Annotated in this window: 50 protein-coding genes, 1 riboswitch and 1 other annotated feature (2 of these 52 running past the window's edge); of the genes, 27 read left to right on the top strand and 23 right to left on the bottom strand. The window is 32.6% G+C overall.

Features of this window, described 5'->3' with window-relative positions; genetic code table 11:
- Positions 1-2,997: the 3' portion of a S8 family serine peptidase gene (locus tag COJ46_RS16075; RefSeq protein ID WP_097973168.1), read on the top strand. 1,161 nt of this gene lie to the left of the window's left edge; the window shows 2,997 of its 4,158 coding nt (coding positions 1,162-4,158); the start codon falls outside the window, past its left edge; the stop codon is at positions 2,995-2,997.
- Positions 2,998-3,030: 33 nt separating this feature from the next.
- Here the strand turns inward: COJ46_RS16075 and COJ46_RS16070 are convergent, their stop codons facing one another.
- From COJ46_RS16070 to COJ46_RS16060, 3 genes are all read right to left on the bottom strand, one after another.
- A complete protein-coding gene (locus COJ46_RS16070; protein ID WP_097973170.1) occupies positions 3,031-5,058 on the bottom strand; it encodes an acyltransferase family protein in 2,028 nt (675 codons plus the stop codon).
- A 249-nt stretch (positions 5,059-5,307) separates the two neighbouring features.
- A complete protein-coding gene (gene rsiV / locus COJ46_RS16065; RefSeq protein ID WP_097973172.1) occupies positions 5,308-6,180 on the bottom strand; it encodes an anti-sigma-V factor RsiV in 873 nt (290 codons plus the stop codon).
- A gap of 24 nt (positions 6,181-6,204) precedes the next feature.
- A complete protein-coding gene (locus COJ46_RS16060) occupies positions 6,205-6,690 on the bottom strand; it encodes an RNA polymerase sigma factor SigV (protein WP_097973174.1) in 486 nt (161 codons plus the stop codon).
- Positions 6,691-7,139: 449 nt separating this feature from the next.
- Between COJ46_RS16060 and COJ46_RS16055 the strand changes: the two genes are divergently transcribed.
- Complete coding sequence (locus COJ46_RS16055) at positions 7,140-7,706, top strand: GNAT family N-acetyltransferase (protein ID WP_097973176.1); 567 nt, start codon at positions 7,140-7,142, stop codon at positions 7,704-7,706.
- A gap of 112 nt (positions 7,707-7,818) precedes the next feature.
- On the opposite strand, the gene COJ46_RS16050 is transcribed toward COJ46_RS16055, so the two are convergent.
- Positions 7,819-9,117: a polysaccharide deacetylase family protein gene (locus COJ46_RS16050; RefSeq protein ID WP_097973177.1), complete on the bottom strand. Its 1,299-nt coding sequence runs from the start codon at positions 9,115-9,117 to the stop codon at positions 7,819-7,821.
- Positions 9,118-9,680: 563 nt separating this feature from the next.
- Here COJ46_RS16050 and COJ46_RS16045 point away from each other — a divergent pair.
- From COJ46_RS16045 to COJ46_RS16025, 5 genes are all read left to right on the top strand, one after another.
- Positions 9,681-10,436, top strand: a complete 756-nt coding sequence (locus tag COJ46_RS16045) for a DUF2087 domain-containing protein (protein ID WP_097973179.1) — start codon at positions 9,681-9,683, stop codon at positions 10,434-10,436.
- A gap of 19 nt (positions 10,437-10,455) precedes the next feature.
- Positions 10,456-10,824, top strand: coding sequence for a GIY-YIG nuclease family protein (locus COJ46_RS16040; protein WP_097973181.1), 369 nt, complete (start codon positions 10,456-10,458; stop codon positions 10,822-10,824).
- Between the two features lie 59 nt (positions 10,825-10,883).
- Positions 10,884-12,212 carry an MATE family efflux transporter gene (locus tag COJ46_RS16035; RefSeq protein ID WP_097973373.1) on the top strand — a complete coding sequence of 443 codons (1,329 nt, stop codon included), beginning with the start codon at positions 10,884-10,886 and terminating at the stop codon, positions 12,210-12,212.
- Positions 12,213-12,439: 227 nt separating this feature from the next.
- Positions 12,440-13,771 carry a cytochrome ubiquinol oxidase subunit I gene (locus tag COJ46_RS16030; protein ID WP_097973182.1) on the top strand — a complete coding sequence of 444 codons (1,332 nt, stop codon included), beginning with the start codon at positions 12,440-12,442 and terminating at the stop codon, positions 13,769-13,771.
- Between the two features lie 114 nt (positions 13,772-13,885).
- A complete protein-coding gene (locus COJ46_RS16025; protein WP_097973184.1) occupies positions 13,886-14,902 on the top strand; it encodes a cytochrome d ubiquinol oxidase subunit II in 1,017 nt (338 codons plus the stop codon).
- Between the two features lie 397 nt (positions 14,903-15,299).
- Here the strand turns inward: COJ46_RS16025 and COJ46_RS16020 are convergent, their stop codons facing one another.
- The 3 genes from COJ46_RS16020 to COJ46_RS16010 are packed head-to-tail and all read right to left on the bottom strand — an operon-like array spanning position 15,300 to position 17,401.
- Complete coding sequence (locus tag COJ46_RS16020; RefSeq protein WP_097973186.1) at positions 15,300-15,953, bottom strand: amino acid ABC transporter ATP-binding protein; 654 nt, start codon at positions 15,951-15,953, stop codon at positions 15,300-15,302.
- Between the two features lie 13 nt (positions 15,954-15,966).
- Positions 15,967-16,608, bottom strand: a complete 642-nt coding sequence (locus COJ46_RS16015; protein WP_097973187.1) for an amino acid ABC transporter permease — start codon at positions 16,606-16,608, stop codon at positions 15,967-15,969.
- A 16-nt stretch (positions 16,609-16,624) separates the two neighbouring features.
- The gene (locus COJ46_RS16010) at positions 16,625-17,401 is read right to left on the bottom strand and encodes an amino acid ABC transporter substrate-binding protein (protein WP_097973189.1); all 777 of its coding nucleotides are present in this window, start codon (positions 17,399-17,401) and stop codon (positions 16,625-16,627) included.
- A gap of 66 nt (positions 17,402-17,467) precedes the next feature.
- Positions 17,468-17,727, bottom strand: a binding site (T-box leader).
- 1,014 nt (positions 17,728-18,741) lie between these two features.
- Here COJ46_RS16010 and COJ46_RS16005 point away from each other — a divergent pair.
- The 3 genes from COJ46_RS16005 to COJ46_RS15995 all read left to right on the top strand — a co-directional run bounded on the left by COJ46_RS16005 (position 18,742) and on the right by COJ46_RS15995 (position 21,169).
- On the top strand, positions 18,742-19,623 hold the full coding sequence (locus COJ46_RS16005) for a radical SAM/SPASM domain-containing protein (protein ID WP_097973190.1): 882 nt from the start codon (positions 18,742-18,744) through the stop codon (positions 19,621-19,623).
- A gap of 133 nt (positions 19,624-19,756) precedes the next feature.
- Positions 19,757-20,371, top strand: a complete 615-nt coding sequence (locus tag COJ46_RS16000) for an acetate uptake transporter (protein WP_097973192.1) — start codon at positions 19,757-19,759, stop codon at positions 20,369-20,371.
- Between the two features lie 162 nt (positions 20,372-20,533).
- Positions 20,534-21,169 (top strand): FMN-dependent NADH-azoreductase, encoded by a 636-nt coding sequence (locus tag COJ46_RS15995; RefSeq protein WP_097973194.1) that lies wholly within the window; start codon positions 20,534-20,536, stop codon positions 21,167-21,169.
- A gap of 62 nt (positions 21,170-21,231) precedes the next feature.
- Here COJ46_RS15995 and COJ46_RS15990 read toward each other — a convergent pair whose 3' ends face one another.
- Positions 21,232-22,452 (bottom strand): sensor histidine kinase, encoded by a 1,221-nt coding sequence (locus COJ46_RS15990; RefSeq protein ID WP_097973196.1) that lies wholly within the window; start codon positions 22,450-22,452, stop codon positions 21,232-21,234.
- A 132-nt stretch (positions 22,453-22,584) separates the two neighbouring features.
- Positions 22,585-23,730 (bottom strand): metallophosphoesterase, encoded by a 1,146-nt coding sequence (locus tag COJ46_RS15985; protein ID WP_176522422.1) that lies wholly within the window; start codon positions 23,728-23,730, stop codon positions 22,585-22,587.
- Positions 23,731-23,962: 232 nt separating this feature from the next.
- On the opposite strand from COJ46_RS15985, the gene COJ46_RS15980 reads away from it, so the two are divergent.
- Positions 23,963-25,234, top strand: coding sequence for an ATP-binding protein (locus COJ46_RS15980; RefSeq protein WP_097973200.1), 1,272 nt, complete (start codon positions 23,963-23,965; stop codon positions 25,232-25,234).
- Between the two features lie 74 nt (positions 25,235-25,308).
- Here the strand turns inward: COJ46_RS15980 and COJ46_RS15975 are convergent, their stop codons facing one another.
- Positions 25,309-26,085 (bottom strand): class I SAM-dependent methyltransferase, encoded by a 777-nt coding sequence (locus COJ46_RS15975; protein ID WP_097973201.1) that lies wholly within the window; start codon positions 26,083-26,085, stop codon positions 25,309-25,311.
- 143 nt (positions 26,086-26,228) lie between these two features.
- Here COJ46_RS15975 and COJ46_RS15970 point away from each other — a divergent pair, with 143 nt between their 5' ends.
- Together COJ46_RS15970 and COJ46_RS15965 are read left to right on the top strand one after the other, a co-directional pair.
- Positions 26,229-26,549: a hypothetical protein gene (locus COJ46_RS15970; protein ID WP_097973203.1), complete on the top strand. Its 321-nt coding sequence runs from the start codon at positions 26,229-26,231 to the stop codon at positions 26,547-26,549.
- 82 nt (positions 26,550-26,631) lie between these two features.
- Positions 26,632-27,306, top strand: a complete 675-nt coding sequence (locus COJ46_RS15965; protein WP_097973205.1) for a Dph6-related ATP pyrophosphatase — start codon at positions 26,632-26,634, stop codon at positions 27,304-27,306.
- A gap of 138 nt (positions 27,307-27,444) precedes the next feature.
- Here the strand turns inward: COJ46_RS15965 and COJ46_RS15960 are convergent, their stop codons facing one another.
- Positions 27,445-28,434 (bottom strand): NAD-dependent epimerase/dehydratase family protein, encoded by a 990-nt coding sequence (locus COJ46_RS15960; protein WP_097973207.1) that lies wholly within the window; start codon positions 28,432-28,434, stop codon positions 27,445-27,447.
- Positions 28,435-28,454: 20 nt separating this feature from the next.
- The gene (locus tag COJ46_RS15955) at positions 28,455-28,826 is read right to left on the bottom strand and encodes a DUF2500 domain-containing protein (RefSeq protein ID WP_097973208.1); all 372 of its coding nucleotides are present in this window, start codon (positions 28,824-28,826) and stop codon (positions 28,455-28,457) included.
- 604 nt (positions 28,827-29,430) lie between these two features.
- Here COJ46_RS15955 and COJ46_RS15950 point away from each other — a divergent pair.
- From COJ46_RS15950 to pheA, 3 genes are all read left to right on the top strand, one after another.
- On the top strand, positions 29,431-29,868 hold the full coding sequence (locus COJ46_RS15950) for a galactokinase (RefSeq protein WP_097973210.1): 438 nt from the start codon (positions 29,431-29,433) through the stop codon (positions 29,866-29,868).
- 258 nt (positions 29,869-30,126) lie between these two features.
- Entirely contained in the window at positions 30,127-31,113 is a 987-nt protein-coding gene (locus tag COJ46_RS15945; protein ID WP_097973212.1) for a LacI family DNA-binding transcriptional regulator, read from the top strand.
- A gap of 103 nt (positions 31,114-31,216) precedes the next feature.
- Positions 31,217-32,065 carry a prephenate dehydratase gene (pheA, locus tag COJ46_RS15940; RefSeq protein ID WP_097973214.1) on the top strand — a complete coding sequence of 283 codons (849 nt, stop codon included), beginning with the start codon at positions 31,217-31,219 and terminating at the stop codon, positions 32,063-32,065.
- A gap of 52 nt (positions 32,066-32,117) precedes the next feature.
- Here the strand turns inward: pheA and COJ46_RS15935 are convergent, their stop codons facing one another.
- Positions 32,118-32,399: a hypothetical protein gene (locus COJ46_RS15935; protein ID WP_097973216.1), complete on the bottom strand. Its 282-nt coding sequence runs from the start codon at positions 32,397-32,399 to the stop codon at positions 32,118-32,120.
- 131 nt (positions 32,400-32,530) lie between these two features.
- Positions 32,531-33,952, bottom strand: coding sequence for a sigma-54 interaction domain-containing protein (locus tag COJ46_RS15930; protein ID WP_097973218.1), 1,422 nt, complete (start codon positions 33,950-33,952; stop codon positions 32,531-32,533).
- A 329-nt stretch (positions 33,953-34,281) separates the two neighbouring features.
- Here COJ46_RS15930 and COJ46_RS15925 point away from each other — a divergent pair, with 329 nt between their 5' ends.
- The 3 genes from COJ46_RS15925 (at position 34,282) to COJ46_RS15915 (ending at position 38,465) form a co-directional block, all read left to right on the top strand.
- Positions 34,282-35,493, top strand: a complete 1,212-nt coding sequence (locus COJ46_RS15925) for an ornithine--oxo-acid transaminase (protein ID WP_025569075.1) — start codon at positions 34,282-34,284, stop codon at positions 35,491-35,493.
- A 14-nt stretch (positions 35,494-35,507) separates the two neighbouring features.
- Positions 35,508-36,794, top strand: a complete 1,287-nt coding sequence (locus tag COJ46_RS15920; protein WP_025569073.1) for a Glu/Leu/Phe/Val family dehydrogenase — start codon at positions 35,508-35,510, stop codon at positions 36,792-36,794.
- Positions 36,795-37,058: 264 nt separating this feature from the next.
- The gene (locus tag COJ46_RS15915) at positions 37,059-38,465 is read left to right on the top strand and encodes an amino acid permease (RefSeq protein ID WP_098566113.1); all 1,407 of its coding nucleotides are present in this window, start codon (positions 37,059-37,061) and stop codon (positions 38,463-38,465) included.
- A gap of 570 nt (positions 38,466-39,035) precedes the next feature.
- Here the strand turns inward: COJ46_RS15915 and opp4A are convergent.
- The 7 genes from opp4A to COJ46_RS24545 all read right to left on the bottom strand — a co-directional run bounded on the left by opp4A (position 39,036) and on the right by COJ46_RS24545 (position 46,508).
- On the bottom strand, positions 39,036-40,814 hold the full coding sequence (gene opp4A, locus COJ46_RS15910; protein ID WP_098566112.1) for an oligopeptide ABC transporter substrate-binding protein: 1,779 nt from the start codon (positions 40,812-40,814) through the stop codon (positions 39,036-39,038).
- 24 nt (positions 40,815-40,838) lie between these two features.
- Positions 40,839-41,744, bottom strand: coding sequence for an ABC transporter permease (locus COJ46_RS15905; RefSeq protein WP_098428191.1), 906 nt, complete (start codon positions 41,742-41,744; stop codon positions 40,839-40,841).
- A gap of 14 nt (positions 41,745-41,758) precedes the next feature.
- Positions 41,759-42,724 (bottom strand): oligopeptide ABC transporter permease, encoded by a 966-nt coding sequence (gene opp4B, locus COJ46_RS15900; RefSeq protein ID WP_098566111.1) that lies wholly within the window; start codon positions 42,722-42,724, stop codon positions 41,759-41,761.
- A 15-nt stretch (positions 42,725-42,739) separates the two neighbouring features.
- Positions 42,740-43,666: an ABC transporter ATP-binding protein gene (locus COJ46_RS15895; protein WP_098566110.1), complete on the bottom strand. Its 927-nt coding sequence runs from the start codon at positions 43,664-43,666 to the stop codon at positions 42,740-42,742.
- Positions 43,647-44,672, bottom strand: a complete 1,026-nt coding sequence (locus COJ46_RS15890) for an ABC transporter ATP-binding protein (protein ID WP_097973229.1) — start codon at positions 44,670-44,672, stop codon at positions 43,647-43,649. The genes COJ46_RS15895 and COJ46_RS15890 overlap by 20 nt, the downstream gene beginning before the upstream one ends.
- A 558-nt stretch (positions 44,673-45,230) precedes the next feature.
- Positions 45,231-45,668: a Dps family protein gene (locus COJ46_RS15885; RefSeq protein WP_483294966.1), complete on the bottom strand. Its 438-nt coding sequence runs from the start codon at positions 45,666-45,668 to the stop codon at positions 45,231-45,233.
- A 675-nt stretch (positions 45,669-46,343) separates the two neighbouring features.
- Positions 46,344-46,508 carry a hypothetical protein gene (locus COJ46_RS24545; protein ID WP_176527951.1) on the bottom strand — a complete coding sequence of 55 codons (165 nt, stop codon included), beginning with the start codon at positions 46,506-46,508 and terminating at the stop codon, positions 46,344-46,346.
- 400 nt (positions 46,509-46,908) lie between these two features.
- On the opposite strand from COJ46_RS24545, the gene COJ46_RS15880 reads away from it, so the two are divergent.
- Complete coding sequence (locus tag COJ46_RS15880; protein WP_098566109.1) at positions 46,909-48,990, top strand: WxL domain-containing protein; 2,082 nt, start codon at positions 46,909-46,911, stop codon at positions 48,988-48,990.
- Between the two features lie 133 nt (positions 48,991-49,123).
- On the opposite strand, the gene thiT is transcribed toward COJ46_RS15880, so the two are convergent.
- Positions 49,124-49,705 carry an energy-coupled thiamine transporter ThiT gene (gene thiT / locus COJ46_RS15875; RefSeq protein WP_098566108.1) on the bottom strand — a complete coding sequence of 194 codons (582 nt, stop codon included), beginning with the start codon at positions 49,703-49,705 and terminating at the stop codon, positions 49,124-49,126.
- A gap of 284 nt (positions 49,706-49,989) precedes the next feature.
- A riboswitch (TPP riboswitch) is annotated at positions 49,990-50,094 on the bottom strand.
- 350 nt (positions 50,095-50,444) lie between these two features.
- On the opposite strand from thiT, the gene COJ46_RS15870 reads away from it, so the two are divergent.
- Genes COJ46_RS15870 through COJ46_RS15860 form a run of 3 tightly spaced genes read left to right on the top strand, consistent with a single transcriptional unit; the run spans position 50,445 to position 52,373 of the window.
- Positions 50,445-50,921 carry a low molecular weight protein-tyrosine-phosphatase gene (locus COJ46_RS15870; protein ID WP_097973236.1) on the top strand — a complete coding sequence of 159 codons (477 nt, stop codon included), beginning with the start codon at positions 50,445-50,447 and terminating at the stop codon, positions 50,919-50,921.
- A 13-nt stretch (positions 50,922-50,934) separates the two neighbouring features.
- Positions 50,935-51,474, top strand: a complete 540-nt coding sequence (locus tag COJ46_RS15865; RefSeq protein ID WP_097973238.1) for a hypothetical protein — start codon at positions 50,935-50,937, stop codon at positions 51,472-51,474.
- Between the two features lie 17 nt (positions 51,475-51,491).
- Positions 51,492-52,373: a YihY/virulence factor BrkB family protein gene (locus COJ46_RS15860; protein ID WP_286145517.1), complete on the top strand. Its 882-nt coding sequence runs from the start codon at positions 51,492-51,494 to the stop codon at positions 52,371-52,373.
- A gap of 305 nt (positions 52,374-52,678) precedes the next feature.
- Here COJ46_RS15860 and COJ46_RS15855 read toward each other — a convergent pair whose 3' ends face one another.
- Positions 52,679-54,598: a heavy metal translocating P-type ATPase gene (locus COJ46_RS15855; RefSeq protein ID WP_098566107.1), complete on the bottom strand. Its 1,920-nt coding sequence runs from the start codon at positions 54,596-54,598 to the stop codon at positions 52,679-52,681.
- A 473-nt stretch (positions 54,599-55,071) separates the two neighbouring features.
- Between COJ46_RS15855 and COJ46_RS15850 the strand changes: the two genes are divergently transcribed.
- From COJ46_RS15850 to COJ46_RS15840, 4 genes are all read left to right on the top strand, one after another.
- Positions 55,072-56,223, top strand: a complete 1,152-nt coding sequence (locus COJ46_RS15850; protein ID WP_098566106.1) for a C40 family peptidase — start codon at positions 55,072-55,074, stop codon at positions 56,221-56,223.
- Positions 56,224-56,358: 135 nt separating this feature from the next.
- Positions 56,359-57,303, top strand: coding sequence for a DMT family transporter (locus tag COJ46_RS15845; RefSeq protein WP_025568574.1), 945 nt, complete (start codon positions 56,359-56,361; stop codon positions 57,301-57,303).
- Positions 57,304-57,400: 97 nt separating this feature from the next.
- Entirely contained in the window at positions 57,401-57,547 is a 147-nt protein-coding gene (locus COJ46_RS24540; protein ID WP_176527950.1) for a hypothetical protein, read from the top strand.
- A 46-nt stretch (positions 57,548-57,593) separates the two neighbouring features.
- On the top strand, positions 57,594-57,671 hold the beginning of the coding sequence (locus tag COJ46_RS15840) for an ABC transporter substrate-binding protein (RefSeq protein WP_098566105.1). 1,197 nt of this gene lie beyond the right edge of the window; only the first 78 of its 1,275 coding nucleotides appear in the window; the start codon lies at positions 57,594-57,596; the stop codon falls past the right edge of the window.

Here is a 57,671-nt window from a genome sequence, read left to right as displayed (position 1 = left end):
CCTGGGGCGTCTCCCCTAGCAATCACTGTAGGTGCAAGCGATGTACCTACTGATATTCCAACAGTAAAAACAAGTTTAGGTGATGTTTCAGTTCAAAATACATTAATGGGACATGGATTAGGTAAGGATTACTTAAATGTGCTCGATAAGGATTATCATGTTGTTGATGTTGGAAACGGTTACGAGGAAGATTATGCTGAGAAAGATTTAAATGGAAAAGTGGCTTTAATTGCCCGTGGAGATATATCGTTTGATGAAAAAATTAGACGTGCTCATGAAAAAGGTGCAGTAGCAGTCTTAATTTACAATAATGTAGACGGTGAGATTCCATATTTCTTAGGTGAAAACTATGGCTATGTTCCGACATTTAAAATGTTGCAAGCAGATGGAGGAAAACTTGTAGATCGTTTAAAAGCAAATCCAACGGAAACTATTAAACTATCAGATTTCCATTCAAATATGACTAGCGGCGACGTATTGGCTGATTTTAGTTCTCGTGGACCAGTGAGTAATAATTTTGATATTAAGCCAGATGTGGTTGCACCTGGTGTATCAACACTTTCAACGGTACCTGAATATATTAATAGCCCTGGAGATGGAGTAGATTATTCTCATAGCTATGCAAGTTTAAGTGGAACATCGATGGCAACACCACATGTTGCTGGAGTTGCAGCATTATTACTACAATCACATCCAGATTATACAGTAGCTGATGTTAAAGCAGCACTTATGAATACAGCTGATCCATTAAAAGGAAGAACATACAACGTAAATGAAGTTGGAGCAGGACGTGTGGATGCTTATGAGGCAGTTCATAATACTACATTGATTGAAGTACAAAACAAAACAATTACACTTGATCAGGATGGCTTCAAAAAACAAATCGATGATATATCTGGATCTCTACCGTTTGGAAGTATTGCACAATCAAGCGAGGATCAAACTAGAACAACTTCGATTAATATTAAAAATTTAGGTAAGAAACTAGAAACGTATCATACAAATGTAGAATTTTTAACTTTGGATGGTGTATCAAAAGATGCTAGTAAAAATGGTGTTAAATTGGAATTACCATCTACAATTGAAGTAAATGGAAATGAAAGTAAAAATATTGATGCAAACTTAATGATTCCAAGTAATGCCGATTTTGGTATTTATGAAGGTTCTATTCACATTGAAAATGAATCGAAGACTGAGGAATATCAAATTCCTTTCCACGTACGCTACTCAACTAGTGGTTTCGAAAATGTGACATTTTATAAACATGCTGTAACGAACGATCTAAGTAACTACCATCCATATATTGAGCCGTTTGTACCTGTTTCATTTAAAATGAATAGTGGAATGAAATCGATGGATGTAATCGTTAGTGACTTAAACGGTAAACCAATTGGATTATATGGAACGTATACCGGTATGGAAGATCTTAGTCTTGATACTGAATACTTTATCTTATTCGGTTTCACCGGTTCAGTAAAGCTTTTTACAGGTGAACCGAATAATCCTTTATCTCGTGAATATGAAGACTTAAAAGAAGGTAAGTATATTGTTTCATATATTGGTACAGGAGTAGATGGTAAAACGTACAAAGTTGATAATGACATGGTTATCGATAATACACCTCCGAAAGTAGTGTTTGATAAGAAAACAGGTGTAAATGAAATCTCTAGTACAGATTTAACTACGGAAAATAATCCAATGGATGGCAAGGATTATAACGCATATTGGGTTCATGGTAATGTTTATGACGATACGGTTGATTATTTGAAGAGTAGAGGACATGACATTACGCAAGAAGCAAATACAGTTTATGCGTATCAAGATTCTTATTGGCCGACTGCACAGTTTTTCCCTACGGCTAATGGTGACTTCAAATTTGGTGTATTGCCAGAGGAATATGCAAATTTTCCGACGAATATAAGAATTTATACTTATGACCATGGAACTGCTGGAAATCCGACTTTCCCAGAATTTACGATTATTAACAAAGGTGATAAGTATGCAACTGTAAATACAAATACAAATGGGGTAAGTCTTGGTTCTGAGTTTGTTAATACATTTAGGGTGAATAACGCCAAAGATTTAACAAGCGCTAATATTACAATCGATCTTCCACATTATTATAAAGTTGATAGCGTTAAAGCATCAAAACAGTTAGAGGACTTAGCGAAGAAAAATAATTGGACGATTCGTGTTGCTAAACCAAGTATAAAAGAAGATTATTGGTCAGATATTATTACATTTGCTGTAGACATTACAGACAAAAAGACGAAATTACCAGTTTCAATTAATGGCGATATGGATTTACTAGATATTAATTTAAAAGTCGTTGATGATCTAAATTATTTTGTAGAAAGTGGATTCTATTCTCAGGAATCATCTTATCAAACAAATGATGGAACTAAGTTTACTTTACCTACCTATGCTGATCATTTTAAATTCATCTCTCAACACTCAATGCTAGAAGGGTATTACCATGGTGAAGCTGTAAATTTAGATAATTATGATCTGGATTATTCAAAAATTGGTACAAAGGCTTATGTTGTTGATAAAAAAGGTAAAAAATATAATGCATCAATTCAAGAAAATGGATGGATGACAATCACTGATATTCCTGCGACTGCAGATGATTATTCCTTAGTCATTAATATTCCTGGGCATTTCTTATACACTAAAAAAATCAAATTAAGTAAAACGATTGATGGAAAAGTACAAGGAATGTACTACGACTTGTATCCTGATACTGCTGCTGCTGGAGATGTAAATGGAGATAATGTAATCGATATTTATGATGCGAAGCTAGTTGCTAATAGTGCAGGGGAAACAGGAGTTAACCTAAAAGCAGATCTTAATAAAGATGGTGTTGTGGATATTGTAGACTTCAACTATGTTGAAAAGAATTTTATGTCAATCAATCCTTATTTCCCAACTTCAATTAAACCAGTTGAAAAAGTAGGTAAATTAACGTTAGAAGAATTGAAAAAGAGCTTTAACTAAAAAAAGAGGGTGCCTTATATGGCATCCTCTTTTTTACTTCCACGATTCAATTGCATTTATTAGTAATGACGCAAATACTTTTGCTCCATCTGGTTTTAAATGAACGCCATCTGGGGAAAAATATGAATTATGATTTGCGCTAGCACTATGCCAGTCTACAACTCTAGTATTTGGATAGTTACTTGAAACTTCTCTTAAAGTTTTATTAACAATCGATTCCCAAGGTCTAGGGACACGCGTGTTAACAAATAAAATTTTTCGATCTTTCCCAATTAACTCGATGAGAGAAGACATTTGTTTTACGGTAAATGGACCGTTTGTACCTAGCTCTATGACAACAATATTACCAAGCGAATTTGTGTTTTTTGCTTGTTGAATAATTGCAGATGCTTCAGTAAATTGTCTTCCAATTTTAGCATTTACTGAAAGGGATGAATATGTTTTTTTGAGTTCAGGAATTGAATTAATAACAACAGAATCTCCTATGATAAATACACTATTGTTTGAAACAGCCGGCTTATTCGTATCAGCAGGTTTAGTATTAGTAGTAGTATTTGGAGTTTGATTGTTATTTACAACTGGTTTAGAATCTTCAGTTGTTTGACCATTATTATTTTGCTTATTTGTATTGTCAGTAACTGGCTTTTCATCTTTATTTACTGTTTTTTCTTCATTATTTACTGTTTTATTGTCATCCTTTTGCTGAATTGGCTTAGTTACCTGTTTATCGTGATCAACTATAGCTGTTGAAGGAGGTTTTTTAGTATCGTTTTCAACAACAGTTTCAGATGATTGCTTTGATACGGATTGAACTGATCCAATTTCTGAGCTTGCTTTTACACCTTGAGCATCAGGGAGCATAGATAGTCCAAAGCTTGCGATCCCAGATAGTAAAATAAACGTGCTTATGATCACAATATGTTTATAAAAGAATTCTTTTAAATTAATATTTCCTGCAAGGAAGTTCTTCCAAAGTATACCTAGTTTACCTTTTCTAATTGGGTCTTCAATATAGTGATAGGATAGTGCTGCAAGAACAAATATTAAAGTAATTTGACAAATTGCTCTAAAAAGTGAAATATCGCCAGTGTTAACCTTAGGGGAAAATAAAATAATTACAGGATACTGCCATAAATAAATTCCATATGAACGTAATCCGATCCATTTCAATGGTCTCATTGCTAGGAATCTACCAATCTTACTTGTAGGGTGAGCGAGTGCTGCGATTAGCATTGCAGCGGAAATAGACAATAGGAACATTCCTCCGCGATAAAGGAAACTATCATATTGATTTGTTTTACCGACCATAAGTAGAAAAATAAGTAAACCAGTAATCCCAACTAGATCAATTAAAATCTTTCCAGAGGTTGTAACGTTATTTGTAAGTTTTCGGCTAGGCCATACTAATGCTAAAGAAGCTCCTATTAATAATGAAAAAGCTCTCGTATCAGTACCGTAATAGACCCTACTAGGATCACTACCTGGATGGAATAATATAGCCATCAGTAATGCAGAAACGATTGCACCAACTAATGTATATAAAAATAGGCGATCTTTATTTTTAATATATTTTAAGCCTAATAAAGTAAGGATTGGCCAAATAATATAAAATTGCTCTTCAACTGCTAACGACCAAAAATGATTTAATATTGAAGGATTTGCAAAAGACTCAAAATATGAAAGATGATGGAAAATATACCACCAATTACTGTAATAAAATATTGCAGCTACTGAATCTTGTTTTAAATTTCCGATCATTGATGATTTGAATAATGAAACAAATGCAATGACAATTAGTAGTAAGGTGAACATTCCAGGTAAAAGTCTTTTTGCGCGGCGGTACCAAAAACTTTTTAAGTCGATCCTTTGATTTGTACTCCACTCGGCAATTAATAAATCAGTAATCAAATAACCTGAAAGTACAAAGAATACTGTTACTCCTAGGAACCCACCAGAAGCAAAGGAAAAATTTAAGTGATATGCAATGACCGATAAAACTGCTAATGCTCTAAGCCCATCTAATCCAGCCATATAACGAAACTGTTTATTTGTATTAGACATAAGCAGAACCTCTTTGTTTAAACACCTCATAAACGATTTCTTTTTCGAACAAATGTTGAGCTATTATAAAATTTAATTTTTTAACCGTCTGAACCGCGAAGTTCATTACTAATTTCCCCTTCCCCTAATTTAACTATTTATATCAGCCTTCTTTATATATTTGGCTATTTGTTTAATGTATTTGTTTTTCTTAAAAGAGAGCCAAACCTAATCAATTAAGAGTGGCTCCTTTATTCGTTTGTTTAAAATTTATCTAATGTAATGATGTCCAACTAAAACTTTTGAAAGAACGTCAGTTGGAATCGTGAATTCAACAACACCCATATAACCAGGGGCAACTTCATATTTATCAAATGAAATAACAAGCTTATGATCTTTATTTATATAAAAATTTTGATTGTCTTTAATGGTTACGAAAGGATCAATTGAATAGTCAAGATTTGCTTCCGGTATCCAGTATACCTTACTTTCATCTTTTTTCATCTGCTCTTTCATTTGTTCTTTAATGTTTTCGCTAATTATTTTTACATATGATTGATCTTTAAAAAGAATAGGTAAAGACAATAAAATTTCATTTTTCTTGTCAATTGTGTCAAATTTCATAGTTGTTGAAGAGGAAGCAGCAGTATTAACAACATATCTTTCAATCGACAATATGTCCTCATTATCTGTTTTAACTTCATAACCACTATCAATTCCTAAGTGTGCACCAGAATCTTTTTTTACAGACTCTGTTTCTTTCATAAATTGATCATATAGCTTCTTATTTTCTTCTAAGTATTTTTTGTTCAAGCTTTGCTCTAAATCTTTATTTTTTAAATTATTAACCGCAGGGACTTTTAAATCTGCCTTATAGGTTGGCTCATCTACAGTATATTCAGTAAAAGTTAGTACATTAACAACATTTCCAAGTATTGGAACATTCGATAATGTCTTTGCAAAAGTCGAACTAGTATTGATTGATAAAACAAATAGTGCAGCAGTAAAAAAACCTGTAATTGACTTTAGAGGGAATCTTTTTTGTATGGAACGTTTAATTGCTTTTTTAACAATAATGTCCAAATTATCAGGGATAGGGACATTTTTATAGTCCGATCTTAATTTTTCTAATTTTTTATCCAACTAATTGGCCTCCCAAAAATAAATTCATTTCATTTTAATCCGGAGTATTTCTAAAGCTTTATATAAACGAGTTTTTATAGTATTTGGACTCTCCTGTAAAATTTCAGCAACTTCTTCAATCTTTAAGTCTTCGAAATACCTGAGGACAATTACAACCCGATATTTAGTTGGTAAAGATTCTAATGATCTTTCTAAATCAATATCCGTATAATTATCATCCTGACCTGAAGAATATAACTCAATCGTTTCTTCATCCATTACAGTTACTTTTTTTTGTTTTCTTAAAAAATCTAATGATGTATTTACTACAATTCTATAAAACCAACTTTTTAAAGATTGTTCATTTTTTAATTTATCTTTTGAGGAAATGGCTTTATGAATAGAATCTTGTAATATATCCACCGCATCTTCTGAATTTTTAACGTAGCTATAAGCTAACCGATAAAAATCATCTTTATTATTAATAATAAAATCTACAAGTTCCTTTTCTAAGTTAGATTTCCCCTTCATTTAAAGAGCTCCTTTTTTGAGATACGTATCTAAGAAGGTACACATTATAAAAGACGTATACCTATTCGAAAAAGTTTTATAAAAAGTAAAAAACATTTAAGGAAATTTTTACTAAAAATCAGCCAAACAGTTTAATGGGAATTTGGCCTAAATTAGTAGTATACAGATGGCATACCTATTCGTAAACAAACTATAGACAATTAATCAAAAAAAAGAGCTAAAGAGTACTTCAGCTCCAATCAACTAGCGTTTTAGAACCAAAACAAAAAATGCTAGAATCTTAAACTCTTGCTCTTTTATAGTTGTTTTATTTTAAAATGCTGAATGTACAACGAATCAAACAATTTAATCATAAATATGTTAGCTATTTATTTACCTATTGAGATTATAGATAATAGTAATAAGAGTCTACAAACTGTACTAAACTTACTAATTTAGTTGGAGGATATATGATTAAAGAACACTATATTTTTAACCCATTTCCAAAAATAGTTACGGATCGATTAGTTTTAAGACAAATGAATAATGAAGATCAATATGAGATATTCGCATTACGATCAAATGAAAAGATGTCTCAATATATAAACAGACCGATTGCAAAAGAAGTTGATGAAGCACTTCAATATATAATAATGATTAATGACGGAATTGAACGTAATGATTGGGTTCTTTGGGCAATTACTCTTAAAGAAAGTGATCAATTAATCGGTACAATTTGCTTGTGGAATTTTTCGATCGAGCAATCGAAAGGGGAAGTTGGATATGAACTTTCACCAGAGCTTCAAGGTAAAGGAATCATGCAAGAGGCTTTAAAAGCAGTGTTAGCATATGGATTTAATACACTTGAATTACATGTCATTGAAGGAATTGTTCAATCAGAAAATCAAAAATCAATCCAAATTTTAGAGAGAAATAAATTTATTAATAAAGGCTTGGTAAAGAAGAAATCGGCGGATGAAGAAGACATACATTCATGCATTTTTGAGTTAACGAATGAAAGGTATTACTCCAAATAATAAGAAAAATAGAGAATCAATTAGGTTTCTATTTTTTCATCCATTAGGATTTTAAAGTTTAAACAAACGTTTGAATAAAAAAGTAGTCGCTAAGCTAATAGCGACTACTTTTTTAATTTAAACTAACAATTTTTAAATTTTTTGATTGTAGATATTCAATAATTTGTGGTAAAGCATCTAAAGAAGGTTTAGTTTCGTGAAGTAGAATGATACTCCCAGATTCGGTGTGGCTTTTAACGTAATTGATAATTGTATTTGTATTGCGGTTCTTCCAATCTTCAGTATCTTTATCCCATAGAACCATTTTAAATTGATGTTTTTGCATTAATTCAATAGTTGCTTGGTTTTTTGCACCGTATGGTGGTCTGAAGAGAGTAGTGTCTTGCTTAGTAATATTTGTTATTAAGTTACTTGTTCTAACCATATCATCTTCTTGATTTTTATAAGATAGTTTTAAGTAGTCATTGTGGTGCATGGAGTGGCTTCCAACTGAGTAACCGTTAGAATATGCGTATTGTACACAATCAGGATATCTTTGAACGTTATCTCCGATATAGAAAAAAGTACCGCCTACTTTGTATTTTTTTAAAACATTTACAATTTCCTTTGAATATTTCGAGGGACCATCATCAAAAGTAAGGGCTACGCTACCTTGTGGGATACTATAGTTAACTACATTGTTTAATTTTACAGTCGGATAAATTGATTGGACAGGTTTATTGATTGGTTCTTGCTTTATTACATATCTAACATCCGGCTCATTTGTGTGCACATTCGGTTGAGATACGTTTTTAATATCAGTTTTCTTTGGATCATGTTTATCCTGATTGGTTTTATTTGGTTTCTCTGGAGATTTTGAATTTTGTGCCTTTGCAACACTTTCAGCTTTTGCTGGTTTTTTTCCGCAAAATAAAGATTCTGATTTACAAGTTTGACTCTTATAAGCTATTAAACTAATCGATAGAATACTAATAGCAGCAACAGTAAGCCACCCATAAAGTTTATAACGTTTCGAAATACTCTTTTCTTTTTTGGAACTGGATCGACTAATTGATAAATAAGGTAGATCAATTAAAATTCTAAGATCCTTCATATTTTTTATGGAGTGAAGTTGAAGATGAAACTCTTCTGAACAAGAAAAGTAGATTTTTTCACTCTCATTATTATTTAATTTAGTTACAAAACTAGTAAACTGATGTTTATCCTCATCCCAAGTACTACATAAAGAAAGGCTAAACTTATAATTTTCATCAAAAATAATTTTTGATTTCATAAGATTGGCCGTTTCGTTGTCAATTTCCCAATGAAGTTCTATTTCTTGATTAAATAATAGTTTTATATGTAAAAAGGATTTATCGAATTTTTGTTCGATTGATAAAAGCTCAATATGTTTTTCATTGTTAATTGACATAACTTCCTCCTATCTTGTAAAGAAATCATTAATTTTCGTGTATTTAAAGACAGTATAGACTGATCTAAAACTATATCTTTTGTCATAATTATTTCTACTGTTTTTCTTTAAATATATTAGTCTATAAGGAAAATAATATGTAAAGATTTTCCCTATTGAGAACAGGTTTTTTAAATACTTTAAAATATGTCGAATATTAAATTTGCCTTACAATTTAATTGTAAAGTACTGTAAGAAATTGTCAATTGAAGATTTGAAATTAGTCCCTTTGGAACAAGAGAATTAAGTTGAAAAGTATAGAAAGTACCATTTAATAATTTTTAATAGATTGAAATGGCATCTCATTAGGAAAAAAGTACCTTTGAGATGCTTTTTTTGTGTAAATTAAGAGTTCTAACATTTTAAAAGGTCTTTTGAGGCATCCTTTTTTAAAATAAGAAAGTATAAAAATTAAAAAGTAAAATTGACATTTTGCAAACAATAACATATTATGTTTGTAAATAAATAAACGTTTTGAAAGTTTGTTTGGTAAATAATAAACAAAAAAGGGTTGTGTTTGTTAAGTGGAAAATTTAGACGTTTTTTGGAATGCAGATATAGAAGAATTAAAACAAGGATATATCGAAGAGGAAAATCATTATTTATGTTTACTCTGTAGTAAAAAAATTGAAAAAGGAATTATTTATCAAGATTCAGGTATTTTATATGAAGCTGAAAAATACATGAGAGTTCATATAGAACAAAGTCATGACTCTGTTTTCGATTATTTGATCCAGCTGGATAAAAAACTAACAGGATTAACAGAACATCAAAACCATCTTTTACGTCTTTTTTATCAAGGGAAGAGTGATACAGATATTCAAAAAGAAACTGGTATCGGTAGTGCTTCTACGATTAGAAATCATCGCTTTGTTTTAAAGGAAAAAGAAAGACAAGCAAAATTATTTCTTGTCATGATGGAGCTTTTAAAAGAAAAGGATGAGCATGCGCCAAGTTTTTTACCACTTCATAAAACAGCAAAAATGGTCGATGAGCGCTATAACATTACGGAAGATGAAATGGAAAAAACCTTAAAAAAATACTTTACGGAAGGCATAGAGGGACCATTAAAAAAATTTCCATTAAAGGAAAAACAAAAGCTTGTTGTTCTAAGAGAAATCGTTAAAAGATTTTCACCAAATAAGAAATATACAGAAAAAGAGATAAATGAAGTACTGACAGCTATTTATCCTGATTATGTCGTGTTAAGAAGATACTTAATTGAATATGGCTTTATTGATCGAAAGTCGGATGGCAGTAGTTATTGGTTAAAAGCTTAGAAGAGAAAGGTTGTTAAAAATGAGTAGAAAAAAAGAATTAAAAATGCAATATAAAGAAACGAAAGTTCAAGCAGGTATTTATCAAATTAAAAACGTGAAAAATCAAAAAATATTCATAGTAAGTACTAAAAATTTAAAAACAATTAATGGAAAGAAATTTGAATTAGAGGCAGGGTCTTGTACAAATAAAACACTTCAACATGAATGGAATGAATATGGAAAAGAGTCATTTGTATTTGAGGAATTAGAAATTTTAAAGGAAGAAGACATTAGTCCATTAGGTATCAAGGGAGATCTAAAAAGACTTGAGGAAAAATGGTTAGAAAAACTTCAACCTTATGGTGAAAGAGGATATCACACAAACAATAGCAAGGGTGATCAGACTTGATTACATCTGAGATTAATCCTCAGGAGCAAAAAAAAGTAAAATTTACTTTATTACGCCCAATGATTATGTTTCTAATTCCATTACTTTTAAGTAATATTATGCAGTCGATTGGCCAGGTTTTTAGCATGATTATAGTAGGAAATTGGTTAGGGGAAAATGCATTAGCTGCAATTTCAGCTTTCTTTCCTATATTTTTCTTTTTAGTATCATTTATTATTGGAATTGGCTCTGGCAGTTCAATTTTGATTGGTCAGGCACATGGGGCAAAACTTGAAGATAGAGTAAAAGCGATTGTTGGAACGACTCTTACTTTTACTCTTTTCCTCTCTGTAGTGCTTGCAATCATTGGCAATATTTTTATTGAAAAACTTTTGAGTTTTATAGGAACTCCTGAAAATATTCTTCATATAAGTACACATTATGCTTCCATTTTATTTTGGTCGATTCCCGTGCTATTTACCTATATGGTATATACAACTCTAATGAGAGGTATTGGGGATTCAAAAACACCATTTTATTTTCTTATATTAAGTACAGTTTTAAATGTTGCACTTTTACCACCATTAGTATTTGGTTGGGTAGGTATACCGAAGCTAGGCATATATGGGGCAGCATATGCATCAATAGGTTCAACGGTTTTGACATGTATAGTTCTATTCATATACTTACACAAAACGAATCATCCACTTCGTCTTGATACTTCGTTAAGAAACTATTTAAAGATGGATCCTGAACTTTTAAAACTAATTTTAAAACTAGGTATTCCAACGAGTATTAATATGGTATTTCTTTCGATTTCTGAGATTGCCGTTATTACTTTTGTTAATCAATATGGATCAGAGGCTACTGCATCCTATGGGGTTGTAAATCAGTTAGTAAGTTATGTTCAAATGCCATCAAATTGTATTGGAATCGCAGTATCAATTTTTGCTGCTCAGTCAATAGGAGCAAATCAGGTTGATCGATTAAACCAAGTTATTAAAATAGGATTATTACTTAACTATGTGCTAGGTGGCATAGTAGTATTACTCACTTATTTTTTCTCAAAGCCTATTTTAAATTTATTTCTAACGAATGATAGTACTGTACAAATAGCGAATAGTTTATTAATGATTACGTTATGGGGATATTTAATACTCGGACATTCATTTATTTTATCGTCTACAATGCGTGCTAGTGGAGCAGTACTATGGCCAACGCTTATTAGTATATTTGTAATATGGTGTATTGAAGTACCTGTAGCCTATCTTTTATCTCATTACACAAGTCTCGGAATGAAAGGAATTTGGTTCGGATACCCGGCAGCTTTTATAGTTGGACTTGGATTAAACTTTTTATATTATAAATTTTCATGGAGAAAGAAACGTATAGTCCGTTTAGTTAATTAATTTATTATTTATATGAACTAAAACCACAAGGGAATTCCTTGTGGTTATTTGTTTTCCCTTAAGAAATACCGTATACCTTTATTCTTATAGGAACATACTTTTATAGATACAAATTAAAATGCAATTTTACTGATTATGTTCATAAAATCGTAACATGATCGGTCATTTGATTAGAATAATTAATTTCATTGGACAATAAGATATTACATTATAGGGGGGATTTCGTGATGGAGTTGGATAATGTCACACTCAGTAGATTACTAACAAGTATGACACTAGTATTTCACATTATTTTTGCAACAATTGGTGTAGGAATACCCTTAATGATTGCAATTGCAGAAGGGTTAGGAATCTTAAAAAAGGATCCACATTACACGCTAATGGCGAGAAGATGGGCCAGAGGTTACACAATTACCGTTGCAGTTGGAGTAGTAACTGGTACTTGTATTGGTCTACAACTATCTTTATTATGGCCGAGCTTTATGAGAATCGCGGGTCAAGCAATTAGTTTCCCATTGTTTATGGAAACATTCGCTTTCTTTTTTGAAGCGATATTCCTTGGGATCTATTTATATACTTGGGACCGATTTAAAAAACCTATTTATCATTGGTTGATCATTTTACCTGTTATATTAGGTTCAACTTTGTCAGCATTTTTTATCACGACAGTAAATGCGTTCATGAATACTCCACAAGGTTTTACTTTGAAAAATGGAATAATTAAAACGGTCGATCCAATCGCTGCAATGTTCAATCCAGCTGCTCCTTCTAAAACTTTACATGTAATTGTTACTGCATATGTTGCATCCGCACTTATATTAACGTCGATCGCCGCTATTCAATTATTAAGAGGAAAGAATACGGAATACACACGAAAAGGGCTTCGATTAGCAGCAACACTAGGATTAATTTTTGCCGTTTTAACAGGTGTCACAGGAGATGTATCAGCAAAATTCCTTGCTAAATACCAACCAGAAAAACTAGCAGCTATTGAATGGCATTTTGAGACAGAAAGAGGGGCAGATTTTGTCTTATTCGGAACACTAGATGATAAAACACATGAAGTAAAATATGAAATTCGAATTCCTAAACTGCTAAGCTTTTTATCTTTCTCAGATTTTAATGCACCAGTAATTGGATTAAATGAATTTCCAAAAGATGAGACGCCACCTTTGTTCATACATTATTTATTTGATATTAAAATGACATTTGTCGGCTTAATTATATCGATGACCTTCATATTTGTTGTGTTTTCTATCAAGAAGAAAAATTGGATGCATAATAAATGGCTTTTACGTGGTCTGGCGCTGACTGGCCCATTAGCGATGATCAATATCGAACTTGGATGGATGATTGCCGAAATTGGCCGCCAGCCATGGATATTAAGAGGATATATGAAGGTTTCAGAGGGAGCCACAACTGCCAAAGGACTAGGCGGTATGTTTTGGTTATTTTTTGTATTGTATGTATTTTTAGGAGTCTTTTGTACAATCGTTATTCGAAAAATGTTCATTCATAATCCACCCGAAGATGAACTTCAATATCGTTTAAAAAAATAGGCTCTGTTAAATTTCAATCGTAAAACTCTCGGTAAGTTACGAATAAGTAAATGTTGTAGCTTGAAAGAGTATTGCTTGAATTTGTGACAAAGCCAATGAATAGGAGGGTGAACATTGAATATTGAGTTATTAGGAATAATCGTTTTATGGATATTTCTATATGGATATATCATTATTGCATCAATTGACTTCGGTGCTGGATTCTTTGCTTATTATGGAAAAGTAACGAAAAAGGATCACTTAATAAATAATTTGATTAGTAGATATTTATCACCTGTTTGGGAGATAACGAATGTATTTTTTGTATTTTTCTTTGTTGGCATTATAGGCTTTTTTCCAAGTGTTGCATTTTACTATGGGACGGCTCTATTAATCCCAGGAAGTATTTCGCTAGTCCTATTGGCAATTAGAGGCTCGTTTTATGCCTTTTCTAATTATGGATCCAAGGAAAACAAAGTTTATTTATTCTTATATGGAGCCACAGGCCTATTGATTCCAGCTTCACTTTGTACAGTTCTGACCATTTCCGGAGGAGGGTATATAGTAGAAAAAAATGGAGTCGTTCAATTTTTAGCTAAAAACCTATTAACAAGTATCTACTCCTGGAGTGTTGTAATCATTGCAATCATTTCAGTCTTATATATTAGCGCAACATTTTTAACCTATTACGCAAGTAAAGCAAAAGATGAAAGTGCGTTAGCGATATTAAGACAATATGCTTTATATTGGACCGTACCAACAATCCTATCAAGCTTTCTTATATTTGTAGGATTAAGAGATAATAATGTTAGATTTTATGAAAATATCGTTAATCATTATTGGTGGATGTTTTTATTATCATTAGTTTGTTTTTTAATAGCATCATCATTAATTTTACTAAAACGAAATTACGGAACAGCCTTTATATTTGTAATGCTCCAATTCTTCTTTGCTTTTTTCGGCTATGGAGCAGCGCATTTGCCATATATATTAGATCCATATATTACGATATACAATGGATACACCAATCAAACATCCGGTACCATGCTAGTAAGTGTATTTGTCTTAGGGCTACTACTATTAGTTCCATCGCTATTGTTCTTATTTAAACTATTTTTATTTGATGCCGAGTATGTTCAAGGCAAAAAGTAAAGTGGGGGAGATGAAATGCACTCTTCTAATAAACATGAAAAGCGGCTTGTACTTCTATGTTTTATTGTAGCTTTAATAATGGGATTATCTTTTATTAGTAAATTTTTTCATTGAATAATGAGTGGAGAGGCGCCTATAACATTGGGGCGCTTTTTTTTGAATAAAGGATGAGGTAGGGTGAACTGCAAATAAATTTTATGGAACTGCGCTAAAGCGACGGGGTTGCAAATAAATCGGTTGGAACTGCAAATAAACTGATGGAGCTGCAAATAAAAAAGGTGAATCTGCAATTAACATGCTAAATTCACCTGAATTTACGTTCGTATTATTTAGATAGATAGAAAAAAGGGTAAAATCTAATCAAATATTTTAAAATATAACCTAGTTTCCGTTACATTCATGCACTTTCTAAAACTTTTCCTTCTTTTACAAGTAGCGTACGAGTCGAAACATTACTTGCGAATTCCATGTCGTGAGTAATGACAAGGATGCTCATTCCGTCATTTGCTAATTTTTTCATAATCTCAGCAATTCCGTTCGTTAGTTCAGGATCCAGAGCTGAAGTAGGTTCATCAAAGCAAAGAATTTTTGGCTGTAGTGCACACGCTCTAGCGATTGCTACACGTTGCTGTTGTCCGCCTGATAACTCGTTTGGTAATGAATTTGCTTTATCACTTAGACCAACTTGTTTTAATAAATCCATTGCTCTTTTTGAAGCTTCTTCTTTATTCATACCTAATACAAGTGTAGGGGCTTCAATAATATTTTCAATTACTGTTTTATGTGGGAATAAATTATAGTTTTGAAAAACGAGACCAACGCTTTTTCTTACTTTTAAAAGATCTTTTTTAGATTTTATCATTTGGCCATCTATTTCAATTGATCCACCATCGAAGCTTTCTAAACCATTAATACAACGAAGTATTGTCGTTTTACCTGCTCCTGATTGTCCTAGTAGAGTAACGATTTCTCCTTTATTAACTTCAAAAGAGACTTCATTTAATACGGTTTGTTTATTAAATTGTTTTGTTAAGTTGTTTACTTTTAACATTTTTAGTCTCTCCTTATTTATAATATGAATATCGATTTTCTAATCGTTTAAATAAATTCGTTAATATTGCTGTTAGTAGAAGATAAATAATACCAACGAAAACAAGAGGTAGTAGTGATGCGCTTGTATTAGATGCGATTTTAGCTACTCGAAGCATATCATCAAGTCCGACTACATATACAAGAGCTGAATCTTTTACTAGCGTAATTACTTCGTTTGAAACAGGAGGTAATACTTTTTTAGTCATTTGAGGCAGAATAATTCTTTTAAAAGTTTGACTGCGACTCAAACCTAAAACCTCTGCTGCTTCATATTGACCTTTATCAACTGATTGGATACCAGCTCTGAATATTTCTCCAAAATAAGCTGCATAATTAAGTGCAAATGCGATAATAACTGTTGTAAAACGGTCAAAGACTATTCCGACTAATGGTAAACCAAAAAAGATAAAGATTAATTGTAAAAGTAGAGGTGTACCACGCATTAATAAAATATAAGAACTAATAATTGATTTGATGGCTGTAATATTCGAAAGTCTTCCAAGTGCAATGATGATTCCAAGTGGAATTGCTAACGCTAGAGTAATTAAGAAAACCTCTAGCGTTATTTTTAATCCATCAAGCATGGAAGGTAATAAAGATGTAATTTGTTCCATGATCGTAAGCTCCTTTTTATTTCAATGTACCGAACCATTTTTTGTAAATTTTGTCATAAGTACCATCTTTTTTCAGAGCACTAATTTCTTTGTTAATTTTTTTAAGTAAATCAGCATCATCTTTTCTAACGCCAATTCCATATTCTTCTTCACCGAAGTTGTCTTCTAAAATTTTGTATTTGTTTTGGCCTCTTTTGTTCATGTAATATCTAGCTAATGTTTCATCCGCTACAACCACATCTACACGTTTTGATTCTAAGTCCATTAAAGCTTGGTTGTTATTTTCATATAACACAGGTTTACTACCGTTAAATGATGTTACTAAGTTTTTATCTTTGTTAACTGCATCTAAAGAACTTGATCCTTCTTGAATCCCAACATTTTTACCTTTTAAATCTGATTTTGTTTTTATTTTTGAATTTGCTAGGGTGATAATAACTTGTCTATTTTTTAAATATGCATCTGAGAAATTTACTTTTTTCTTACGCTCATCTGTAATTGAATAGCCGTTCCAAATTGCATCAATATTTCCTGATTTTAATTCAGTCTCTTTCATTGACCAATCAATTGGTTGGAAAGTTACTTTCATATTTTCACGTTTAAATACTTCTTTTGCTAAATCAATATCAAAACCTACAACCTTACCTTTATCATCTTTAAAACCCATTGGTACAAAAGTATCATCTAATCCAACGACTACTTCGTTTGCATTTCGTTTTTCTTTTCCACAACCAGTTACAACTAATATTGAAATCATACAAATGATCATTGCTGACATTAATTTTTTATTCATTTTACTCTCTCCCTTAAAATATTTTTGAAAAACAAAAAACTCCCGACCTCTAGCTATATGGAATAGCTAGAGGACGGGAGTATTACTCACGTGGTTCCACCTCTATTTATTGATACCTCACGATACCAACCTCTTCAAGTGCAGCAATTAAGCTATACTCTAGCACGATAACGGGTGCAGGGAATCCGGAAACAGTCTACTACCAAAAAGGGTTCGGTGCTCAGCTCAGAGATGTGTTCAAAATATTGTCTTATGCCCCTCGCACCAACCGGGAACTCTCTGTTTAAGAACTTAATACTTTTACTATTTCTCATCAATGCTTTTAAAATTAAATTTTCAAATATGTTCAATACTGCAGTTTTTATAAAATCAAACTAGTTTGTTTTGCGATGAACAAATAATATTACAGATTACAAACAACTGTCAACAAATTTTATTTGAAAAAACTTTGATTTTGTCAAAACTTGGATAGGAAATTTCTCGGGAAATATGGAAAATTGTCGATTGAATACTGATAGAACTGATTGGGATTGTCAAATATTATCAATTCACAAAAATAACATATACTTTATAAATTTCGATTAAAAAATATGATAAATTATCATTAAGAACGGGCGGGAAATCACTCGTTCTTGGTAAATAAGCCGAGATGGTTTTATCTAAGTAATTCAAAGAAGTAGTCCATGCCGTGCAAAAGCATATGGGCTATTTCTTTTTGTTGCGTTAATAATACTACTCAACGACAAAGCGATAGATATAAGAATTTTCTTAGATTTAACAAAAAATTCATGCGCTCAAAGTATATCTAAAGAATCGTATGATATAATTAACATATATTAAAAAAGAACGAGTGCGCTAACACTCGTTCTAGGCAACTAAATAAGCCGAGATGGTTTTATCAATGTATTTTTTCTAAGAAGTAGCCCATGCCCTGCGAAGCATAGGGGCTATTTCTTTTTTGTTGCGTTGATAATACTAACTACTAATTGAATCAATGCAACGACAAAAGTCATTGCTATGAAGATTAGAGTAAGTATTTCAAGTATTTGCATTGGCATCACCACCTTTCTACAAAAATTCGTAGAAAAGAAGATAAAACCAATTCCCCTATGCTATTCAATTGCCTAGTTTAATTATAATAAAATAACTATAATCAAACTGTAGTTGTAATTATAAAATTTAAACAATTTCATGAAGTTTTAGAATGATTACAATTCTGTTCGGTTGGTAAAAATTGAACAGAGTGTAAATATTAATATCTTAAAAATTATTGTATGATAGGATTATAGTTTTTTTGAACGTAAAATATGGATATAGATAATGTAAAGTAGGAGAGTAGAATGAGAAAATTTAAGAAAGTTTATATAGAAATTACAAATATATGTAATTTGAAGTGTAATTTTTGCCCGAGCCCAACTTTGGAGAGACCTTTGAAGTTTTTGGACGAGAAAGCATTTACTCATGTTGTAAATTCGGTTAAACCTTATACGGATCATATTTATTTTCATTTGATGGGAGAGCCATTTTTAAATACAAAGCTCGGTCGTTTTTTGGAAATTAGTCATGAAAATGGTTTGAAGGTTAATATAACAACGAATGGTACGTTAATTAATAAGGTAAAGGATTTATTAATTGAATCCAAAGGTTTAAGGCAAATCAATTTCTCACTTCATAGTTTTGAGGCGAATGATTTAACGAAGGATTTGCATGATTACGTTGAAAATATTACAAACTTCATTAATGAAGCGAATGAAAAAAGTGATATGATTTGTGCAATTAGGCTTTGGAATATGGATAGTGAAGAGTTAAGAGCAAGTAACTCACTGAATATTGATATATTAAACTTACTTGAAGAAAAACTAAACTTAGACTTTTCTTTAAGTGAAAGACTTCAGGAAACACATAATATTAAACTGCGTGATAAAATTTATTTAAATATGGCAGAAAAGTTCCAATGGCCAGACATGGGTAATGATATCATCGATGAAAATGTATTCTGCTATGGATTAAGGGATCAGATCGGTGTATTAGTTGATGGAACAGTAGTACCATGTTGTTTAGATAGTGAAGGTAAGATTCCATTAGGGAATATTTATGAGACATCACTAGAAGATATTTTAAATTCTGAGCGTGCAAGAGCAATTTATGATGGTTTCTCAAGACGATGTGCAGTGGAAGAATTATGCAAAAGATGTGGTTATGCAAAACGACATAAAAAGTAATTTTTGGTAAAAAGCGCTTTCTTTTTAAAAGAAAGTGCTTTCTTATTGAAAAGCGAAAAAAAGCTATATTCATCCCTAAAATTTTATAGTAGTATAGTTTAGTCTGTTTAAAATTTTAGGAGGATTTACATCAATGAAAGACGTACAACAAATTAAAATAACTACTGCAGATCCATCTGCAATTGGTTTATTCGGTTTAGCGATGGTAACGCTTGTTGCCTCAACACAAAAATTAGGAATTACTGATGGTGTTTCATTAGTATTACCGTGGGCAATTTTTTTAGGTGCGATTGCACAATTATTTGCGAGTATCCAGGATTTTAAACATAACAATGTTTTTGGAGCAACAGCATTTGGAGCATATGCTTTCTTTTGGTTAGCTGTTGGTACTACTTGGTTAATTCAATTAGGTGTTTTTGGAAAGGCATTAATGAATGCAGCTGATGTTAAACAACTTGGTTTTGCTTTTGTAGGATATTTAATCTTTTCAATTTTTATGACAATCGGTGCAATGGAAACTCATAAAGTATTATTTATTATTTTTGTATTAATTGATTGTTTATTTATTGGATTATCATTAAGCACATTAGGATTTATGGAAGAAGCTACACATACCTTTGCAGCATACAGTGAATTAGGAATTGCAATTATGTCATTTTATGGATCGGCTGCAGCTGTATTAAATAGTCACTTTGGAAGAGAATTCTTACCTGTAGGGAAACCTTTTGGGATTTTTAAAGCGAAATAATAATTCAGTCTTAAAATTAACTTTTTGGACTTTATCTATACACAAAAACCTTTACCATTGGAGTAAAGGTTTTTTTTATAAATATTTGTATTGTTTAATCGGAAATGACAGATGATAATATCGTGCTTTTAAAAAGGTAAAGAATGAAAGGTGGAAATTCGTTTGACGACACTATTGTATATCACAGCACATCCGCACGATAAGTCTACTTCTTACAGTATGGCGGTTGGTGATGCATTTATCGAGAGTTATAAAGCTGCACATCCGAATGATCAAGTAGTACATATTGACCTTTATAATGAAACGATTCCTCATATTGATGCCGAAGTATTTGCAGGATGGGGGAAACTTCAATCTGGAGGATCATTTGATACACTTTCTTCAGGTGAACAATCAAAAGTAGGAAGATTAAACGAGATTGTCACTCAATTTGCTGAAGCAGATAAATATGTATTTGTTACACCTTTATGGAACTTTTTATTCCCTCCAATTATGAAGAACTATATTGATGCGATTTGCGTTGCTGGTAAAACTTTCAAATATACTTCTAATGGTCCTCAAGGATTATTAGGTGGTAAAAAAGCTTTGCATATCCAAGCACGTGGTGGGGTTTATTCAGAAGGTCCAGCTGCAGACCTTGAAATGGGACATCGCTATATTGGAGTGATGATGGGCTTCTTAGGTGTTCAAGACTTTAATGGAATTTTTGTAGAAGGTCAAAACCAATTCCCAGACCGAGCACAAGAAATTAAAGAACAAGCAATTCAAAAAGCTAAGGAAACTGCAAAGGATTTTTAATTTGCAAAAAAAACTCACACTTTTGTGAGTTTTTTTGTTGTGGAAAATAGTAGTTTCTTCACTCATTTTCGCATTGCCATCGGTAAATAAATCCGGAATATGGATCCTTCGTTTTCCTTACTACTTACTTTAATTTTGCCTTTAAATTTTTCGATTATATTGAAGCAGACGGTTAATCCAATCCCAGTGCCTCTTTCTTTTAGTGAGTAGAAGGGAGTGCCAAGCTTTTCAATTGTTTCTTGGGACATTCCAATTCCTGTGTCTATGATTTCAATAAGTGCATATTCATTTTCTTGTAATAGATTGATTGTAATAAATCCGGCATCGTGCATTGATTCGATGGCGTTTTTCATCAAGTTAACGAGAACTTGTTTAAATTCAATCGGATTTATTTTTGTATAAAGCATTTGATTTAAGTTTAAATGGAAACCGATGCTTTGGCTATTTGCCATCGAGGCAAGCAAATCAGTTACTTTCAATATTTCTTTATTTACTTCTACAACTTGGAGTGTTTCTGTTTGTGGTTTTGCTAGTGATAAATAATCATTAATAATAATTTGAGCGTATTCTAATTCTTTTAGCATCGCATCGACATAGTATTTTTCGTCTGGGTTCATTGTTTTTGTTTTTTGAAAAAGTTGTGCAAAACCTTTAACGACAGTAATTGGATTACGAATTTCATGTGCAATCGTTGCAGCTAGTTGACCGATCGAATTTAATTGTTTCGCCTGTTGTATTTCCTTGTGATTGGCTTCTAAAGCTATGACCTTCGTCTCTGTTTGTAAAAATACAAATAAGAGTATTAATTGAATCGATAGGAATTCTAATATATTGCCAACAGGGTCTAATGCTATATAAGAATATTTTTCTTTTAGATCGGTGAATGAGATTAGTAATACAAAAGTAGGTCCAATTAGTATATTTAATGCCCAACCGATATAAAATGCTATGCGATTATATAAAAAGATCGTAAAGATTGGGATGATTGCTACAAAACTATACATTGTTGATGTGTCTGGGTATGTCCAAAATTTAATATACACATATAGTGAAGATATTGTTGTAAATAATACTTTTGAAAATGTGTTATCTCTTTTAACAAAATTGTATAAAGCAAAAATAACAATGAACATTAAGATAACTTGAGTAATAAGTTCAATTGGATGATCCTTAAAAGTTAAAGGAGAGAGTGTAATTCCTACTAGTAATAAAGAAGTAAGTGAAGCCATAAAAAAAATATAAATTCGACGGCTCCTTTTGTTGTAGTACTCTGTATTTTTCATGCTTCAATCTCCGTTCTGAAAAGAAACTTTTCAATAATATTTTACACTTTTCAGAAAATTATTTATATATAAATTATGACATTAATATAAAAGAGACCAAAAATATGTTTTTTGGTCTCTTAGCAGATTGAATTAATTAGAAAATGAAACAGTGATCGTTACAATCTCAGAAGGGTTACCTGTTCTAATTGGAGGTCCCCAAGTTCCAAATCCTGATGAAACGACAAAGTGTGAGCGTTCTTTTTGTAAATAGCCCCAGTCAACTTCATAAAGTCGACGGGTAATTAAGTGATTAGGCAGAAACTGGCCGCGATGTGTATGTCCAGAGACTTGTAAATCTACTCCTAATTGAGTAGGGATTTCTAAATGATAAGGCTGGTGATCAAGTAAGATAATTGGTTTTGTATGATCGATTCCTTCAAGTAGTTCATGTAAATCTAAGCGCTTTTTACTTGCAAGGTCTTTACGACCAACGATATAGAAATTGTTATCAACTAGTTCTTTCTCATCTAATAAAATATGAATACCAGCATCCTTTAAATGCCGGGCAAGTAAATCTAAATGTCCACCGTAATAATCATGATTACCTGGGACTGCATATATTCCAATCTTTGGTTTTAACTTTTTCAACGTTTGAATCATATTTTCCTCAACAAAAGGAGTAATATCTTCATCAATAATATCTCCAGCAATTAAGACTAAATCAGGAGCTAGCTTATTTATCTTTTCAACGAGAAACTCTAATCTTTTATTCGTAACTAATGTGCTTAAATGTAAATCCGAAACTAGTACAATTGAAAGTTCTTTATACTTTTCAATTGGTTTATCAACATTGATGTCATAATGAACAATCTGTGTGTCTAGTGCACTTTTTCTACCTTTTACGATAAGGTTTGCGACACATAATATGACAATTGTTCCAAGTATCACAGTTATACTACTTGTTTTGAAAGATGTAAATTCTCTTAAAATCAGTCCAATCAAATCAGCAACGATCACAAAGAAAATTAAATAATAAAAGATAGCTAACCAGTATGCTCCAATTTTATGGATCGGTTTAAAGAATGAAGTAGGAAGCTTACTCTTTAAAACTCTTGAAAGAATGTACGCAAAAGTTATTAACAGAAATACGATCCAATAGATTATTTTTATTGTTGGATTCGTCCATCTACTTAGCAAAGCATTAATATAAATCCATCCATTAAGACCTATGTAAAAATTAATTAGGAAAAAGAAAATCATAACCAAAATAATATTTAATACTATTCTTTTATTCATATTTATCCCTTTCATACGATAGTGGTATGGTACTTCTAGTATAAATGTTTAAACTTATAAACGCACCTAATTCACTTTCTATAAATTGAAAAATAGCATAAAAATATTAATCGACAGAAAATGAAAAATAGTGCGAGTTAATAGGGTAAAATAAAGGATTTTTGGAAGTTTTGTCGTATTATATTTATGTTAATTATATTTCGAAAATTTCGAATCTAGTGAGGGTAAAAACGTGTTAATCGAAAAACTTTTGCTACATGTTTTAATCATATTAAGTCCAATCTTAATATACAGTATTATTTATGAAAGACATGGCTATAAAGATAAAATTTATCTTTTTGGCATGTTTCAGGCTGTAGCAGGCTTTTTTTGCATGGCCTTTCCATATCCAGCATATGGGTTATTTTGGGATTTAAGATATATCCCATTAACTCTTGCGTTTCTTTATTGTGGCTATCGCTGGGGGATCGTGACCTTTTTAGCGATCTTATTAGCTAGAATCATTTTAGGTGGAGACGCTATCATATTTGGTATGATCAGTATTACCTTATCCTCACTAGGGTCTTTAATTTTATTTAAATGGTTTTGGACATTTAAGCCTAAACAGAGAATAATTGCAACAACTCTTATTAGTTTATGGCCTGCTTTAGTTCAACTAGGAATCTTATTTACTTTTTTATTCGTAAATAAGATTAGTTTTAAAAGCGATTACAGACTATTTGGGTTAATTTTAATTTTTATTGTGATCGAGTTAATCGCAATTACTTTAGGAGCAAAACTGATTGAAACACTAATTGAAAATAAAATACTACATAAAGAAATCCAAAGAGCTGAGAAACTTAATACGTTAAGTGAAATGGCAGCTTCTATTGCTCATGAAGTTAGGAATCCACTTACAGTTGTTAAGGGTTTCCTACAATTAATGCAAGAAAGTAAAGACAATCAGTCTATGGAATATTTGCCTCTAGTATTAAGCGAATTAGGTAGAGCAGAAGGGATCATTAATGATTATTTAAATTTTGCCAAACCACAATTTGAAAAAGTAGAAACGTTCAATTTAAAGCAATGCGTTTCAGATGTAGTCACCTTATTAGTTCCTTTAGCTTTAAAGCAAAATGTTAAATTAAAAGGTGATACAGAAGTCGAAACATTTATAAATACAGATAAAAATCAATTTAAACAAGCACTAATAAACCTAATTAAAAACGCAATTGAGGCAACTAGCTCAGGGGGATATGTACATACGAAGCTACACGAAGAAAAAGATATAACGGTCATTACAATTAGAGATAATGGAAAAGGAATGACTAAAGAACAACTTTCACGTATTGGTACACTTTTCTATTCGACTAAAGAAAAGGGAACTGGCGTAGGAACAACAGTTTCTGTTCGAATCATTGAAGCAATGAATGGAACAATCACCTTCGAGAGTAGCGTTGATGAAGGAACAAAAGTAACGATTAAACTACCAAAAGTTGAGCCTAAAGACAGTAAATTGGTTTGACCTAATGGGAAAATGAAAAACGCTTAGGAAATTTAGACTAAGCGTTTCTATTAATGTGAGTATTGTCTGTAATATTATATCTTCCTAGCAAACCAAACTGTCCAACAGTCTTTTTCAATAATAGCAGATTGATGCTGAAGCTTATTATCGATGAATTTTACTAATTGATTTAGCTCTTCATCAGTGAGTTCATGAAGAATTGATCGACCTGTTCTAAGTAATAAATCACTCCGAAGTGTTTCTAGGTCAGCGTAGATACGTCTTGTTTCCCAAAGTTTTACTGTGTTTTCTATATGAAACCCAGCTGATTCTAATGCTGAGTGCATTTCTTGTGTATCATATCTTCTTGATATTTCTTTCGTTTTCAATTTTGGGTAAAGGTCAAAAAAATAACCTCGTATATGGCTATCATCTCCAGGAAGTAAACAATCTTCTGGCGTCCGGTCTTGTACGATTAATATTCCGTTCTTTTTTAGTAAACGATTTGCCTCATTGAAACAGCCATTTAAATTATTTAAATGATGGACTAAAGCCCTTTCCAAAACTACATCATAACTTGAAGATGGAAGCTTAGTATGATATGCATCTCCTTTACTAAAAGAAATATTACTGTAGTCTTTACAGTTATCAGCAGCACCTTTAAGCATTTCCTCTGAAAAATCTACCGCTGTAACGTGGTTTACCTTTAACTTAGAGAGAGCTTTCGAATAGATCCCTCCACCGCAACCTATATCAACTGCGTCCTTTCCAAACAAATCAATATTATCCCTCATTAACTGAATCCAAGATTGATCAGCCTCTCTAGTTGTATAAGTCTTATTATTGTGTGCATCGTGGAAGTTGATGGTCATTTGATTCCCTCCCTAAATTTGATTCAGGTGCTTCTATTTACTAGTATAGACGATGATATTACACTGAATAATATCAATAAGTTATTGGCATTAATAAGATATTTTTATTAAGAAAAGCGTTAGATAAAAAAGGAATGGTGAAAATGGAAGGTACAATCGAAAGATTTGAAAGCTTAAGAACTGAACTAATCAATCACTATGAAGCATCAAAAGGAAGTATCTTTGGCCATAAAGGATTAAAAATACAAGGTAAAGTTTTTGTATTCTATAATGAACCTAATATTGTTGTAAAGTTAAAGAAAGAAGATGTTGCAACAGCTTTAACATTAAGCGGAGCAAAAAACTTTGACCCAATGGGTGGGAAACCTATGAGAGAATGGGTTGAAATTCCATACGGGGATCAACAGTGGTTTGATTATGCAATAAAGGGTATGTCATACGTTAAAAGTTTACTAAAAAATTAATAACTTAAAATTTGTTTGTTATAAGCTATGGATGGAAGTTTAATGATGTCTATCGCTTTAATGTTAAGGGAGAATGATATAAGTGACCAATCGTAAAGTAGCAGTTTCTTGGAGTGGTGGGAAGGATTGTTGTTTAGCATTAGACTTACTAATTAAAAATAAATATGAAGTGGCATGTCTAATATCAATGGTATCGAAAAAGGATGAAAGAAATCATGCGCATGGGACGCCGCTTAATTTTTTACAAATGCAAGCTGATGCAATTGGTATTCCTCTTGTCATGATTGACTCAGCAGGTAAATACGAGGAGTCAATGATTAATGGATTAAAAAAAATAAAAGAGGAATTTGATCTTTCTGCGATTGCATTTGGTACTTTATATGTCGAGGAAGATCGACAATGGAATGAACTAGTTGCAACTAAGGTGGGACTTGAACCGATGTTCCCAGTGTGGATTAAGAAAAGTGAAACTACTAATTTACTAGATCAATGGCTTGAGACTGGATACGATGCAATTATTTGTAGGGCAAAAGAGAATATTTTTGATTCTACGATCGTAGGTAAAAGCCTAAATGATGACTTAAAAGAACTATTCATTAGCAAAGAAATCTGTTTAATGGGCGAGAGCGGAGAATATCATACGTTTGTAATTGATGGCCCATTATTCAAAGAACGCTTAAATATAGTAGATGCGGATACAATTCTAAATAGTGGATTATGGTCTTTAAATATTAAAGAAATAGAAACAACTAAATAGATTTCTACTGAATTTTTATAAAGAAAATATAGTTTGAGATTGCTATTATCATTGCTTTAGAGAAATTAGCAAAAGCAAGCTAAAATCACTTAAATATAATTATTTAGGTGACTTTAGCTTGTTTTAGTTGTCTTACTTTCAATTATTTGTAGTTAAGTACCAGTCAGCATAACGCTTAATACCCTCACTAATTGATATTTTAGGTTTATAGTTTAAATCACTTTTGATTTTTTCAATATTAAGTGTATAGTCATAGCTCAAGAAATTGGCAATATGCTTGGAAACTTTCGGTGGTTTGTTAGTAATCCTCGCAATTATTTCTGAATTCAACGCGATAAATGACAGTAGTTTTGGTGAGATGTTTTTTGTATTCAACTCTTTATTTAAGGCAAAGAAGAGCTGTTTAAGCACGTCAATTAAATAAAGAGGTTGATCATTTGTAATATTGTAGTATTCACCATTAAAGACATTATCTGCATTCATACAAGCGATGATCATATCGACAACATTATCGATATAAGTAAAATCCATTAGAACTTGTCCTTTATGAACTAATGGAATTCCTCCATTTTCATTTATCTGTATAAATCTTCCGAAAATCGTATGATCGAAAGGTCCAAAAATTTGTCTAGGTCTTAGGGAGATTGCAGGTAGTCCTTTTTCAATTGCATCTTCAATAATTAAATCTGCCATATGTTTTGTTTCAGCGTAATAATTAGAGTGTTTTGATGGCAACGGATCACTTTCTTTAACATCTTTACGACTCTCTCTAGTAAAGTACACACTCGGGGTCGAAATATTAATAAATTTTTTTAAATCTGTTGAAAGTGAAGCTTTAACAACATTTTTTGTCCCTTCAACATTTGTTTTCTCAAATTCAGAAAAACGTCCAAAAGGTGCTGCAAGTGCAGCACAATGGATTACATAATCTACATTCTTTATATTTTCTTCTAATAAGACAGAGTCATTCAAATCGCCTTTGACAAAGGTGACATTCTCCATTTTGTTGAAAAATTTAGCTGCTTCCTCATTTCTTCCAAAGGCTATAACGGAATAGCCCAATTCACTTAATTTTTTAGTCGTATGTTTCCCTAAAAAACCCGTGGCACCACTTATGAAAACATTCATTATTCCACCCCGAAAAGAAATTATTGTCGCTCAAAGTTTATGAATCTCGTTCCTTGGAAAGTTAGTTTTCCTGTATCATTTTCTACTAATTGACCATAAATGAACCCATCAATTTGAAATTCAATTCTGTCTCCAGATTCGACCTCAAGTGTAACATAATAATGTGTAGAGGAATGAGCGAACTGATTCGTATTAGCACGCTGAACGTAATCTATTCTTTTAGTAACTATTTTTGCTGGGACAATTAATTTGGGTTGTTTATTATTATAATTCCACTGCTTTAATCCTTTTAATAGTGCAAAAAATATACCTGCAAAAACGAAGACGAAAATGATTGGAAATACGAAAGCGATAATTTTAAAAATATCAAAACCTGCATCAAACCCTGACATTATTAAGACCCCCTTTTAATAAATTGTAAGTCTCACACTACTTAATCCTTTTTAAGTCAAATCGGTCTCTCTATATATAGTTTATTAAATTTTCTGAAAGTAATAAACCTATTTCTTTCAACAAGTTAATAAAATTGGAGCTGTATTGTAAACGTTAAATTATTTTAGTGAATTTTATTTCTTTTGTTATATAGATATAACGCTAAAATCGATCCAGCTAGTAAAAAATGTAAAATAATTACTATTAATAATCTAATAGAACTACAACACAAAAAAGCTTTAAATTAAGTGTAAATCTCGTTATTTTCCTTATATGAACTTTAATTGTGACAGAATAAAAAACTAAGTAAAAAATACTTCCATTTTAGTAAATTTTAATTGGATTAATTATTGACCAATAATATCCAGGGGAGTAGGATACTTTTAATAGAACTCTTTTTCTCTATTATGTTCCATAGCCATGGTAGTAGCTTTTAAAACTAGTATGGTGATCAATGAAATAAGGCTAACAAGGAGATAAGGGGTTAGATAATTTAAATCTATTACTATCTAATCGAAAAGCGGGTAGGGAATATGGAAAATTAGTTATAGGAGTGATAAGGAAATGAATGTTAAAGATTTAATATCAGTTTACAATCAGTATTACAGTCATTCTAATTTACGCGTTTTTTTTGTATCAGGCCATACTGACGAAATCGAGGAAATTACGGACTTTGATGGAAACGGTCACCATGCTTCACAATCATTTGGCATTTATGTGCTTATGTCTAGAACAGAGACGCAACTAATTAAATTAGTATCCTTAAACTTTGAAGATTTAGGAATCATTGAAATTTCTTTAAATGATTTAGGTGACGAAATAAAGCATGACTGGACTAGCTACTTAAAGAAAGTGATAAGTTATTTAAAACAAGCAGGGTATCGGATCAATAGGGGGATGGACATACTGATTTACAGTAATCTTCCAAATGAAGTAGGGCTATCCTCAACTAAATCAGTTGAAGCTTTAACAGATACAATGCTAAAAACATTATACGAATAGAAATGAGAAAGCACATCAATATTTTCAACAATTAAAAAACAGCTAAGATTACTCCGGAAAAATTAAATTCTCCTCCTGTAAATTATAATATTTCAAATTTGCTTAAATAAAACTTAATTATACGATCTTGATTTAAAGAAAATAAAATATGTAAAAAATTCTCCATATTTAATGAATAATCATACAACCTTCAACTGTTAAAATTAAAGTAATAGTTTCGAAAACAATTCAGATTGGAAGGTTACGAGGAGAGTTGTAATGACTACAATTAAAGATATTGCCGAAAAAGCAGGAGTATCGATTGCTACTGTATCAAGAGTGCTTAATTATGACCCTGCACTATCAGTAAGTGACGATACAAAACAAAGAATTTTTGAAACAGCAGAAAAGCTTTCATATAAGAAAAAATCAAAAGTAAAAAAGAATATTGCTAAAATCGCACTTGTTAAAGGAGATAGTGGAAATGAAGAATTAAGTGATCTCTTTTATATGCTAATTCGTTTTGGAATTGAAAATAAGTGTGAACAACATTCACTGCACATTTCTACTTTTTTTCGTGGAAATGAAAAGGGGATGCTAGATGAGCAAATACTTGGTGTGATTGCATTAGGTAAGTTTGATGATCAGCAAATTAGCTCATTGAAAAAAGTATCGAAAAATATCGTTTTTGTAGATTTTTCACCTGATGAAGAGAAATACGATTCTGTTGTGACAGATTATGAGAATGCTATTATAAAAGTTTTAGATCATTTTATATCGCATGGACATCAAAAAATCGGATATATCGGTGGACGCGAGTATGATAAGAAGCAAGGTCAAAAAGTTAATTCTCGAGTGAAAACATATAAAAATTATTTAGAGGAAAAGGGGCTCTTTCGAAAAGAGAATCTGTACTTAAGTGAATTTACAGCAGAAGCAGGGTTTAATTTGATGAACAAAGCAATTCGAGAACAAGGTGGAGATTTACCAACAGCATTTATAATTGGTTGTGATACGATGGCTGTTGGATGTTTAAGAGCACTTCATGAAGCAAAAATATCAGTACCAGAGCGTGTAAATTTAATCGGAATGAATGATTTTGTGTTTTCAAAATATCTTTTTCCTAGCTTAAGTACTTTGAAGGTTTACACTGAATTGATGGGTGAATCCGCAGTGGACTTATTAATGGAAAGGCTTTTAGGTAGGAAAGTAGCCAAAAAAGTGATTGTTCCTACGACTTTAAAGATTCGTCAAAGTAGCCTTTAAAGTAGATATTTGCGAAATTTGTAAGATAATTGCTAAAAATTAAACATTTTGCTTTTAATCTTAACTCTTTTTAGTATAATTAAAAATTAAAAGGAGTGGGAACGTGAAGGTTGGGTATTTAGGTCCTGAAGCGACTTTTACACATGTTGCTGTTCGGTCTGTATTTAAGAATGATGAACATATTGCTTATTCTAGTATTCCTGTTTGTATGGATAATGTTGCGGAAGGTGAAGTTGATTTAGTTGTCGTACCAATAGAGAATTCGGTTGAAGGATCTGTGACCACAACAATTGATTATCTTGTACATGAACAGCCATTAAAAATGGTTGGTGAAATTATTATACCGATAAGACAGCATTTATTGATGGCAAAAGGACAAGCACATCGAGTAAAGGATATTGAGGTGATTTATTCTCATTCTCATGCGTTAGCTCAGTGTCACACATTTTTGCATAATCAATATAAATATACAAAGTTAGAGCCAGTTACTTCTACAAGTGCTGCGGCTAAAATGGTTAGTGAGCAATCTAATGAGTGTATAGCTGCGATCGCTAACGAATTTGCTGCAAAGAAATATGGATTAGAAATTGTTGCTTCAGATATTCATTCTAATTCATATAATCACACGAGATTTATTGTTTTACAAAGACATGATGCCAAAATGGAAACGAATTATTTTGAACCTAAACATACTAAGGCAACTCTAGTGATTAACATGCCGGAGAATCGTGCTGGTGCGCTTCACCAAGTACTTTCAGCATTTGCATGGAGACAGATTGACCTTTCAAAAATTGAGTCTCGCCCGACGAAAACTGGATTAGGAAATTACTTTTTCATTGTTGATGTTGAGATGGGCTATGATGACGTATTATTACCTGGAGTAAAGCAAGAATTAGAGGCTTTGGGCTTTAGTGTAGAAATTTTAGGAAGTTACTCAACAATCTCATTATAAGAAAAGAGAAGGTTTATAAGCCTTCTCTTTTATATTTTTTATTTTTACATTTTTAGTAGTAATAAGGGGGAGGACAATAGTATCCTGGTGGGCAATAGTAGTAAGGATAGCCATAACCATAACCACCCCAAAAAAATGGGAAGAATGGGAAAAATGGACGGAAGAACGGACGGAAAAATGGACGTCCAAATCCAAATCCAAACCCTGGTCTACCAAATCCAAATCCAGGTCTACCAAATCCTCCACCAAATCCACCATGAAAGCCTCCGAATCCACCATGTCCAAAGCCACCGCCACCAAATCCATGCGGACGATACTCATGTTCATTCGACATATAAAAAACCTCCTTTACTTATGAGTCTTACATAATCAAAATATGCAGGACAAAAGTGGAAGGTTTGGGCATATTGTATATTCTTCTGAATTAGAAAATTAGAATTATTTAATACAATACTTTATTAAAACTTAATCATTCAATAAATTAAACTTACGAATACGATATTGTAAGTTTTGTCTACTGATGCCTAATTGTTTTGCAGCCTGTGTAATATTGCCGTTGTGATCATTTAAAACATTTATAATATGTTGTTTTTCTTTGTTCAATAAAGTATTTTTTAAATTTGATTTATCATCTATTGATTCTACCTGATGTAATGTAACGTCTCTTTGTTGTTGAACGATTGGAGTAGCAATTGTATTTCTTTTTTCGTTAAAAAATCTAGCTGGTAAATGAGTTGCAGATATAGTTGTTTCATTTTCTACTAAGTTCATTGCGCCTTCAATCATATGTTCTAGTTCGCGTATATTACCTGGCCAGTTATGATTCAGGAAGAAGTTTGTTACATTTTCATCTAAATTAGTTACCCGATGGCCGAAAAGACGATTATATTTTTGAATAAAGAAGTTTGCTAATAATAATATATCTTCGAAGCGTTCACGTAGTGGCGGTAGAAATAATGAAACGACACTTAGGCGGTAATATAAGTCTTTACGTAAATGATTATTCGCGATTGCTTCAATAGGGTCTTCGTTTATCGTAGCGATAATTCGAACATCTAATTCTTTTTCGTTAATTTCACCAATTCTTCTAACTTTACGTTCTTGAATAACTCTTAAAAGTTTAGCCTGTAAGTTAGGGCTAAGTGAATTAATTTCATCTAATAATAATGTTCCACCATTTGCCTCTTCAAATAATCCAGGCTTATCAATTGCCCCAGTAAATGCCCCTTTTTTTGTCCCAAAAAGAATACTTTCAATTAAGGATTCTGGAAGAGCGGCGCAATTTTGAGAAATGAATGGCTTTGTTGCTCTTTTGCTAGCATTATGAATACTTTGAGCGAATAATTCTTTACCTGTCCCAGTTTCTCCAACAATTAATACTGATGAAGAGGTCTTGGCAGATCTTTTTGCATCTTCAATTATGTTTTTAAATGACTCGGATGTTCCGATTAATTGTTCAAATGTATAACGTGTATTTCTGTTTTGAAGAATACCTTCCTGCACAGATTGCTTTAATTCTGTCACGTCGCGAACCATTTCAATCGCTCCAATAATTTTATTTTCTTTCATTATTGGGTAAGTATCATTGATTGTCGTAACTTCTTTTCCTTTATTATTAAAATAAGATTGTTTAATATTTTTTCGTACTTTACCTTTTTGCAGGGCATCAAGTAAGGTGCTCGATTGGTTTTTTTGAAACGTAAAGACATCTAAAAGGTTTTTATGTAAGACATCCTCTTCATTCATCATTTCGATTTCCATCATTTTGCGGTTATACACCATTGTATTTGCATCTTGATCAACTACATGTATACCGATATCAATTTCTTCTAATATTAATTGTAATAATTCATCAACAGCTAAAAAGTTTTGCTTATCATTTTTCATATAATTCTCTCTTTTCATTATAACAATAGAAAAAATTTGCACTTCTAACTATTTTTGGTAAGATAAAAAGGCAGTTTTTTCCGGATGTGCTAATTTTCTTTGTTAATCGTTTTTTTGCTGCAAATATTCTATGCATATTTTAATTAATTTTGCGCCTGAATGCAAAAATATTTTGCGGTAAATTGAAAACGGTATCATGATTAAAGATGAATAACGCTTAGAATAAGTACATTTTGTGAATTTTAATTTATTTAACAGGTTTGGCACGGAAATTGCTTATTCTTTTAGTAAGAGACTAAAAATTAATCAATAATATTGGGGGAACTCAAATGACAACTAATTCTCAAAAGATCATTGACCAAACAAATCAATATGGCGCAAATAACTATCATCCACTTCCAGTAGTAATCTCTAAAGCTGAAGGTATTTGGGTTACAGACCCTGAGGGTAACAGATATTTAGATATGTTAAGTGCATATTCTTCTGTAAACCAAGGGCATCGTCATCCAAAAATTATCCAAGCTTTAAAAGATCAAGCTGATAAAGTTACATTAACTTCTCGTGCTTTCTATAGTGAAAACATGGGTGAGTGGTATGAAAAGGTAGCAAAAGTTACGAACAAAGATATGATCTTACCTATGAACACTGGTGCTGAAGCTGTTGAGACAGCTATTAAAGCTGCTAGAAGATGGGCTTATGATGTTAAGGGTGTAGAGGAAAACCAAGCAGAAATTATTGCATGTGTTGGAAACTTCCACGGTCGTACGATGGCTGCAGTTTCTTTATCATCAGAAAAAGATTATCAACGTGGATTTGGACCATTCTTACCAGGAATTAAGTTAATTCCATATGGCGATATTGAAGCATTAAAAGCTGCAATTACACCTAATACTGCTGCATTCTTAATCGAACCAATTCAAGGTGAAGCTGGAATTAATATCCCTAAAGAAGGATTCTTACCTGAAGTAGCTGAAGTTTGTAAAAACGAAAACGTATTATTTATTGCAGATGAAATTCAAACAGGTTTATGTAGAACTGGTAAAACTTTTGCATGTGATTGGGATGGCGTAACTCCTGACATGTACATTTTAGGTAAAGCACTTGGTGGCGGAGTATTCCCAATTTCATGTGTTGCTGCAAATCGTTCAATCTTAGGCGTATTTGAGCCAGGTTCTCACGGATCTACATTTGGTGGAAATCCATTAGCTTGTGCAGTTTCTGTAGCTGCTTTAGAAGTTCTTGAAGAAGAGAAGTTAGCTGAGCGTTCAAATGAGCTTGGAAACTACTTTATGGAAAAATTAAAAGAAATCGATCATCCTCACATTAAAGAAGTTAGAGGACGTGGATTATTTATTGGTGTTGAACTTCATGTACCAGCACGTGTTTATTGTGAAGCATTAAAGAAACAAGGTTTATTATGTAAAGAAACACATGATACAGTAATTCGTTTTGCACCACCATTAATTATTTCAAAAGAAGATTTAGACTGGTCAATTCAACAAATTAACGAAGTATTTAGCCAATATAAAGCAACTGTATAAATGGAGCGATAAAAATGACAACTACAATCCCACAAAATGAAGTACAAAACAAAATCAAAGAAGAAGGAAGAGAATTAATTGAGTCTACTCAAGAAGTAATCTCAGAAGCTCTTCATAAACTTGGTTATTCAAAAGAACTTTATGAGTTATTAAAAGAACCATTACGATTTTTAACAGTTCAAATTCCGGTAAGAATGGATGATGGCTCAGTGAAGATTTTCACTGGCTATCGTTCACAACATAATGATGCTGTAGGTCCAACAAAGGGTGGAATTCGTTTCCATCCTGAGGTTAATGAGGACGAAGTAAAAGCTTTATCAATGTGGATGAGCTTAAAATGCGGTATCGTTGATTTACCATACGGTGGGGGAAAAGGCGGTATCATTTGTGATCCAAGAAAAATGTCAATTTATGAGTTAGAGCGTTTAAGTAGAGGATATGTTCGTGCGATTAGCCAAATCGTTGGACCAACAAAGGATATTCCTGCTCCAGACGTATATACTAACCCACAAATTATGGCTTGGATGATGGATGAATATAGTAGAATTCAAGAATTTGATTCTCCTGGATTTATTACTGGTAAACCACTTGTATTAGGTGGATCAGAAGGACGTGAAACAGCTACAGCTCAAGGTGTTACAATCTGTATCGAAGAGGCTGCTAAACGTAAGGGAATCGATTTAAAGGGTGCTAGTGTCATTGTTCAAGGATTTGGAAATGCGGGTAGCTTCTTAGCGAAGTTCATGGTTGAAGCAGGTGCAAAGGTAGTCGGTATTTCTGATGCACTTGGCGCATTATACGATCCAGACGGTTTAGATATTCATAGCTTACTAGAAAAAAGAGATAGCTTCGGAACGGTAACTAACTTATTTACTGATGTAATTTCGAATAAAGAATTACTAGAAAAACCTTGTGATATTTTAGTTCCAGCCGCAATTTCAAATCAAATTACAATTGAAAATGCTCACAATATTAAAGCATCAATCGTAGTTGAAGCTGCAAATGGTCCGACTACTCTAGAAGCTACTAAAATTTTAACAGAGCGCGAAATTTTACTAGTTCCAGACGTACTAGCAAGTGCTGGTGGAGTTTCTGTTTCTTATTTTGAGTGGGTTCAAAATAACCAAGGTTACTACTGGTCTGATGAAGAAGTTGCTCAAAAGCTTCGTGAAAAAATGGTTCGTTCATTTGATAGTGTTTACCAAACTTCAGTTAATCGCAAAGTAAATATGAGATTAGCTGCATATATGGTTGGTATTCGCAAAATGGCGGAAGCATCTCGTTTCCGTGGATGGGTTTAATAGATTAATTGGTTTGCTCCAGATGAAAATTTCATCTGGAGCACTTATATTGTATTGACAGATAATAAAATCTATTTTTATAATTAAGTATTATCTCAATACAATGATTTGTATACGTTTTCAATCGTTATCTGAAAATTTAGTCTTAAAATATGTTGGTTTAAAGAGCTTTAGTGTTCGTTAAGGAAATAAGTGAACTTATATTCTGTTATATCAGAATATTTTAACTTATACGCACAATTTACATCTAGAGGAGGGACTTTCATGAAACAACAAGAACAGGGGTTAAAGAAAGAGCTTAAAAGCAGACACTTGTTTATGATTGCTCTTGGGGGAGTAATTGGGACAGGTTTGTTTATGGGATCAGGCTATACAATTAGTGAAGCTGGTCCAGGTGGAGCAATATTAGCCTACTTAGTAGGTGGAATCGTAATGTATTTAACAATGCTATGTTTGGGAGAATTAGCAGTTAATTTACCTGATGCTGGTTCTTATCAAACTTATGCAACTAAATATATCTCACCAGCGTCAGGCTATGTAGTTGGATGGATGGCATGGTTAAACTGGTCGGTAACAATCGGTTTAGAGTTAATTACAGTTAGTATGTTAATGAAGAGATGGTTTCCAGATGTACCGACTTGGATCTGGTGTGTAGTATTTGGGGTAATATTATTTGCAATAAATGCACTTTCAACTAAAAGTTTTGCTGAAGTTGAATTTTGGTTTGCAAGTATTAAAGTAGTAACAATTGTTCTATTTATAATTTTAGGTGGAGCAGTAATGTTTGGCATTGTACCAATGGAAGGGACAAAGGCTCCAATGCTTTCTAACTTTACAGACCACGGCGGACTTTTCCCAAATGGCTTTTTAGCGATTATGGTCACAATGGTTGCAGTTAACTTCTCATTCCAGGGAAGTGAATTAGTAGGGATTGCAGCTGGTGAAAGTGAAGATCCAGCAAAAGCTGTACCTAAAGCAATTAATAACACAGTATGGCGAATTCTAGTATTCTTTATTTTATCAATTTTTGTTTTAGCAGGTCTTTTCCCTTGGGAGAAAGCTGGTTTAGTAGATAGCCCATTCGTAGTAGTATTTGATAACATCGGTATTCCATACGCAGCAGATATTATGAACTTTGTTATTATTACAGCAGTTCTATCAGTTGCTAACTCAGGTTTATACGCAACATCTCGTATGATGTATTCAATGGCTCAAAAAGGAATGGTTAGTCCGAAATTAGGAAAATTAACTAAAAAAGGTGTACCTTTAAACGCTTTAACTTTTAGTATGTTTTTTGGTTGTTTATCTCTATTAAGTGGTATTTACGCAGAAGACACGGTTTATCTATGGTTGCTATCAATTGCAGGATTTGGCTGTTTATTTGTTTGGGCAAGCATTGCATTATCAAATCTTTTAGGTAGAAAGAAATACCTTCAAGAAGGTGGGAAATTAGAGGATTTAAAATATAAAACGCCTCTTTATCCAATCGTTCCAATCGTTGCTTTTGTTTTAAATGTAGCTGTAATCATTAGTCTTGCATTTATCCCAGATCAACGCATTGCATTGTACTGTGGTGTTCCATTTATGATTGCATGTTTAATTTATTATCATTTCTCTGCTAAACATAAGATTGAAAAACACGAGCAAGAAGAGAATAAAAAAGTAAGTTAATAATTGTTTTGAGATTGTCTCAAAAATTTGTGAAAACTCGCTAATTACTAGCGAGTTTTTTTGTATTTTTGAATTGTAGTTATGTTGTTGATCAGGTTTAGCGATAATTGAGATTTATTTAGTAAGGGAAGCTCACAACTTTATCAACATTGTCCACATATCGTTCATGCTTGTTAAAATTGAAACTACTTATTTCAGCTCACACAAACCCAACATAAATCGTACCCACAAATTTATTGAATAAAAATTACTGCTTTATTAACAAAGTTCACAATTTTATCAACAGTGTGCATATTTTCGTTAATATTTTTTTGATTTTGCAGGGGAGAGCGGCTACTTATCCACTGTTTTGGTGAACGTATTACAGTTTTTAACTGATTCTGCATTAAATATTAACAAATGTTCGCAAGTTCTTGTTAATAACCTTTTATAGAAAGGAATGGGGAAGTTACTTATCCACATTTTACTGTTATGGCTATATTTTCTTTAGAATCAGATATGAGTTATACACATAAAAAAAGAACTGTCCCAAAAGTGCATTGACTTAAGGGACAGTTACATTTTTACTGCTTATTTATTTTTTTCAGACTCTTTACTTGTTACAGAGATGTCTTGTAAGTGACCTTGGAAGCCTTGACCTGCTGTTAAGTCGTAACCTTTAACGCGCTTATTAACTCCATCTAAACCGAAGCGGAATAGAGTAGGGATAACTGGCACTTCGTCATTTACAAGCTCTTGCCATTTATCGTATACTTCTTGACGGTATTTTTCATCAAATGCTTTTGCTGAAATACCTTCTTTTAATAGTTTATCATTGTCGTTATTTACCCAACGAACGTAGTTGAATGGTGCATTTTTCGCCCAGATTCCAGATGGGTCTGGGTCAGAACCTGTTCCCCAAGCTGCTGCGAAAATATCGATTTTTGGATTATCTTTTTCTACCATATCGTAGAATGAGTTGAACTCATGTAAACGTCCATCTAATAATTGAACATCTAAGCCAACTTCTTTCCAAGATTGTAAGTAGAATTGTGCTAATGGTTCAGCGATATCGCCACCACTCATAGAAGCGAAGTTGATTTTAAACGGTTTTCCGTTTGGATCTTCACGTAAACCATCTCCAGTTACATCTTTGTAACCAGCTTCGTCTAGTAATTTTTTAGCTTTTTCAGGATCATGAGTATATCCTTTTAATGCTTTATCAAAGTATTTAGGGAATGATGGTGGAATGACAGATGTTGCAGGCACTCGTAATCCTTTGTATAATTTTTCCCCAACTGATTTGTTATCAAGGGCATAAGCCATTGCTTGACGTACACGCTTATCTTGGAATTTTGGGTTATCCATTACGTTTACACCATTTTTCGCATCGTAATGACCTAATTTAAATCCAATGTAAGAGTAAGCTAACTCAGTTTTACCGATTAATTGGATATTTTTTAATTTTTTAGCTTGATCATATTGGTCAGCTGAAACAGAAGCGATATCGATATCTCCGTTAGCTAGAGAAGATGTAGCAATAGTTGGATTAACAACTTTTAAAAGTACACCGTCAAGCTTTGGAGCACCGTTCCAGTAATCTTTATTCGCTTCGAACTCTACAGCTTCACCTGGAGTGATCTTTTTAATTTTAAATGGTCCAAAGCCGATAGGAGTTTTACGAATTTGGTCAGATGATGCTAATTTATCGATTGGCACATTGCCTAAATATTTTTTAGGTAGTGGGTTAGTCCATAATCCAGTAAGTACAGATGGGTTAGCTTCTTTAAATGTAATTGAAATTGTTTTAGGATCAATTACTTTAACACCGGAAATATTTTTTGCCTTTCCGTTATGATAATCTTCCATACCTTCAATCATAGACATTTGTGAGTCATAACGTACACCTGTATATTTTGGATTACCAATTACTAGATAAGAATATTCTAAATCCTCTGCTGTAACTGGATCCCCATTCGTCCAATTTACATTATCGCGAATTTTTAATGTGATTGTCTTTTTGTCATCGCTTAATTTATATGTAGCAGCACCATCTTGGTCATAAATATAGTTTTCATCTGTTGAAAGAAGTGCTTCATCAAAGAATTGAAGAACTTGAGAATCTGGATCGCCTTCATAGAAAACTGTATTTAAGATACCTTCAAATGGCGTATCTGAAACTAAACCATATTTTAAAATGCCACCTGAAACCGATTTTTTGTTATTTGAAACTTTAATTGGAAAAGCAGCTTGATCGATTTGCTTAGTAGTAGTTGAAGTCTTTGTGTCGCCACCTTTACATGCTGAAAGAATCATCATAGATACTGCCATTGCGCTTAATACTTTAGTAAAGCTTTTTGCATTTTTCATATTTCCACTCTCCTTATTTTTTAATTAACCTCTTCTTTGTCTAGCATCAGCTGCACGCTTTAGCGCTTCACCGATGAAATTTATACTCAGCATGAGCACTAAAATCATGCACGATGCAGGTAACCATATCCACAGCTTATTTTGTAAAACATCAGGATTTGTTGCATAACTAACTAGTGTTCCTAAACTTGGTGTACTTTCTGGTAAACCAAATCCAAGGAAGGTTAGACCAGATTCGATTCCAATATTTCCTGCTAGGTTTAAAGTGAATGCAACGATAATTAATGAACTTACATTTGGTAAAACGTGTGAGATAATGATTTTCCAATTCGGCGTGCCAATTGCTTTAGCTGCAGCCACATAATCTAATTCGCTCTCTGATAAAACTTTTGAACGAATTAATCTTGCCTTACCTGTCCATAAAAAAAGGCTCATAATAAGGACAAAATTTATGATTGAGAATTTAGGTACAACTGTTACGAATACAATAATTAGCATTAATGTTGGTAGGGATAGGAAAAAGTCAATAATACGCATAACGACACTGTCTACCCAACCACCGAAATAGCCAGCTATTAAACCTAATGCTAGGCCAAGTAGATTTGTAATAATTGTGATAAAAAATCCAATCGTAAAGGAATTTCTAGTCCCAATGATTAGTTGTCCAAATATATCGCGTCCCCCGTAGTCAGTACCTAACCAATGAGTAGAGGATGGGGGTTGATAGATTGATAGAAAGTCGACTTTAACAATTTGGTTTTGATCTAGAATAAGAGAAGTAGCATACACACCTATTATTATTAGGCCAAGTACGATAAGAGAACCTAAAGCTAACTTATCTCGTCTAAATTCTGCCCAAATGACACTAAATCCTGATGGACTTTTTCGTTGCTCTGTAATATGAGTTTGATTTTCGATTTTTAATTCCATAAATTTCACCTACCCTATTCAATCCGTATACGTGGATCTACGATGCTTAGAATAATATCTGAGATTAATGTTCCGAAAAGTGTTGCAAGGCATGTCATTAAAACAAGCGCATTTACAACGGTAAAATCACGTAACATAACGGATTTAACGAACAGTTGCCCAATTCCTGGATAGCCAAAAATTGATTCTAAAAATACAGAACCAGCTATTAAACCAGTGATCTCATAACCTAAAAATGCAGCGATTGGTAAAAATGAATTTCGTAAAACGTGTCGAGAATAAACCTTTGATTCTGGAACACCTTTTGATCTAGCTGTTCTGACAAAATCTTTTACTTTTGTATCGATAATTTCACTACGCAAATATTGAGAAATTCCAACAGTTGAAATAAGTGCACCTGATAAAGTTGGTAAAACAAGATGATCTAATTTGCTTACGTAATAAGCAAAAGTTCCGTCAGCAACCGTAGGGTCTACGCTACCGCCCGTTGGGAAAAGATCAAAATAAAATCCAAAAACAAACAGCATAACAATTCCAAAAATAAATAAAGGGGTAGCAAAACCTAAATAGTTATATCCGGTTATCAGCTTATCCGCCCAGGTGTCGCTATAGCGTCCACTAATAATACCAAGTGGAATTGCCAGTAAATAAGTTACAATAAACACGCAGAGGGCAAGTAATACAGTATTTCCAATACGGTCACCAATTACATCAACTACATTGATTTTATGTGTATAGGAAACACCAAAATCTCCTTTTGCAACATTTTTAATCCAATGATAATACTGAACATAAGCAGGATCATTTAAACCCATTTCTTCACGAATTTTTTCAATTTCTTGTGGATTAGCTTTTGGGTTAATTGATCTTCCAGTAAGCGCATCACCAGGCATTGCTTTAGCTAGTGCAAAGATTAGTATACTCAAGATCAGAAGCTGAGGAATCATGATGAGTATACGTCGAATGACAAATTTTAACATATTCGTTACTCCTTTCTAAGGTAATGCTACTCGATGAGTATCTGAGATTGGTTTTAAATCAAATGGTCGACCATTTTCATCAAAGTAAGAAGAAGCATTTTGTTGATATTCTTTTCTAACTTCTTGTCTTTCTCTAATTTTTTCTTCTCGAACTTCTGGACGAATATCTGGTATTGCTGCAATTAAGCGTTTAGTGTATATATGTTGTGGGTTGTTTAAGATATCTTCAGTAGTGCCTTCTTCAACAAGTCTTCCTCGATACATAACACCAATTCGATCGCATAAATGGCGAATAACGCCTAAGTCATGTCCGATAAATAAATAAGTTAGTTTGAATTCTTCTTGTAAATCTTGTAAGAAATTAAGTACTTGTGCTTGTACTGAAACATCCAAAGCGGAAACAGGCTCATCTGCAACTATTAACTTAGGTTGTAAAGTTAAAGCTCTAGCAATCCCAATTCGTTGACGTTGACCACCAGAAAATTCATGTGGATATTTATATAATGATTCTGGAGATAATCCAACTTTATTTAAGTAGTAAAGTACTCGTTCACGTTCTTCTTCAGCAGTTAAAGTTTCATAGTTTCTTAGCGGTTCTGCAACTAAATCAATAATTCTCTTTTTAGGATTTAAAGAAGAGTATGGGTCTTGAAATATCATTTGAATCTCTTGGCGAAATGCTCGCATTTGCTTTTTATTTAGTGTTATTAAGTCCTTGTCTAAAAACTTAATACTTCCATTAGTAGCCTGAGTCAATTGAAGTATTGCCTTACCTGCAGTAGATTTTCCACTACCTGATTCTCCAATAAGGCCATATGTTTCGCCTTCGTTTAGTTCAAATGAAATTCCATCAACAGCTCGAACATGATCTACAACTGTTCGAAAAATACCACCACGAATAGGGTAATGTACTTTTAAGTTATCAACCTTTAATAGAGACATTTACGATCGGTGCTCCTTTCTCGTTCTTGAAATGGAAATGCTTATAACAAGAACAACGTACATAATGATTTGGTTTAACTTCATGCAAGATAGGTTGATTTTCATGAGCGTAATTTTGAATCCAAGGAATACGGTGGCTGAATCGGCAGCCTGTTCTAGGTAGTTTGTCTAATGGTGGAACTGTACCTTCAATAATATGAAGTCTTTGATTTTTTGAATGAGTAGTAGGAATAGAGTTTAATAGTGAGCGCGTATATGGGTGTAATGGATTATTTAGTATTTCTTCTACTGAACCAGTCTCAATAATTTGTCCAGCATACATAACTGCAACACGATCTGCTACTTCTGCAACAACACTTAAGTCATGCGTAATTAAAATGATGCCTAGCTTCGTTTTCTTCTGTATTTCTTTTAATAAATCTAATATTTGAGCTTGTATTGTTACATCTAAAGCAGTAGTTGGCTCATCTGCAATGATGAACGAAGGGTTACATGCAATGGCAATTGAAATCATAGCACGTTGTCTCATACCACCAGATAATTCATGCGGGTACTGTTTATAAGTAACCTCTGGCTTTGGAATTCCAACTTGATCTAATAACTCTAATGCACGCTCTTTTTTTTGTGAACGTGAAAGATCAGTATGAAAATCCAAATTTTCTTCAATTTGTTTACCAATCGTCATTAAAGGATTTAGAGCAGTTAGAGGTTCTTGGAAAATCATTCCGATTTCCTTGCCTCGAATTTTATTCAATTTACTATCATTTAGCGTTAGTAAATTTGTACCCTTGTAAGAGATCGATCCATTCATTTTTGTACGATTATTTGAATGTAGTCCTAAGATTGATAGGGCTAGTGCACTTTTACCGCAGCCTGATTCACCCACAATTGCAAGAACTTCATTTTCATGGACAGTTAGTGATACATCATCCACAGCAGGATAGTATTGGTTGTTTATACGAAACGATGTCGTTAAATGTTCGATTTCCAAAAGAGGTTTTGACATTTCGTGTCTCCTTTCGAGATTTCATGAGCAAAATTGTTTGTATATTTTGAATTTTCATAAGTATAATATTATTACGCGAATGTTTCAATATGAAAACATTTTCTGTAATATATAGTCCTTTTTGACTAAAAATCATTCAAAATTCAGTTTAACTAGTAAATTAATAGGGAAAAAATGTCACTATGATTCGATAAAAAGGTTGATAGATTAAATAAAATAAGGGAGAGTAAGGAAAATACAAAATGAAAACGTTTCCAAAACAGTTTGAAGAGTAGATAAAAAGATGTGTTTGAAAATAAAGGAGAATAAAAGAGGTTTTTGTCGGAAATTGAAATAATTTAGTGGAAAATATATTTCAGATGTACAATTTGTAGTTTTAAATTCCTAGTTCAAAATACCTGTTTTCACACGAAAAAATAAGAATTACATTAAAAAATATATGTCTACTAAAATTTATTTTAGATAAATTAGGAAAGAAAAAAAGCAGTATAAAGATAAAAGGATGAATAATCCATTTTATTTTATACTGCTTTTCTTAATTTAATCTTAAGTCTTAACTCAATTTAAGTAGGCTGTTAACATCCAAACATGCTTTGCAAGTTGTTCTCGAATGGCTAAAAGTAAATCATGAGTAACTGAATCATTTTCAGACTCTGCAATTTCCATACCATCTTTTAATTCTTCAATTAAATAATTATAGTCCTTAGTAATGTCCTGAACCATTTCATCAGAAGTAATATTCTTATTTGCTTCATTAAGGCTTGAAGTATCAAGATACTCTCTCATTGTAGCTAGTGGTTTTCCACCAATTATTAACACTCGCTCTGCTAGCTCATCAATATGTAAACTTGCCTCATTGTAAAATTCCTCAAATTTAGTGTGTAGAGTGAAAAAATTTGGACCTTTTACATACCAATGATAGTTATGTAACTTTACAAATAGGATATTCCAGTCTGCTATTTGCTTATTTAGCACATCAACAGTCGTTTTTGAGATGGATGATGTATCCATTAAAATCCCTCCTCTAAATGATGTAAAAGATTAAAAAACCATATAAACCATCTTAACTGATAATGAGGAAAAATAGTCATGGTAATATTTGATAGCTAAGACAACAATTAGTAAAATTAACGTTAAATTGTAAATAGCTTTATATTGAAATAAAAAAATTCATCCTATTTGAGGTTTGGATGGAGATTAGAAGATGAAAAGTACTTACTCATAACAGAAATAGAAAGAATATAAAAATAACATACTCTTAACAGGTTTATGAGTAAGTAAAAAAGCAAAAAGATTATAGTAACTCCTAAAGGGTTCATGAGTAAGTAAAAAAGCAAAAAGATGAAATATAGTAACTCATAAGTGGTCCATGAGTAAGTAAAAAAGCAAAAAGATGAAATATAGTAACTCATAAAGGGTTCATGAGTAAGTAAAAAAGCAAAAAGATGAAATATAGTAACTCATAAAGGGTTCACGAGTAAGTAAAAAAGCAAAAAGATGAAATATAGTAACTCATAAAGGGTTTATGAGTAAGTAAAAAAGCAAAAAGATGAATATAGCATACTCATAAAAGGATCATGAGTAATTAAAAAACATATAGACGAAAATACCTTACTCAAAACCGGCCTATATGTAAGGAAAAAACAAAAAACCTCATCTAGTTAGATGAGGTTATTTTAGCGATGAATCTACGCTCTCTTCAGGAAGGGCGGACTTAGGGTCAATTCTTATAGCATCATCCTCATTTAAAGCTTTTTTCAATAATAAAAATAATGAGCCAATCATACCAAGAAGAATAATTACAAAAAAGAAAAAGATGATTACATCATAGACCAATGTTAAAACCCCCTTCGAAACTTTTCTGTATTCATATATATGATTGAAGAAATGGACAGATAACCAAAATTCACAAAGTGTTCAAAATTTAAATGCATATTTAAAATGTGGATAGAATGTTTTTACTATTTGGTTGGATCAATCTAACTAAAAGCAAGTGACATCACCATTTGTAGCAGTTAAACCTAAAATATTAAGAAGAACTTCTCAAAAAAAAAACAAGTTAAAACTCAACGTGATTACCGTTGATATAGGTAAAAAATGTCGTTGAACCATCGAAGATAATCATGTTACATTTTTCACATATTTAACAGTAATTCATCCGACAGAAGACTCTTTCTAGACGTTTAAAGAAAATAGAAAAAGAGTAGAGAAAATTATTTTGGAATGGAGAAACATAATGGTAAAAAAAAGAAAGCTACTTTTTAAAGCGACTGTATTAGCTTCCATTTTTGTCTTCATGACGAGTGGGACGCAACCGAGACTACTTGGATTAAAGGGATTACTTAAACCAACTATTACAGAAGCAGCAACATTTCCAAACTTGGTCCAAAACCCTACATTTAATTTTGATAGTCAAACAACTACTTTTCCAAATTGGTCATTTGTGGCGTATTTAAATAAAAGCCAAAGTCTAGGTCCTTATAGCTTCAATTTAGAGGATCAAGGTGACGGCTGGTATAAGGTTTATGGTGATGTCAACCCAAAAAGTTATGTTAAACCTGTTCCAGGGGGTGGGATTTTATTAAAAGTATTAAACTCGTCAGGTTCTCAAGAGTTCATAGCAATGAACCAAACGATTAACACAATTCCAGGACAAACTTATATCTTAAAGTTTCCTTTTAAACTTATTCAAAATGCGAATACCGATCCTAGGTATTCTTGGTTTGTATCTGACACAGAAAGTAATACCGCTCTAACGACAGATAAAGAATGGAGAGAATACACAGGACCTCAAAATGTAACGACTACTTTCACTGCGATCGGAAATAAAGTAAATTTTAGAATTTATTTTGAAGACGGTATAAAAGATGCTCTTGATGGTAGTGGATTTCAAATCTTTCAGGTTGATCATGTTTCTATTACAGTACTAGATACTAAGGCACCCAAAATAACAAATGCTACTATTACCATACCAGAAGGTTACAAAGGTGGTGCATCGTGGACCAATAAAAACACGACAATTCACTTTACAGCAACTGACGATTATGGTGTCGATCCAACATCGTACGAAGTTTCAACAGATAATGGTGACACGTGGAGTAAAGCCGGTTTAAGTAATGCCACCTCAACAGGCGTTGATTATACAGTTTCAACCCAAGGTACGACAAATATTCTAATTAGAGCAAAAGATGATTCCGGAAACCAAAGTAATCCAGTAACCGATCCTGGAGCTAAATTTACAGTAAGGATTGATAAAGAAGCACCTATTACTAACTATACTGACGGGCAATTATATAATAAAAAAACAGCAACAAATATTACTTTCAGTGATGCACTAAGTGGTATTGATACAGCTAAATTAAATGGGACAACCATTTCTTCTGGAACAATAAACCCAGCTGATGGTGAACACACATTAGTCATCACTGATAAAGCAGGTAATCAAACAATTCTACACTTTACAGTAGACAAAACTATTTTACCGCCAGTTGTGAACCCAATATCGGATGTAAGCACAAGTATAACGGGAACTGTGGAAGCAAATAGTACAGTAAAGATAACTTTACCAGATCATTCAATTCTAACGACAAAAGCCAAAGCAGATGGTACTTATTCGGTATCCGTAACGCCGTGGACGTTGTATGCGGGGGATGTAGTGAGTACAACTGCAACAGATGTCGCAGGTAATACAAGTACAGATACAAATGTAACAGTAACGGCAGAAACAAAAAATCCAGTCAATCCAACAAATCCAACAAGTCCAGTCGAGCCAGTTAACCCAACTGACCCAGAGAATCCTCATGAACCTGGAACAAAGAGTTCGTTAAGTATTGACTATGTGTCAAATTTCCATTTTGGTGCGCAGGAAGCATCAGGTAAAAATGAAGTTTATACTGCTCAATTAGATGAAGTAAAACAAACTTCAGATGGTTCGATCATTAAAGTACCAAATTTTATTCAAGTAACAGACCATCGTAGAATAAAAACTGGATGGAAACTAACAGTGCAACAAAATGAACAATTAAAGAGTGGGAATAATGAATTAAAAGGTGCGGTTTTAAAATTAAATAATCCTATTTTAAACTCATCCACACATGCGCAGTATAAACCAGTAGCTAATACAGTGACATTGGTTCCCGGTGGCGGTGCCCAGAAACTAGCTTTTGCAGATGAAGGAAAGGGACTTGGAACATGGACTATTGCATATGGACAGAATCCTTCTAGCATAACCCTTTTCGTGCCTGGAGCAGCTTATAAAGAAGTAGGTGCCAAATATAAAACAACATTAACATGGACATTAGTAGATGCACCGCTTTAAAATCAGAAACTTTCTATATAGATGTTAAAATGAAAGTAAATACCCCATCGAGTAAGTCATAAAAAAGACTACTCGGTGGGGTATCTTGTACTTGCTTATTTGAATGCGTTGGAACTTTAGACTGGCTAAAAACTTATGCTGCTTGATTTCGGTTCTTTTTAACATGAACAAGAGCTGGAGCAGAAGAAAGTAAAATGATTAATAGAACTGCACTAATAATAAAAGAAGGAACCATGTACCAAGCATTATATACTAATGAATAAAGAGAAACTGGTGTACCTTTTGGAGCGTAGGAACCGTAGAAAACAATCCCAGCAATAAAGTGACAGATGAATCGAGCTAGTGAACCGATAAAAGTTCCTAAAATTATATAAGCTGCTGCACTTTTTTTATTGCCATTTGATAAACTATTTTTTATTTGTTTATATACAAGACCAGCTAATCCGAGACTTGTAAATGCTAGAATATAGTCTAAAAATACTTGGATTGGATGAACAAAATATAGCTTTGTAACAATTTGTAGTGCTGCTAATAAAAGCCCAGTAATTAAACCTTGCTTTAATCCCCAACGAAAAGCAATTAGAAAAACTGGAATCATTGATAATGATACAGAGCCACCTTGAGGTGCAGTAAACAATGGTAAGAAATCAAAAACGATTGCTAGTGCTGCACACATCGCAATTTCTGTCATTAATTGAATCTTTGATGTCTTCATATACATTTCCCCCTTTATTAGTGGACAACTTATGTAGTGAAACACTTTGTAAGTAATGATGTTTGAGCGACTAGTAGCACACATTTTGTAATGTCTAGTTCCAGCGCCTTGCCCCTCGAGGTCATAAGTCAAAGCCATGTGAAAATTAAAAAGCAATTTTCCCCTGTCTTTGCCTTATGCTTGTCGGGGCAAAAGCGAGCCGCTTCCACATTTCAAATTAGGGAGATTTCAGTAGGAATAAATAAAAAAAGCAATACTGGGTAGCATGATGATCCCGGCGTTGCTTTTTCATCGTGCCACATCCCTACGTTAGTACTAACTAACAGGTTCAGAGGGTAAGAATAGCTACTCTATTCACTCTCAGCCAAATGGCTCCCCTTGTGGTTTAGCTTACATTTAGTTGTCTTTACTAAATATAGTCAAGGTCTTTTAAAAATACAATTAATTTATCCGTAAAATTTAAAAAAATTTAGCCACTGTTAATGGTAATTGTGTAAGAATCGCGAAAAACATTAACTGAGTTAACTTTTTAGATAATCATTAAAATTATTTTTAAAAAATGAGTGTAATCATAGCTATTATGTAAAAAATAAGCATTATAACTTTTATCTTATTTATACTAGTCATAAATTATTCACAATGGCTTGCTTTTCATTTTAAAATTTACCGTGTAGAATGAATACGAAAGAAACAGCTAAATTTTGGCAGAAAGTGTAAATAATTTGAAGGAGACATTGAAATGATTCAAGTATTATTTGTCTGTTTAGGTAACATTTGTCGATCGCCAATGGCTGAGGCTGTTTTTCGTCATTTAGTGACAGAAAAAGGGTTAGATAAACAATTTATGATAGACTCAGCTGGTACTGGAGATTGGCATTTAGGTCACGCTCCACATAAGGGAACACAAGGTTTATTGAGTGAAAAAGGTATAACCTGCGAAGGTATGAAAGCTCGAAAAGTGACAGAAAATGACTTTAAATATTTTAGTTATATTGTTGCTATGGATGCACAGAATAAAGAGGATTTAATGAATTTAGCAAGAAATAATTGTATAGGAGAGATTTCACTACTTTCAGATTATGTTCCAGCATCAATGTGGAAGGAAGTGCCTGATCCATATTATACGGGTAATTTTAATGAAGTATATGACATCATTACAGAAGGATGCTCTCATTTACTTCAGCATATTTTAAAGCAACACCAATTAACAGTTTAGAGGAGGATGTAGAATGTCAAAACGTAACAAAGCTTTACGCAATATTCTAGTCGGAGTCGCAATTGGTGCAGGAGTTACTCTACTTAACAAGGAAAATCGTGAGAAAATCTCACGTAAAGGAAGAAGCGTAACAAACAAATTAAATCAAATTAAAGAAGATCCAGAAATCGTAAAAGGTGCTGTTCGAAATCAATTGAGAGTAGTACAAAACTCAGTTGAGAAATTAGAAGGCAATGTACAGATTGTAAAGGATAAATGGATCGAAATTAAAGATTCAACATTAAATAAGTTTGATAAAGGCTCTTCTAAAGTAACAGAGAAAGCAGTGGAAGCTGTAGAAGAGAAAATTGAAGATTCAATTGATCTAGAAGAAGGAAAATCGCAAATTTCAGCGACTTCACTAGAAGTAAACCATGAAAATGAATCTTCTGAAACTGACGAGCAGTTAGAAGCTACTCTTGAAGGTATTGAAGATTTAACTGATGAAAATGCAGATGAAGTACAAGAGAAAGTAGAATCAATTTTATTGGCAGGTAATACATCTAAAGAATAACAATTGAAGGTGTCAATTTGATTAAGAAAAAGAATTCTATTGTAGCATTTGTTTGGGATTTAGTGAAAAAGTGTATGGAAGACGAAATAGTATCTCGTTCAGCGGAGCTAGCATATTACTTAATGCTATCTCTTTTTCCATTTCTACTTGTTCTAACTCAAGTCGTAACCTATTTACCGCTTTCTACTGATCAAATTTTGTCATTCTTGAGTCAATATGCTCCGCCAGATGCTATGGCTATTATACGAAGTAACTTGCAGTTAATAATCGGGCAATCACATGGTGGAGTTTTATCAGTAGGGTTAATTGCGACTATTTGGGCTGCGTCCAATGGGATTAATGCAATCATCCGAGCACTTAATGATGCGTATGATGTAGAGGATAAACGAAATTACTTTGTTACAAGAGGAGTTTCAATTCTTTTAACAATTATTATGATTTTTGTGATTGTCTTTGCATTATTAATACCAGTGTTCGGGAAAGTAATTGCTAAGTCTGTATTTCAATTTTTGGATATATCTCAGGATTTCTTATATACTTGGAGCCTGATTCGCTGGTCACTAAGCTTTGTAATCCTAATGATTGTATTTACTGTTCTATATTCCATTGGACCGAGTAAAGTAGTTCACATTAAAAAGACATTCTTTGGTTCACTTTTTGCAACATTTGGATGGATCATTTCATCATTTGGATTTGCTTTTTACGTTGATAACTTTGGTAATTACACAAGTCATTACGGTAGTTTAGGTGGAATTATTGTCTTGATGATTTGGTTTTTTATTTCGGCAATGGTTGTGATTATTGGTGGAGAGCTTAATGCATTAATAAAGCAAAGACAATATGGTAAGCACAAAGCTAAACCAAAATTGATTGACCCTAATAATCCAAATCCAAAATAATTTCTTCTATAATATATTGGAGTTTTCTTCCATGAGTAGTCTTATTTTAGTGAGGTAAACTAAAAAAGACTTCAAAAAGGGAGGAACTTTAAAATGAGTAATAATAAGAAAAACCATAATGATAAATCAAATAAGAAACAAAAAAGTAGCTCACATCCAAAGGGAAAAACTAGCGGTTCTGCAAACGGACATAATGATTACCATTAATTTTTAGATTGACTAGAATAATTGCTTTTCCTGCTAAAAGGCTCATTACTAGTCAGTTTAAAAGAAAAAGCATCGTACAATTTTGTACGATGCTTTTTTTAATCTCTTAATAATCTTAATGAGTTAAGAATAACTAAAATTGTACTTCCTTCGTGACCGATTACTCCATAAGGTAAATCAATGATTTGTAGGAAATTCGAGCAGATAAGGAATGCGATTACGCTTAGTGAAAAGATAATATTTTGTTTTACGATTTTGTTCATGCGTTTAGATAAAGTGATTGCTTTTGATATTTTTGTTAAATCGTTTTTCATCAAAATGACATCTGCAGTTTCTAAAGCAACTCCAGTTCCGCCACCCATTGCGATTCCTACATTTGCAGTCGCTAGAGCAGGGGCATCGTTTATACCATCACCAACCATTGCTACTTGACCGTAGTTGTCTTTTAGCTTTTTAACAATCGAAACTTTTTCATCCGGTAAGCATGATGCAAAGTATTCATTGATTTCACTTTCGGCAGCAATTGCTTTTGCCGTTTGTTCTGAGTCACCTGTAATCATGACTGTTTGAACACCTAATTTATTTAAAGTAGATAAGGCTTGCTTTGATTCGTTGCGAACTAGATCTTTTAATGAGAAAATCGCAACAACTTTATCTTGAGTACCTACATAAACAATTGTATTTCCTTCTTGTTCCCATTGTTGTTCAAAATGAATGAGAGGATTTTGTTTCATTGTTACGAATTCTTTTTTTCCTACTCTATACTCAGAACCATTTAAAATCGCTGATACACCGAAACCAGGGTGGTCATCAATTTGTTCAAATGACGAAGATACTGTAATTCCTTGTTTCATAGCATATTCAACAATTGCTGAAGCTAGCGGGTGAGTTGAGTATCTTTCAATTGAAGCAACGATTGATAATAATTCTGTACGATCAAAATCTTCTATTTTCTCAAAACCAGTTACTTCTGGCTTACCAATCGTTAAAGTACCAGTTTTATCGAATGCGATTGCTTTTAATACGCCTAATCGCTCTAAATGAATACCACCTTTAACAAGAATTCCCGACTTTGCTCCATTCGAGATTGCAGATAAAACAGCTGGTGTAATTGATGCTACTAATGCACAAGGTGATGCAACAACTAGTAAAATCATTGCTCGATAAAATGTTGTTGTCCATGACCAATCTAATGCAAAATGCGGTAAAAACATCATAAATAATACGGCAATTAATACTCCTTTAACATATACACCTTCAAATTTCTCAATAAATTGTTGAGAAGGAGTTTGTTCACTTTGAGCTGTTTGTACAAGATTAATGATTTTTTGGAAAAGCGTTTCATCACTATGTTTCGTAATTTCTACTACAAGCGTTCCTTTAATGTTGATTGTTCCTGCAAACACTTCATCATTTAAGTTTTTAACAACTGGAACGGATTCACCTGTAAGAGCAGCTTCATCTACTAATGTTTCTCCTTTAACGATCTGACCATCAGCAGGAATACGTTCTCCAGCTTTAATTAAAATATAATCACCAATGTTTAAACTTTTAATGCCAACGACTTCTTCAACTTCATCGACTAATCGAATTGCTGTTTGTGGCTGAAGAGTTAATAGAGAAGAAATCTCTTTATTTGTTTTATTTAACGTATAGGTTTCAAGTGCGCCACTTAAAGCAAATATGAAAATTAGTACGGCACCTTCAGTCCAATATCCAATTGCAGCTGAACCAACTGCCGCAATAATCATTAGCATTTCAACGTTTAGTTCCTTTTCAGCAATCGTATCTTCAATACCTTCCTTTGCCTTTGCGTAGCCTCCAATACAAAAAGCTAAAACATATAAAATAATCGACATGATTGAATTATCGTTCTTAACGAATGAAGCAATTAGAATTAATACACCAGAAACTAAAGCGGCAATTAATTCTCCATGTTTTGAAAGAAATGATGTAGATTCCACATGGTCGGCTTCATATGTAGCATGAATCGTAGTAACTTTTGGACTTGCTTCCATAATAAATACCCCTTTCTTATTTTCAATTGAGAAAAATAATCAAATTCATTATCCTTATAAAACGACGAAAGCTGCCGTCCTAGGACAGCAGCGTACATTTTATAAGACCTTACTATTTATTTAATCTCTTAGATGTGTAGTTCACAGATTTCTTAATTAAAATAATTCTTATTAAATATATATTACCACATTCCTTTAAATGTGAAGAAAAAATTTGCTTGTTAATTAAAAAATTTTTAATGAATGTGATGGAGTTGTGAAATAAGTTGTAGGTGTAGGGTGAAAAGGACTACAGTCTGCCTAATTAATTTTAAAATTTTTGACGTTTATTAAAGAATTTTAAGCATCCAACCGATATTTATACAGTAAGCACATTAAATACATATTTGTTACTACATTTAAAGCTAGTTCATCTATTTCAAATTCAAAAAAGTATAGCAAATATAAATAAAAATAAAAAGCTGGTGGAGATTTTGAAAAAAAAAATTATACAATCGATTGCAATCATAGGATCTGTTTCAAGTATTAATTCTATGGATCTATTAGAAGCGGATGCAGAAAGTACAATCACAAATCAACCTAAAGAATTAATCTCGTACGTGGATCACTATATCTCAACAGGGAATGGGGTACGTATTCGTTCAGGGGCAGGAACGAATTATAGTATTTTAGGAAGTGTAAATAAGAATGCTAAATTAGATGTCATCTCTTCCTCAAATGGTTGGTATAAGATTAATTACCAGGGAAGAATTGGATACATCAGTGGTACTTATGTTAAAAAACAAAGCAGTGATGCTGAAAATGAAAAAATAGAAAGCAATGCCTTCAACTACATCTCAACAGGGAACGGTGTACGTATTCGATCGGGAGCAGGAACGAATTATAGTATTTTAGGAAGTGTAAATAAGAATGCTAAATTAATTGTTAAATCTTCCTCAAATGGTTGGTACAAGATTATTTATCAAGGAAGAACTGGCTACATAAGTGGCACTTATGTTCAGAAACAAAAGAATATTGAAGATGAAAAATCAGTATACAATACGATTAAATATGTTGTAACTGGAGCCAGAGTAAATATTCGCTCAGGTGCGGGAACGAATTACAATATAATAGGTAGTGCGTCAAAAAGTCAGAAGTTAGACGTTATTTCTACTTCAAATGGTTGGCATAAGATCATCTATCAAAGTAAAACGGGTTATATAAGTGCTGGATATACTGAAAAAGAAATTGATCATTCAAATGATTCGACTAGTGATGAGCACAATATGCTTTCTTTTGCAAAACAATTTTTAGGAGTTCCTTATAAGTGGGCAGGAGTTTCACCTACGGGTTTTGATTGCAGTGGTTTTATTTATTATGTCCTTAAGGAAAATGGTAAGCCGTTTGGAAGAACAAATGTATCAGGTTATTGGCATAACAATACTTCATTCCAAAAAGTAACAACTTCACAGCCCGGTGATTTGATATTTTTTCAAAATACATACACGTATGGACCATCACACATGGGCATTATGTTAAACGAAAATGAATTTATTCAAGCTGGTAGTAGTACTGGCGTTACGATTTCTAATATAAATGACTCGTATTGGAAAAAGCATTTTTTAGGGTATAAACGAATTAATTAAAATTCTCATAAAAAGTTTCTCAACAATTGTCTTTACCATCAGGCCTTTGTCATAATCAAACAATAGTAGGAATGCCCTATAGATGATAGAATAAACTGTATTCTATAGAGAGAAAAAGGCTTATGGAGGGAAACAATGTCTGCAAAGAGATTTTTTACACATCCTTTGGGAGTGATTGCATCAGCGGTTATTACAACTTTTTTATGGGGAAGCGCATTTCCGTTTATTAAGCTAAGTTATGAGCACTTGCATATTGGGAAGAATGAGATTTGGAAACAAATGATTTTTGCGGGTTATCGTTTCTTTTTGGCCTCATTGTTAATTTTAATATTTTTTACGATAATTGGTAGAAAGTTAACTTTTAAGCGAGATACTTTTTTTGTAGTAGGAAAAGTAGGTTTGTTTCAAACGTTTTTACAATATGTGTTGTTTTATATTGGATTGAGTTTTTCAACGGGAGTTCAAGGCTCGATTATTGCTGGAACTACTTCGTTTTTTCAACTTTTAGCAGCGCATTTTATGTATAAAAATGATCGTTTAAACTTGCGTAAGATTCTTGGAGTAACGGTAGGGTTTGCTGGTGTAATTATCGTAAATATTACGAAAGGCACTCTTTCTTTACATTTAGGAATTGGCGAGATTTTATTATTGTTTGCAATGGCGTTTGGTGGCTATGGTAATGTACTTGCTAAAGAAGCTGCAAAGAAAGTGGATGTTGCCTATTTAACAGCATATCAAATGATGATTGGTTCGATTGGATTGTTATTAATTGGTGGTTTAACGGCAGGGTTTTTACCGTTCCACTTTGATTTAAAAACGTTTGGCATGCTAGTTTATTTATCGGTGCTTTCATCTGTAGGTTTCATACTATGGAACAATGTCATGAAATATAACCAAGTTGGTAAAGTATCAATGTACTTATTCTTAGTTCCTGTTTTTGGTGTCATTTTATCATCAATCATGCTGAATGAAGTGTTATCTTATCTTGTATTTATTGGTTTAATTATGGTTACGTCAGGTATTATTATTGTGAATTATCAAAAGGATCAACGAAGCACTCATATGAAGAGTGCGTCTTGACTCGAATAGAATGCAAACCGAATAAAAGCAATTCTACTTTTTAATAATAAAGTGGAGTTGCTTTTTTGTGTAGATCGTTGTGAAGGTAGGTACATAGTTGTCAAAGATTGATAAAGCAGTGAATAAAGCAGTTGAAACAGTTGTAGATGATGCTTCCACAATGGAATTTAGCACTTGCCGGATTAGTTTTAGGCATTATTACGCCATTATTGATCTTTTTCTTCGCTGCCCAAAAGTAAATTAACCGAGGTATTACAAGTGGCTCAATAAAGTAAGGTAAGGAGGATCATATGAATAAAAAATTATTTAAGTCGATTGCCGTTTTATCAACTACTATGATGTTGTTTACTGGATGTAATAATAAAAAA

The organism is Bacillus sp. AFS077874, assembly GCF_002566505.1.
GTDB lineage: Bacteria > Bacillota > Bacilli > Bacillales > Bacillaceae_G > Gottfriedia.
This window is presented reverse-complemented; position numbering and strand designations above follow the sequence as displayed.

Coding starts and splice junctions, on each gene's coding strand:
- COJ46_RS16005 (WP_097973190.1), top strand. CDS start 18,742: ATGAGAAAATTTAAGAAAGTTTATATAGAAATTACAAATATATGTAAT.
- COJ46_RS16040 (WP_097973181.1), top strand. CDS start 10,456: ATGAGTAGAAAAAAAGAATTAAAAATGCAATATAAAGAAACGAAAGTT.
- COJ46_RS15855 (WP_098566107.1), bottom strand. CDS start 54,598: ATGGAAGCAAGTCCAAAAGTTACTACGATTCATGCTACATATGAAGCC.
- COJ46_RS15930 (WP_097973218.1), bottom strand. CDS start 33,952: ATGAAAAATGATAAGCAAAACTTTTTAGCTGTTGATGAATTATTACAA.
- COJ46_RS15975 (WP_097973201.1), bottom strand. CDS start 26,085: ATGACCATCAACTTCCACGATGCACACAATAATAAGACTTATACAACT.
- COJ46_RS15865 (WP_097973238.1), top strand. CDS start 50,935: ATGTCAAAACGTAACAAAGCTTTACGCAATATTCTAGTCGGAGTCGCA.
- COJ46_RS15990 (WP_097973196.1), bottom strand. CDS start 22,452: ATGAAAAATACAGAGTACTACAACAAAAGGAGCCGTCGAATTTATATT.
- COJ46_RS15905 (WP_098428191.1), bottom strand. CDS start 41,744: ATGGAATTAAAAATCGAAAATCAAACTCATATTACAGAGCAACGAAAA.
- COJ46_RS15895 (WP_098566110.1), bottom strand. CDS start 43,666: ATGTCTCTATTAAAGGTTGATAACTTAAAAGTACATTACCCTATTCGT.
- opp4B (WP_098566111.1), bottom strand. CDS start 42,724: ATGTTAAAATTTGTCATTCGACGTATACTCATCATGATTCCTCAGCTT.
- COJ46_RS15890 (WP_097973229.1), bottom strand. CDS start 44,672: ATGTCAAAACCTCTTTTGGAAATCGAACATTTAACGACATCGTTTCGT.
- COJ46_RS15985 (WP_176522422.1), bottom strand. CDS start 23,730: ATGAATAAAAGAATAGTATTAAATATTATTTTGGTTATGATTTTCTTT.
- COJ46_RS16015 (WP_097973187.1), bottom strand. CDS start 16,608: ATGGAACAAATTACATCTTTATTACCTTCCATGCTTGATGGATTAAAA.
- COJ46_RS16030 (WP_097973182.1), top strand. CDS start 12,440: ATGGAGTTGGATAATGTCACACTCAGTAGATTACTAACAAGTATGACA.
- COJ46_RS15915 (WP_098566113.1), top strand. CDS start 37,059: ATGAAACAACAAGAACAGGGGTTAAAGAAAGAGCTTAAAAGCAGACAC.
- COJ46_RS15950 (WP_097973210.1), top strand. CDS start 29,431: ATGAATGTTAAAGATTTAATATCAGTTTACAATCAGTATTACAGTCAT.
- COJ46_RS15870 (WP_097973236.1), top strand. CDS start 50,445: ATGATTCAAGTATTATTTGTCTGTTTAGGTAACATTTGTCGATCGCCA.
- COJ46_RS15935 (WP_097973216.1), bottom strand. CDS start 32,399: ATGTCGAATGAACATGAGTATCGTCCGCATGGATTTGGTGGCGGTGGC.
- COJ46_RS16060 (WP_097973174.1), bottom strand. CDS start 6,690: ATGAAGGGGAAATCTAACTTAGAAAAGGAACTTGTAGATTTTATTATT.
- COJ46_RS16070 (WP_097973170.1), bottom strand. CDS start 5,058: ATGTCTAATACAAATAAACAGTTTCGTTATATGGCTGGATTAGATGGG.
- thiT (WP_098566108.1), bottom strand. CDS start 49,705: ATGAAGACATCAAAGATTCAATTAATGACAGAAATTGCGATGTGTGCA.
- COJ46_RS16035 (WP_097973373.1), top strand. CDS start 10,884: ATGATTATGTTTCTAATTCCATTACTTTTAAGTAATATTATGCAGTCG.
- opp4A (WP_098566112.1), bottom strand. CDS start 40,814: ATGAAAAATGCAAAAAGCTTTACTAAAGTATTAAGCGCAATGGCAGTA.
- COJ46_RS15970 (WP_097973203.1), top strand. CDS start 26,229: ATGGAAGGTACAATCGAAAGATTTGAAAGCTTAAGAACTGAACTAATC.
- COJ46_RS15880 (WP_098566109.1), top strand. CDS start 46,909: ATGGTAAAAAAAAGAAAGCTACTTTTTAAAGCGACTGTATTAGCTTCC.
- COJ46_RS15960 (WP_097973207.1), bottom strand. CDS start 28,434: ATGAATGTTTTCATAAGTGGTGCCACGGGTTTTTTAGGGAAACATACG.
- COJ46_RS15920 (WP_025569073.1), top strand. CDS start 35,508: ATGACAACTACAATCCCACAAAATGAAGTACAAAACAAAATCAAAGAA.
- COJ46_RS15945 (WP_097973212.1), top strand. CDS start 30,127: ATGACTACAATTAAAGATATTGCCGAAAAAGCAGGAGTATCGATTGCT.
- COJ46_RS16000 (WP_097973192.1), top strand. CDS start 19,757: ATGAAAGACGTACAACAAATTAAAATAACTACTGCAGATCCATCTGCA.
- COJ46_RS16020 (WP_097973186.1), bottom strand. CDS start 15,953: ATGTTAAAAGTAAACAACTTAACAAAACAATTTAATAAACAAACCGTA.
- COJ46_RS15845 (WP_025568574.1), top strand. CDS start 56,359: ATGTCTGCAAAGAGATTTTTTACACATCCTTTGGGAGTGATTGCATCA.
- COJ46_RS16055 (WP_097973176.1), top strand. CDS start 7,140: ATGATTAAAGAACACTATATTTTTAACCCATTTCCAAAAATAGTTACG.
- COJ46_RS15925 (WP_025569075.1), top strand. CDS start 34,282: ATGACAACTAATTCTCAAAAGATCATTGACCAAACAAATCAATATGGC.
- COJ46_RS16050 (WP_097973177.1), bottom strand. CDS start 9,117: ATGTCAATTAACAATGAAAAACATATTGAGCTTTTATCAATCGAACAA.
- COJ46_RS15955 (WP_097973208.1), bottom strand. CDS start 28,826: ATGTCAGGGTTTGATGCAGGTTTTGATATTTTTAAAATTATCGCTTTC.
- COJ46_RS16010 (WP_097973189.1), bottom strand. CDS start 17,401: ATGAATAAAAAATTAATGTCAGCAATGATCATTTGTATGATTTCAATA.